52 protein-coding genes and 5 tRNA genes (2 of these 57 cut by a window edge) are annotated in these 56,029 nt (G+C 69.0%); 25 read left to right on the plus strand and 32 right to left on the minus strand.

Annotation, left to right across the window (positions count from 1 at the left end; genetic code table 11):
* The 3 genes from A9977_RS05185 to A9977_RS05195 form a co-directional block, all read right to left on the minus strand.
* Positions 1-758, minus strand: partial view of an aldehyde dehydrogenase (NADP(+)) gene (locus A9977_RS05185; protein WP_183023822.1) — the 5' portion only. It extends 835 nt beyond the left edge of the window; the window shows 758 of its 1,593 coding nt (coding positions 1-758); the start codon lies at positions 756-758; its stop codon lies beyond the left edge, outside the window.
* A 43-nt stretch (positions 759-801) separates the two neighbouring features.
* Positions 802-2,136: an MFS transporter gene (locus tag A9977_RS05190; protein ID WP_183023823.1), complete on the minus strand. Its 1,335-nt coding sequence runs from the start codon at positions 2,134-2,136 to the stop codon at positions 802-804.
* A 127-nt stretch (positions 2,137-2,263) separates the two neighbouring features.
* On the minus strand, positions 2,264-3,400 hold the full coding sequence (locus A9977_RS05195) for an iron-containing alcohol dehydrogenase (protein WP_183023824.1): 1,137 nt from the start codon (positions 3,398-3,400) through the stop codon (positions 2,264-2,266).
* Between the two features lie 141 nt (positions 3,401-3,541).
* Here A9977_RS05195 and A9977_RS05200 point away from each other — a divergent pair, with 141 nt between their 5' ends.
* The 9 genes from A9977_RS05200 to A9977_RS05240 all read left to right on the plus strand — a co-directional run bounded on the left by A9977_RS05200 (position 3,542) and on the right by A9977_RS05240 (position 14,394).
* Positions 3,542-4,471 (plus strand): LysR family transcriptional regulator, encoded by a 930-nt coding sequence (locus A9977_RS05200; protein ID WP_183023825.1) that lies wholly within the window; start codon positions 3,542-3,544, stop codon positions 4,469-4,471.
* Positions 4,472-4,702: 231 nt separating this feature from the next.
* Entirely contained in the window at positions 4,703-5,752 is a 1,050-nt protein-coding gene (locus A9977_RS05205) for a LacI family DNA-binding transcriptional regulator (RefSeq protein ID WP_183023826.1), read from the plus strand.
* Positions 5,749-7,224 carry a xylulokinase gene (gene xylB, locus A9977_RS05210; protein WP_310936089.1) on the plus strand — a complete coding sequence of 492 codons (1,476 nt, stop codon included), beginning with the start codon at positions 5,749-5,751 and terminating at the stop codon, positions 7,222-7,224. The genes A9977_RS05205 and xylB overlap by 4 nt, the downstream gene beginning before the upstream one ends.
* A gap of 18 nt (positions 7,225-7,242) precedes the next feature.
* Complete coding sequence (xylA, locus tag A9977_RS05215; protein WP_183023827.1) at positions 7,243-8,595, plus strand: xylose isomerase; 1,353 nt, start codon at positions 7,243-7,245, stop codon at positions 8,593-8,595.
* 28 nt (positions 8,596-8,623) lie between these two features.
* The gene (locus tag A9977_RS05220; RefSeq protein ID WP_183023828.1) at positions 8,624-9,694 is read left to right on the plus strand and encodes a sugar phosphate isomerase/epimerase; all 1,071 of its coding nucleotides are present in this window, start codon (positions 8,624-8,626) and stop codon (positions 9,692-9,694) included.
* Positions 9,691-10,863 (plus strand): Gfo/Idh/MocA family protein, encoded by a 1,173-nt coding sequence (locus tag A9977_RS05225; RefSeq protein ID WP_183023829.1) that lies wholly within the window; start codon positions 9,691-9,693, stop codon positions 10,861-10,863. The genes A9977_RS05220 and A9977_RS05225 overlap by 4 nt, the downstream gene beginning before the upstream one ends.
* 1 nt (position 10,864) lies before the next feature.
* The gene (locus A9977_RS05230; RefSeq protein ID WP_183023830.1) at positions 10,865-12,349 is read left to right on the plus strand and encodes a sugar ABC transporter ATP-binding protein; all 1,485 of its coding nucleotides are present in this window, start codon (positions 10,865-10,867) and stop codon (positions 12,347-12,349) included.
* A complete protein-coding gene (locus tag A9977_RS05235; RefSeq protein WP_183023831.1) occupies positions 12,330-13,370 on the plus strand; it encodes an ABC transporter permease in 1,041 nt (346 codons plus the stop codon). The genes A9977_RS05230 and A9977_RS05235 overlap by 20 nt, the downstream gene beginning before the upstream one ends.
* A gap of 94 nt (positions 13,371-13,464) precedes the next feature.
* Positions 13,465-14,394 (plus strand): ABC transporter substrate-binding protein, encoded by a 930-nt coding sequence (locus A9977_RS05240; protein WP_405054668.1) that lies wholly within the window; start codon positions 13,465-13,467, stop codon positions 14,392-14,394.
* A 21-nt stretch (positions 14,395-14,415) separates the two neighbouring features.
* Here the strand turns inward: A9977_RS05240 and A9977_RS05245 are convergent, their stop codons facing one another.
* The 6 genes from A9977_RS05245 to A9977_RS05270 all read right to left on the minus strand — a co-directional run bounded on the left by A9977_RS05245 (position 14,416) and on the right by A9977_RS05270 (position 20,502).
* Entirely contained in the window at positions 14,416-16,197 is a 1,782-nt protein-coding gene (locus tag A9977_RS05245; protein ID WP_183023833.1) for an IlvD/Edd family dehydratase, read from the minus strand.
* Between the two features lie 44 nt (positions 16,198-16,241).
* Positions 16,242-16,604 carry a hypothetical protein gene (locus A9977_RS05250; protein ID WP_183023834.1) on the minus strand — a complete coding sequence of 121 codons (363 nt, stop codon included), beginning with the start codon at positions 16,602-16,604 and terminating at the stop codon, positions 16,242-16,244.
* A gap of 15 nt (positions 16,605-16,619) precedes the next feature.
* Positions 16,620-17,375 (minus strand): SDR family oxidoreductase, encoded by a 756-nt coding sequence (locus A9977_RS05255; RefSeq protein WP_183023835.1) that lies wholly within the window; start codon positions 17,373-17,375, stop codon positions 16,620-16,622.
* The gene (locus A9977_RS05260; protein ID WP_183023836.1) at positions 17,372-18,223 is read right to left on the minus strand and encodes a fumarylacetoacetate hydrolase family protein; all 852 of its coding nucleotides are present in this window, start codon (positions 18,221-18,223) and stop codon (positions 17,372-17,374) included. Before A9977_RS05260 ends, A9977_RS05255 begins: the two co-directional genes overlap by 4 nt.
* Before the next feature lie 41 nt (positions 18,224-18,264).
* On the minus strand, positions 18,265-19,035 hold the full coding sequence (locus tag A9977_RS05265; protein ID WP_183023837.1) for an SDR family oxidoreductase: 771 nt from the start codon (positions 19,033-19,035) through the stop codon (positions 18,265-18,267).
* Positions 19,036-19,098: 63 nt separating this feature from the next.
* Positions 19,099-20,502: an MFS transporter gene (locus A9977_RS05270; protein WP_259651823.1), complete on the minus strand. Its 1,404-nt coding sequence runs from the start codon at positions 20,500-20,502 to the stop codon at positions 19,099-19,101.
* A gap of 195 nt (positions 20,503-20,697) precedes the next feature.
* Between A9977_RS05270 and A9977_RS05275 the strand changes: the two genes are divergently transcribed.
* The gene (locus tag A9977_RS05275; RefSeq protein ID WP_183023838.1) at positions 20,698-21,657 is read left to right on the plus strand and encodes a 2-hydroxyacid dehydrogenase; all 960 of its coding nucleotides are present in this window, start codon (positions 20,698-20,700) and stop codon (positions 21,655-21,657) included.
* A gap of 63 nt (positions 21,658-21,720) precedes the next feature.
* Here the strand turns inward: A9977_RS05275 and A9977_RS05280 are convergent, their stop codons facing one another.
* From A9977_RS05280 to folC, 12 genes are all read right to left on the minus strand, one after another.
* On the minus strand, positions 21,721-22,815 hold the full coding sequence (locus A9977_RS05280; protein WP_405054669.1) for a LacI family DNA-binding transcriptional regulator: 1,095 nt from the start codon (positions 22,813-22,815) through the stop codon (positions 21,721-21,723).
* Positions 22,816-23,149: 334 nt separating this feature from the next.
* Positions 23,150-23,226 (minus strand) — tRNA-Asp (locus tag A9977_RS05285).
* Between the two features lie 69 nt (positions 23,227-23,295).
* Positions 23,296-23,371: transfer RNA gene (locus tag A9977_RS05290), tRNA-Glu, on the minus strand.
* Positions 23,372-23,486: 115 nt separating this feature from the next.
* Positions 23,487-23,563: transfer RNA gene (locus tag A9977_RS05295), tRNA-Asp, on the minus strand.
* 70 nt (positions 23,564-23,633) lie between these two features.
* Positions 23,634-23,709: transfer RNA gene (locus A9977_RS05300), tRNA-Glu, on the minus strand.
* Between the two features lie 60 nt (positions 23,710-23,769).
* A tRNA-Ala gene (locus A9977_RS05305) sits at positions 23,770-23,845 on the minus strand.
* A 36-nt stretch (positions 23,846-23,881) separates the two neighbouring features.
* Positions 23,882-25,270, minus strand: a complete 1,389-nt coding sequence (gene gltX, locus A9977_RS05310) for a glutamate--tRNA ligase (RefSeq protein WP_183023839.1) — start codon at positions 25,268-25,270, stop codon at positions 23,882-23,884.
* 7 nt (positions 25,271-25,277) lie between these two features.
* Positions 25,278-26,495, minus strand: coding sequence for an O-succinylhomoserine sulfhydrylase (locus A9977_RS05315; protein WP_183023840.1), 1,218 nt, complete (start codon positions 26,493-26,495; stop codon positions 25,278-25,280).
* Positions 26,496-26,509: 14 nt separating this feature from the next.
* Entirely contained in the window at positions 26,510-28,012 is a 1,503-nt protein-coding gene (gene purF, locus A9977_RS05320) for an amidophosphoribosyltransferase (protein ID WP_183023841.1), read from the minus strand.
* 14 nt (positions 28,013-28,026) lie between these two features.
* A complete protein-coding gene (locus A9977_RS05325; RefSeq protein WP_183023842.1) occupies positions 28,027-28,515 on the minus strand; it encodes a CvpA family protein in 489 nt (162 codons plus the stop codon).
* 15 nt (positions 28,516-28,530) lie between these two features.
* Positions 28,531-29,409 (minus strand): SPOR domain-containing protein, encoded by an 879-nt coding sequence (locus A9977_RS05330; protein ID WP_183023843.1) that lies wholly within the window; start codon positions 29,407-29,409, stop codon positions 28,531-28,533.
* Positions 29,410-29,471: 62 nt separating this feature from the next.
* A complete protein-coding gene (gene folC, locus A9977_RS05335; RefSeq protein WP_259651824.1) occupies positions 29,472-30,767 on the minus strand; it encodes a bifunctional tetrahydrofolate synthase/dihydrofolate synthase in 1,296 nt (431 codons plus the stop codon).
* A gap of 46 nt (positions 30,768-30,813) precedes the next feature.
* Here folC and A9977_RS05340 point away from each other — a divergent pair, with 46 nt between their 5' ends.
* The 4 genes from A9977_RS05340 (at position 30,814) to argG (ending at position 33,800) form a co-directional block, all read left to right on the plus strand.
* Positions 30,814-31,179 (plus strand): ArsC family reductase, encoded by a 366-nt coding sequence (locus A9977_RS05340; protein ID WP_183023845.1) that lies wholly within the window; start codon positions 30,814-30,816, stop codon positions 31,177-31,179.
* 71 nt (positions 31,180-31,250) lie between these two features.
* Positions 31,251-31,835 (plus strand): hypothetical protein, encoded by a 585-nt coding sequence (locus A9977_RS05345; protein WP_183023846.1) that lies wholly within the window; start codon positions 31,251-31,253, stop codon positions 31,833-31,835.
* A gap of 142 nt (positions 31,836-31,977) precedes the next feature.
* Positions 31,978-32,301, plus strand: coding sequence for a pyrimidine/purine nucleoside phosphorylase (locus A9977_RS05350; protein ID WP_183023847.1), 324 nt, complete (start codon positions 31,978-31,980; stop codon positions 32,299-32,301).
* Positions 32,302-32,459: 158 nt separating this feature from the next.
* Positions 32,460-33,800 carry an argininosuccinate synthase gene (gene argG, locus A9977_RS05355; RefSeq protein ID WP_183023848.1) on the plus strand — a complete coding sequence of 447 codons (1,341 nt, stop codon included), beginning with the start codon at positions 32,460-32,462 and terminating at the stop codon, positions 33,798-33,800.
* Between the two features lie 57 nt (positions 33,801-33,857).
* Here argG and A9977_RS05360 read toward each other — a convergent pair whose 3' ends face one another.
* The 3 genes from A9977_RS05360 to murB are packed head-to-tail and all read right to left on the minus strand — an operon-like array spanning position 33,858 to position 36,186.
* Positions 33,858-34,247 (minus strand): thiol-disulfide oxidoreductase DCC family protein, encoded by a 390-nt coding sequence (locus tag A9977_RS05360; RefSeq protein WP_183023849.1) that lies wholly within the window; start codon positions 34,245-34,247, stop codon positions 33,858-33,860.
* A gap of 26 nt (positions 34,248-34,273) precedes the next feature.
* Positions 34,274-35,137 carry a hypothetical protein gene (locus tag A9977_RS05365; protein WP_183023850.1) on the minus strand — a complete coding sequence of 288 codons (864 nt, stop codon included), beginning with the start codon at positions 35,135-35,137 and terminating at the stop codon, positions 34,274-34,276.
* Positions 35,134-36,186, minus strand: a complete 1,053-nt coding sequence (gene murB, locus A9977_RS05370; protein ID WP_183023851.1) for a UDP-N-acetylmuramate dehydrogenase — start codon at positions 36,184-36,186, stop codon at positions 35,134-35,136. Before murB ends, A9977_RS05365 begins: the two co-directional genes overlap by 4 nt.
* Positions 36,187-36,229: 43 nt before the next feature.
* Between murB and A9977_RS05375 the strand changes: the two genes are divergently transcribed.
* Together A9977_RS05375 and A9977_RS05380 are read left to right on the plus strand one after the other, a co-directional pair.
* On the plus strand, positions 36,230-36,715 hold the full coding sequence (locus tag A9977_RS05375; RefSeq protein ID WP_183023852.1) for a YajQ family cyclic di-GMP-binding protein: 486 nt from the start codon (positions 36,230-36,232) through the stop codon (positions 36,713-36,715).
* Between the two features lie 2 nt (positions 36,716-36,717).
* Complete coding sequence (locus A9977_RS05380; RefSeq protein ID WP_183023853.1) at positions 36,718-37,371, plus strand: TIGR02281 family clan AA aspartic protease; 654 nt, start codon at positions 36,718-36,720, stop codon at positions 37,369-37,371.
* On the opposite strand, the gene A9977_RS05385 is transcribed toward A9977_RS05380, so the two are convergent.
* Positions 37,368-38,330, minus strand: a complete 963-nt coding sequence (locus tag A9977_RS05385; protein WP_183023854.1) for a LysR family transcriptional regulator — start codon at positions 38,328-38,330, stop codon at positions 37,368-37,370. The two genes, A9977_RS05380 and A9977_RS05385, sit on opposite strands and share 4 nt — an antisense overlap.
* A 131-nt stretch (positions 38,331-38,461) precedes the next feature.
* Between A9977_RS05385 and A9977_RS05390 the strand changes: the two genes are divergently transcribed.
* Positions 38,462-39,799, plus strand: a complete 1,338-nt coding sequence (locus A9977_RS05390; RefSeq protein WP_183023855.1) for a DUF3100 domain-containing protein — start codon at positions 38,462-38,464, stop codon at positions 39,797-39,799.
* A gap of 19 nt (positions 39,800-39,818) precedes the next feature.
* Positions 39,819-40,997, plus strand: coding sequence for a M20 aminoacylase family protein (locus A9977_RS05395; protein WP_183023856.1), 1,179 nt, complete (start codon positions 39,819-39,821; stop codon positions 40,995-40,997).
* A 19-nt stretch (positions 40,998-41,016) separates the two neighbouring features.
* On the opposite strand, the gene A9977_RS05400 is transcribed toward A9977_RS05395, so the two are convergent.
* From A9977_RS05400 to A9977_RS05430, 7 genes are read right to left on the minus strand one after another with little or no spacing between them, the layout of a single operon-like run.
* Complete coding sequence (locus tag A9977_RS05400; protein WP_310936090.1) at positions 41,017-41,370, minus strand: RidA family protein; 354 nt, start codon at positions 41,368-41,370, stop codon at positions 41,017-41,019.
* 11 nt (positions 41,371-41,381) lie between these two features.
* Positions 41,382-42,011 (minus strand): glycerol-3-phosphate 1-O-acyltransferase PlsY, encoded by a 630-nt coding sequence (gene plsY / locus A9977_RS05405; RefSeq protein ID WP_183023858.1) that lies wholly within the window; start codon positions 42,009-42,011, stop codon positions 41,382-41,384.
* A 51-nt stretch (positions 42,012-42,062) separates the two neighbouring features.
* A complete protein-coding gene (gene ybaK, locus A9977_RS05410) occupies positions 42,063-42,554 on the minus strand; it encodes a Cys-tRNA(Pro) deacylase (protein ID WP_183023859.1) in 492 nt (163 codons plus the stop codon).
* Positions 42,555-42,556: 2 nt separating this feature from the next.
* On the minus strand, positions 42,557-43,618 hold the full coding sequence (locus A9977_RS05415; protein ID WP_183023860.1) for an aldo/keto reductase: 1,062 nt from the start codon (positions 43,616-43,618) through the stop codon (positions 42,557-42,559).
* Positions 43,619-43,653: 35 nt separating this feature from the next.
* Positions 43,654-44,742: an ABC transporter ATP-binding protein gene (locus A9977_RS05420; RefSeq protein WP_183023861.1), complete on the minus strand. Its 1,089-nt coding sequence runs from the start codon at positions 44,740-44,742 to the stop codon at positions 43,654-43,656.
* Positions 44,739-46,448 (minus strand): iron ABC transporter permease, encoded by a 1,710-nt coding sequence (locus A9977_RS05425; RefSeq protein ID WP_183023862.1) that lies wholly within the window; start codon positions 46,446-46,448, stop codon positions 44,739-44,741. The genes A9977_RS05420 and A9977_RS05425 overlap by 4 nt, the downstream gene beginning before the upstream one ends.
* An 11-nt stretch (positions 46,449-46,459) precedes the next feature.
* Positions 46,460-47,788 (minus strand): ABC transporter substrate-binding protein, encoded by a 1,329-nt coding sequence (locus A9977_RS05430; RefSeq protein WP_183023863.1) that lies wholly within the window; start codon positions 47,786-47,788, stop codon positions 46,460-46,462.
* A 115-nt stretch (positions 47,789-47,903) separates the two neighbouring features.
* Between A9977_RS05430 and A9977_RS05435 the strand changes: the two genes are divergently transcribed.
* The 7 genes from A9977_RS05435 to prfB form a co-directional block, all read left to right on the plus strand.
* The gene (locus A9977_RS05435) at positions 47,904-48,815 is read left to right on the plus strand and encodes an alpha/beta fold hydrolase (protein ID WP_183023864.1); all 912 of its coding nucleotides are present in this window, start codon (positions 47,904-47,906) and stop codon (positions 48,813-48,815) included.
* Positions 48,816-48,930: 115 nt separating this feature from the next.
* Positions 48,931-52,425, plus strand: coding sequence for a response regulator (locus tag A9977_RS05440; RefSeq protein WP_183023865.1), 3,495 nt, complete (start codon positions 48,931-48,933; stop codon positions 52,423-52,425).
* 83 nt (positions 52,426-52,508) lie between these two features.
* Positions 52,509-53,291: a protein-glutamate O-methyltransferase CheR gene (locus tag A9977_RS05445; protein WP_259651842.1), complete on the plus strand. Its 783-nt coding sequence runs from the start codon at positions 52,509-52,511 to the stop codon at positions 53,289-53,291.
* A 2-nt stretch (positions 53,292-53,293) separates the two neighbouring features.
* Positions 53,294-53,887: a chemotaxis protein CheB gene (locus A9977_RS05450; protein ID WP_405054670.1), complete on the plus strand. Its 594-nt coding sequence runs from the start codon at positions 53,294-53,296 to the stop codon at positions 53,885-53,887.
* Complete coding sequence (locus A9977_RS05455) at positions 53,877-55,082, plus strand: hybrid sensor histidine kinase/response regulator (RefSeq protein WP_183023868.1); 1,206 nt, start codon at positions 53,877-53,879, stop codon at positions 55,080-55,082. The genes A9977_RS05450 and A9977_RS05455 overlap by 11 nt, the downstream gene beginning before the upstream one ends.
* A 68-nt stretch (positions 55,083-55,150) precedes the next feature.
* Entirely contained in the window at positions 55,151-55,660 is a 510-nt protein-coding gene (locus A9977_RS05460; RefSeq protein ID WP_183023869.1) for a hypothetical protein, read from the plus strand.
* Between the two features lie 92 nt (positions 55,661-55,752).
* Positions 55,753-56,029 (plus strand): peptide chain release factor 2 gene (gene prfB, locus A9977_RS05465; RefSeq protein ID WP_183023870.1). Its coding sequence is split into 2 segments (ribosomal slippage): positions 55,753-55,833 and positions 55,835-56,029, totalling 1,104 coding nucleotides (it continues 828 nt past the right edge of the window); the frame shifts between segments, so codons are not numbered across the junction.

The following is a 56,029-nucleotide window of genomic DNA, read 5'->3' on the forward strand; positions in this document are numbered from 1 at the left end:
GTGCGCACCAGCGCGAGCCCGCCCTGGCGCGAGCCGGTGAAGCCCACCGCCTTGATCTCGGGATGCGCGACCAGCGCTTCGCCGATCTCGCGGCCGGCGCCGATCAGCAGCGAGAACACGCCCTCGGGCATGCCCTGCTGCCGCGCGGCCTTCTGGATCGCGCGCCCCACCATTTCGGAGGTGCCCAGGTGCGCGCTGTGCGCCTTGACGATCACCGGCGCGCCCGCGGCCAGCGCCGAGGCCGTGTCGCCGCCCGCCACGGAGAAGGCCAGCGGGAAGTTGCTCGCGCCGAACACCGCCACCGGCCCGAGCGGGATCTTGGCCAGGCGGAGGTCGGCGCGCGGCAGTGGCTGGCGCTGGGGCTGCGCGGGGTCGATGACGGCGCCCAGGAAATGTCCGTCGCGGACCACCTGCGCGAACAGGCGCAGCTGGCCCGTGGTGCGGCCGCGCTCGCCGGTCAGCCGCGCGAGCGGCAGGCCGCTTTCGGCATGGGCACGCTCGAGCAGCGCATCGTCCAGCGCCATGATCTCGTCGGCGATCGCCTCGAGGAAGGCCGCGCGCCGTTCCAGCGGCAGGCCCCGGTAGGCGTCGAACGCGTCGGCCGCCAGGGTCGCGGCGCGGTCCACGTCCTCGCGGGTGCCGAAGCCGAATTCCGGCTCGGCGATGGGGGCGTTCAGCGCGGGGTTGAAAGCGCGCTGCGCGCCGGCCAGGCCGCGCACTGCGGCGTGACCGATCAGCATGTCTCCGGTGATTTGCATGTCAGGACTCCGTTGGATGAAACAGGGGTGGGGAAAGAAAAGCTCAGTCGTCCAGCGGCAGGCCGCTGCGGTCCTTGGCCACGCCCACGGCCACGATGGACACCAGCGCACAGGCACCGAGGAAGATCACCACCGGCACGTAGCTGCCACTGAAGTAGGCGATCAGCGCCGTGGCGATCAGGGGCATCGGGCCGCCGACCAGCGCGGCACCGATCTGGTAACCCAGCGACATGCCGGTGTAGCGGATCGCCGGCGGGAAGGCCTCGGCCAGCAGCGTGCCGATCATGGCGCCGTAGCTGGCCCAGATCACGCCCAGGCCCACGCCGACAGCCAGCGCGGCGGCCCCCACCGACTTCTGGTCCAGCAGCCAGAAGTACGGGAAGATCCACAGCAGGAAGGCCACGCTGCCGCCGATGAAGACCTTCTTGCGGCCGATCCGGTCCGACAGGTGACCGAAGAACAGCATGCAGGGGAAGGCGAGCAGCGCACACACCAGCACGATGTTGAGGATCGTCGAGCGCGCGAAGCCGTGGTCCATCATGTAGGAGATGGTGAAGGTGGCGTAGAGGAAGAAGGTCGAGGTCTCGACCACCTTGGCGCCGATGGCGATCAGCACTTCGCGCCAGTGATGCTGCAGCGTCTCCTTGAGCGGAATGCGGGCGCTGCTGCGCGTGGCCTGGATCTTCTTGAACGAAGGCGTCTCGCCCACGGCATTGCGGATCCACATGCCGACCATCACCAGCACGATCGAGCCCACGAAGGGGATGCGCCAGCCCCACGCCAGGAAGGCTTCCTCGCTCATGCTCGCGCTCAGCAGCGAGGTGATGATGTTGCCCAGCGCGAGCCCCAGCACGGCGCCGGTCTGCGGCACGGCGCCATAGAAGCCGCGCTTGTGGCGCGGCGAGTACTCCACCGCCAGCAGCACGCCGCCGCCCCACTCGCCGCCCAGCGCCAGGCCCTGCATCAGGCGCAGCAGGGTCAGCAGCACGGGCGCCAGCAGGCCGATCTGCGCGTAGTTGGGCAGGAGTCCCATCAGCACCGTCGACACGCCCATCATCGAGAGCGTCATCGCCAGCGTCTTCTTGCGCCCGATGCGGTCGCCGATGTGCGAGAAGATCACGCCGCCGATCGGGCGGATCAGGAAGGCCAGCGCGAAGGTGGCCAGCGCCATCATCTGGCTCACCAGCGCGTTGTCGCTGGGGAAGAACTGCTTGGCGAAGATGATGGACGACATCGTTCCGTAGAGGAAGTAGTCGTACCACTCGATGGTGCTGCCCACGGCGCTGCCGAGCAGCGCGCGCCGGCGCTCGGCCTCGGGGACCAGGGTTTCCTTGTCGTGGGCGGCTGTGCCCAGGTTGTCGAGAGGGGTGCTGCTCATGTCTCCACCGTCAATTCATTGTTTGGCTGTTGCTGCCGATGCGGTTCATCGGTCGAAGAAAAGCCCGCCGGCCGCCGCGAAGCGAACGCGGCGGGCGGGCATGGGGGCGTGGGATGCGGGAGGCCGGTTACATGGACTGGCGCAGCATCTCGACGTAGTCGGCGGCGCTGGCGTCGCGCGGGTTGGTGCGGTGGCTGTGGTCGGCCAGCGCGCCCTGCACGATCTGCGCGAACATGTCCTCAGTCACGCCCAGTTCCGACAGGCCCGTGGGCAGGTTCAGCGCCCGCGACTTGGTGACCAGCGCCTCTTCCACCGAGACCGATGCGGACAGGCCCATCACTTGCGACAGGCGTGCGATCTTGTCCTCGCGCACCACCGATTCGGCGCCGCGGTTGAAGCGGATCACCGCCGGCAGCAGGATCGCGTTGAGCGTGCCGTGGTGCAGCCGGGGGTTGATGCCGCCCAGCGAATGGCTCAGGCTGTGCACGCAGCCCAGCCCCTTCTGGAAGGCCAGTGCGCCCTGCAGCGACGCGCTCATCATGTTCAGGCGCGCGTCGATGTCGGTGGGATTGCCGACCGCCACTTCGATGTGGCGCCAGGCGCGCCACAGGCCGTCGAGCGCAATGCCGTCCGCGGGCGGATTGAAGGCCGGCGCGAGGAAGGTCTCGATGCAGTGCGCGATCGCGTCCATGCCCGTGGCGGCGGTCAGTCCGGCCGGCAGCGCCAGCGTGAGTTCCGGATCGCAGATCGCGACCTTGGGGATCACATGCGGCGAGATGATGCCGACCTTGCGCCCGTCGTCGAGGATGATGATCGCGCCGCGCCCCACTTCGCTGCCGGTGCCGGCCGTCGTCGGGACCGCAATGATGGGCAGCGTGGCCGCCGTGATCTTGAGCGCGCCACCTTCGATCAGCGCGAACTGGCGCAGCGGGCCGTCGTGGCGCGCAGCCACGGCCACGGCCTTGGCCAGGTCGATCGAGGAGCCGCCGCCCACGGCCACGATGCCGTTGCAATCGGCGTGCAGGAGGGCTTCCACGCCGGCGCGCACCGCCGACTCGGACGGGTTGGGAGGGGTGCCATCGAACACCGCCGGCTCCGACTGGCCCAGCGCCGCGATCACGCGGTCGACGATGCCGACGGCGCGCACGCCCTTGTCGGTGACGATCAAAGGTTTGGTAATACCCAGCCTGTCGCAAACCTCTTTGAGCTCGACCAGGGATCCGGCGCCGAAGCGGATCTCGGTGACGTAGTTAATCAATGCCATGTTTCCTCTGTCTGCACAAACGCTTCACTTGCGTGGAAAGCCGCGAGTCTAGGAACGAAAGGCGCCTGGGTACACTGACAGCTTTCCATAGCGATATAGCTTTTACTCATAGTGGACAGCACTCCCAGCCTGAATTCCGTGATGTCGCGGCTGCACGCCAAGCAGCTTCGGCTGCTGATCGCGGTCGAGGAAAGCGGCTCCCTGCTGGGCGCCGCCGACAAGGTCGGCCTGACGCAACCGGGTGCGAGCAAGGCGCTGCGCGAACTGGAGGCGACCCTGAGCGTGGCGCTGTTCAAGCGCACCAACCGGGGCCTGATTCCGACCGAGGCCGGCCACTGCGCGCTGCGCTTCGCGCGGCTCATCCAGTCCGACATCGACAAGCTGCGCTTCGAGCTGGAAGCCATCGCCAGCGGCGCCGGCGGACACCTGGCGATCGGCACCATCATGGGCGCGGCCCCGCTGCTGTCCGACGCGGTGTCCGGCCTGCTCAAGCAGCAGCCCCACATGTCGGTGGAGATCGTGGAGGACACGAGCGAGACGCTGCTGGGCCTGATCGAGCGCGGGCGGCTCGACGCGGCGATCTGCCGCTCTTCGGTGAGCCGCAACCCGGGCCTCTACGAGGCGCTGTTCGTAAAGGACGAAACGCTGTCGGTGATCGCCAATGTGCGCCATCCGGCCATGGGCGCCGAGGCGGTCGAACTCCGGCAACTCCAGGACAGCCGCTGGGTGGTCTACCGTGCCCACATGCCCATGCGCCGCCTGCTCGAGCGCGAGTTCCACGAAGCGCAGCTCAACTTTCCGCAGCACCTGATCGAGACCACCTCGGCGTTGACCACCCTCACCCTGCTGGGGCGCAACACCGACCTGGTGGCGCTGGTCTCGGACGACGTCGCCAACTACTTCTGCCACAACGGCCTGGTGGGGACCTTGGCACTCAAGCTGCGGTCGCGCAGCGAGCCCTATGAGCTGGTGCTGAGAAAAGGCGCACCGAGAAGCCCGGCGCTGGCGCTGCTGATGGACGCGCTAAAGCCGGGTTCCAGCGCGCGGGCCGGTCGAAGCTCGCCGCAGTAGCGGGGCCCCGCCGCGGCAAGGCCGGCACCACAACCCGATTGCGGCCCGGGCGCACGCACCCGCTTCCCGGCGCTGCGCCGGATGGCAAGCCCTGCACGCCCCGCTGCGCACGGTCCTGATGTGCGCCCCTCAAAATCCATCACCGAACTTCTTCGATTCATTTGAAGACGACGAAACCGTAGGTGAATGCACCTACTTTCATTTTTGACGTACGTACCTCAATATTCAGCCATGCCATTGGAATCCGATCTCTCCAGCCCACGCGCCACCCTGAGCGACGTGGCGCGCGAGGCGCAAGTCAGCCTCGCCACGGCCGACCGCGTCATCAACAAGCGGCCGGGGGTGCATGCGCGCTCGATCGCCCGGGTCCAGGAAGCCATCGACCGCCTGAACTACCGGCCCGACCCCGCGGCGGCCCGGCTGGCGCGCACGCAACTGCACCGCGTGTGTTTCGTGCTGCCCTCGGGCAACAACAGCTTCGTGGAAGTGCTGCGCGACCAGGTCGTCGAGAACGGGGCCTGGATGGCCGATCACCGCGTGACGGCGCGCACGCTGGAGGTGGATGTGTTCGAGCCCCAGCGACTCGCGGCCCTGATCCTCTCGCTGGAAGACCAGTGCGAGACGGCCGTCATCATGGCGCTCGACCATCCGCTGGTGCAGCACGCCATCGACCACCTGGTGGCGTGCGGCAAGGGCGTGATCACGCTGGTCTCGGACGTGCCCCGCTCGCAGCGGCAGCACTTCGTGGGCATCGACAACGTGGCCGCGGGCCGCACCGCGGCCACGCTGCTGGGCCGCTTCGCCGGCCGGGTGCGCGGCGACATCGGCGTCATCGTGGGCAGCCTGTCGCTGCGCGACCATGCGGAGCGCAGCTTCGGCTTCAGCCAGGTGATGGGCGCCGAGTTCGCCCCCTTGCGGGTGCTGCCGCCGCTCGAAGGCAAGGACGACCCGCGGCTCACGCAGCGGCTCACGGCCCGGCTGCTGGCCGAGCATCCGCAGCTGCGCGGCATCTACAGCGTGGGCGCGGGCAACCCCGGCATCTCGGCCGCGCTCCAGGCCGCCGGCAAGGCCCGCGAGATCGTGTTCGTGGGCCACGAGCTCACGCCGGCGGCGCGCGCCGACCTGCTCGACGGAACCATGGACGCGGTGATCAACCAGGACGCGGGCCACGAGATCCGCTCGGCCTTGCGCCTGGCCATCGCGCGTGTCACGCACGAGCCGGTGCATGCGGACCAGGAACGCATCCGCATCGACATCTACCTCAAGGACAACCTGCCGTGATCACGCTGGGCATCGACCTCGGCACCTCCAGCGTCAAGGCGCTGCTGCTGGACGACGAGCACCCGCTCGCGGTCGCGAGCGCGCCGCTGCAGGTCAGCCGCCCGCACCCGGGCTGGTCGGAGCAGGATCCGGCGCAGTGGTGGCAGGCGACCTGCGACTGCCTCGATGCGCTGCGCGCGGGGCACCCGCGCGCGCTCGCCGCGGTGCGCGGCATCGGCCTGTCGGGCCAGATGCATGGCGCGACCCTGCTCGATGCGAACGACGAGGTGCTGCGCCCCTGCATCCTGTGGGACGACGGCCGCAGCGCCGCCCATTGCGAGGCGCTCGAAGCGCCGGCGCTGCAGCTGCGCGCACGCACCGGCAACCCCGCGATGCCGGGCTTCACCGCGCCCAAGCTGCTGTGGCTGCGCGAACACGAGCCGCACCACGCCGACCGCATCGCCAAGGTGCTGCTGCCCAAGGCCTGGTTGCGCTGGAAGCTCACCGGCGAGTTCGCGGAAGACATGTCCGACGCCTCGGGCACGCTCTGGCTGGACGTCGGGCAACGGCGCTGGTCTCCCGAACTGCTGGCCGCCTGCGGCCTGGACGCCTCGCAGATGCCGCGCCTGGTCGAAGGCACCGAGCGCAGCGGTGAACTGCGCCCCGAATGGGTGGCCCGCTGGGGCTTCGACCGCGCGCCGGTCATGGCCGGCGGCGCGGGCGACAACGCGGCCGGCGCGATCGGCGTGGGCGCGGTGGCTGCCGGCGACGCCTTCGTCTCGCTCGGCACCTCGGGCGTGCTGTGGGCCACCACCGCGGGCTTCGCGCCGGCACCCGAGCGCGCGGTGCATGCCTTCTGCCATGCGCTGCCCCGGACCTGGCACCAGATGGGCGTGCTGCTCTCGGCGGCCTCCTGCCTGTCGTGGTGGGCCGGCATCCAGCAGGTGAGCGAGGAAGCGCTGCTGCGCGAACTCGACGCCTCGCCACCGGGCGACCCGGCCTGCTGGTTCGCGCCCTACTTGTCGGGCGAACGCACGCCGCACAACGACGTGGCGCTGCGCGCGGGCTTCCTGCAACTGTCGGCAGCGACCGACCGGCCCGCGATGACGCGCGCCCTGCTCGAGGGCGTGGCCTTCGCCTTACGCGACGCGCGCGATGCACTGGCGGCCGCCGGCACGGTGCTCACGCAGGCCGACCTGATCGGCGGCGGGGCCCGCTCGACGACCTGGAACCAGATCCTGGCCGACGTGCTCGACCTGCCGCTGCACCAGGCGGCCGGTTCCCAGCACGGCTGCGCGCTCGGCGCGGCCCGGCTGGCCCGCGCGGCCGCCGACGGCGAGCGGCTCTTCGCCAAGCCGCCGCGGCTGCGCAGCTTCGAGCCCGATGGCGCGCGCGCACGCCGCTACGACGCGATGCATGCGCGCTGGCAGCAGCTCTACGGCCTGCTCCGGCACGCCCCTTCGGCCCACGCCCTCTCCACCGCTTCCTCCTGACCGACCTGGACCCACGCCATGACCACTGAGCCCTCCGCCGCGGCACGCGCCCCCTTCTTCGGCTTCGAACGCCCGATCGTCTTCCGCGGACCCGAGTTCCGCCCGTCGCCGGGCGAGCCCTTCGCCTACCGCTATTACGACAAGGACCGGCTGGTGCTCGGCAAGCGCATGGAGGACCAGCTGCGCTTCGCGGTCTGCTATTGGCACAGCTTCGTCGGCGCGGGCCTCGATCCCTTCGGCGACGCGACCTTCCAGCGGCCGTGGCACGGCCCCGGCGACCCGATGGCACAGGCGCTGCACAAGGCCGATGTGGCCTTCGACCTGTTCCGGCTGGTCGACACGCCCTTCTTCACCTTCCACGACCGCGATGTCGCGCCGGAGGGCGCAACGCTGGCCGAATCGAACCGCAACCTGCGTCAGGTCGCCAAGGTGTTCGAGCGCCATATCGCCGACACCGGCGTGCGCCTGCTCTGGGGCACCGCCAACCTGTTCTCGCACCGGCGCTACATGGCCGGCGGCGCGACCAACCCCGACCCCGAGGTCTTCACCCATGCCGCCGCGCAGGTGAAGAACGCGCTCGACGTGACGCACGGCCTGGGCGGTGCCAACTACGTGCTGTGGGGCGGCCGCGAAGGCTACGAGACGCTGCTCAACACCGACCTCAAGCGCGAGCTGGCGCAGCTGGGCCGCTTCCTGAACCTGGTGGTCGAGCACAAGCACAAGATCGGCTTCAAGGGCCCGATCCTGCTCGAACCCAAGCCGGCCGAGCCGACCAAGCACCAGTACGACTACGACGTCGCGACGGTCTACGGCTTCCTGCAGGCGCACGGCCTGGAGAAGGAGGTGAAGGTCAACATCGAGCAGAACCATGCGCTGCTCGCGGGCCACACCTTCGAACACGAGATCGCGCTGGCCCATGCGCTGGGCATCTTCGGCTCGATCGACATGAACCGGGGCGACGAACTGCTGGGCTGGGACACCGACCAGTTCCCCAACAACCTGCAGCACGTCGCGATGGCGCTGTACGAGGTGCTGCGCGCCGGCGGCCTGACAACCGGCGGCCTCAACTTCGACGCCAAGCTGCGGCGCCAGTCGATCGACCCCAACGACCTGGTCTGGTCGCACGCGACGGCCATGGACCTGTGCGCCCGCGGCCTGCTGGTGGCCGAGGCCATGGTGCGCGACGGCGCCCTGCAGCGCCACGTCGACACGCGCTACGCGGGCTGGGACACGCCGCATGGCCAGTCGATCCTGCGCGGCGAGGTGTCGCTGGCGGCGCTCGCGGCACAAGCCGAAGCCAATCCCGTCGAGCCGCAGCCCCGCTCGGCCGGGCAGGAACGGCTCGAGCACCTCGTCAGCAGCTACCTCTGAAAAAACGACCGCCACTAAGGAGCGAGACATGGCCAGCAACATCAAGGGCCCAGGCATCTACCTGGCCCAGTTCGCAAGCGACGAAGCCCCCTTCGACTCCTGGCAGTCGATCACGCGCTGGGCCGGCAGCCTCGGCTTCAAGGGGGTGCAGATACCCTCATGGGACGCGCGCATCTTCGACCTGCGCCGGGCGGCGGAATCGAACACCTACTGCGACGAGGTGGCGGGCATCGCGCGCGAAAACGGCGTGGAGATCACCGAGCTGGGCACCCACCTGCAGGGCCAGCTGGTGGCCGTGCACCCGGCCTACGACGAAGCCTTCGACGGCTTCGCGCCGGAGGCCGTGCGGCGCAACCCCCAGGCGCGCCAGGCCTGGGCGGTGGAGCAGATGCTGCTGTCGGCACGCGCCTCGCGCCACCTGGGCCTCAAGAGCAACGTGAGCTTTCCGGGCGCGCTGGCCTGGCCCTACCTCTACCCGTGGCCGCAGCGGCCCGCGGGCCTGATCGAGGCTGCCTTCGACGAGCTGGCCAAGCGCTGGCGCCCGATCTTCGACGCCTTCGACGAAGCCGACTGCAACGTCTGCTTCGAACTGCATCCGGGCGAGGACCTGTTCGACGGCACCACCTTCGAGATGTTCCTGCAGCGCGTGGACGACCATCCGCGCTGCTGCATCAACTACGACCCCTCGCACTTCCTGCTGCAGCAGCTCGACTACCTCGAATTCATCGACATCTACCACGCGCGCATCAAGTCCCTGCACATCAAGGATGCCGAGTTCCGCCCCACCGGCCGCCAGGGCGTCTATTCGGGCTACCAGCCGTGGATCGAGCGCGCGGGACGCTTCCGCTCGCTGGGCGACGGCCAGATCGACTTCGGCGCCATCTTCTCCAAGATGGCCCAGTACGGCTACGACAGCTGGGCCGTGCTCGAATGGGAATGCTGCCTCAAGCACCCCGAGACCGGCGCGGCGGAAGGCGCGGCCTTCATCCGCAACCACATCATCCGGGTCACGGAGAAGGCCTTCGACGACTTCGCCGGCGGCCAGAAGGACCCGGCGCAGCTGCGCCGCATGCTGGGCCTGGAGCCGGTGGCGCCATGACGATCGAAGCCAGCTACAGCCATGCGGAGGCGGCGAGCGCCCGCATCCGCCTGGGCATGGTGGGCGGCGGCGAAGGCGCCTTCATCGGCGCCGTGCACCGCATCGCCGCGCGGCTCGACGACCAGTTCGTGCTGAGCGCCGGCGCGCTCTCCTCCACGCCGGAGAAGGCGGCCCGCTCTGCCGCCGCGATCGGCCTCGCGCGCAGCTACCCCGACTACCGCACCATGGCGCGCGAGGAGTCCGCGCGCGCCGACGGCATCGAGGTCGTGACCATCGTGACGCCCAACGACCAGCACGCGGCCGTGGCCGAGGCCTTTCTCGAGGCCGGCACCCACGTGATCTGCGACAAGCCCGTGACCACCACGGTCGCGGACGCGCAGCGGCTGCAGGCGATCGCGCAGGCGCACGGCCGCATCTTCGCCGTGACCTACAACTACACCGGCTACCCCATGGTGCGCCAGGCGCGCCGCATGGTGCGCGACGGCGAGCTGGGCGAGATCCGGCTGGTGCAGGTCGAGTACCCCCAGGACTGGCTGACCGAGCAACTCGAGACCACCGGCCAGAAGCAGGCGGCCTGGCGCACCGACCCGCGGCGCTCGGGCCCGGGCGGCTGCATCGGGGACATCGGCACGCACGCCTACCAGCTCGCGGGCTTCATCGCGGGCATGCAGCCCTCGCAGCTGTGCGCCGAACTCAGCACCTTCGTGCGCGGCCGCGCGCTCGACGACAACGTGCAGATCATGCTGCGCTATGCCAACGGCGCGCGCGGCATGCTCTGGGCCAGCCAGGTCGCGCCGGGCAACGAGAACGCGCTGCGCATCCGCGTCTACGGCAGCCGCGCCGGGCTCGAGTGGCAGCAGGAGCAGCCCAACAGGCTGCAGGTGTCGCGCTTCGGCGAGGCGCCGCAGACCCTCTCGCGCGGCAGCGGCACGGCCCATGCGGACGCGGCCCGCGTCACGCGCCTGCCCGCGGGCCATCCCGAGGGCTACTTCGAAGGCTTCGCCACGCTCTACAGCGAGATCGGCCATGCCATCCGCGCGGCGCGCGACGGCCGCGCGCCGGCTCAGGAAGTGAACTTCCCGACGCTGGAGGACGGCATCCACGGCGTCGCCTTCATCGAAGCGGCCATCCGCTCGTCCGCCGGCGGCGGCCTCTGGGTCGGTGTGTGAGATGAGCCTGCACGTCCGCTTCGACGCGATCACGAAGACCTTCGGGCCGGTGCAGGTGCTGCACGGCGTGAGCTTCGACATCGCGCCCGGCACCGTGCTGGGCCTGCTCGGGGAGAACGGCGCGGGCAAGTCCACGCTGATGAAGATCCTCTCGGGCTACGAGGTCCCCAGCGGCGGCACGCTGTCGATCGACGGCCAAGCGCGCGCTTTCCGGAGCTCGCGCGACGCGGAGGACGCGGGCGTGGTGCTGATCCACCAGGAGTTCAACCTGGCCGAGGATCTCACGGTGGTGCAGAACATCTTCCTCGGACGCGAGCAACGCCGGGGCTGGCGGCTCGACGACGAGGGCATGCGCCGCGCGGCGCAGGAGGCGCTGGGCGCGGTCGGGCTCGCGGTCGATCCCGACACCCGGGTGCGTGACCTGATCGTGGCCGAGAAGCAGCTGGTGGAGATCGCCAAGGCGTTGTCGCGCAGCGCGCGGCTGCTGGTGATGGACGAGCCCACGGCCACGCTCACGCCGTCCGAGAGCCAGCGGCTCTTCGGCCTGATCCGCACCCTGCGCGCGCAGGGCGTGACCATCGTCTACATCTCGCACAAGCTCGACGAGGTCGCACGGATCACCGACGAGATCGTGGTCATGCGCGACGGCCGCTTCGTCATGCGCGGGCCGACCGCGCAGCATTCGCGCCAGCAGATGGCGAACCTGATGGTCGGGCGCGAACTCTCCAACATGTTCCCCGTGCGGCGCCAGCCTGGGCCGGCGGCGCCGCTGCTGGCCGTGCGCGGGCTGAACGTGCCGGGCTGGGCGCGCGACGTGAGCTTCGAGGTGCGGCCCGGCGAGATCCTCGGCTTCGCCGGGCTGGTGGGCGCGGGCCGCACCGAACTGTTCGAAGGGCTGCTGGGCCTGCGCGCGCGCGAGGGCGGCACCGTCGAGATCGAAGGGGAAGCGGTCGCCTTCGCCGATCCGCGTGCCGCGGCGCGCGCCGGCCTCACCTACCTGAGCGAAGACCGCAAGGGCTGCGGCCTGCACGTGCGGCTGCCGCTGCAGGACAACCTCACGCTGATGGACCTGGACCGCCACGCGCACCCCTGGCTCGACCGCCGCTCCGAAGCCGCGGCGCTGACGCGCGCGGTGGCGGACTTCGGCATCCGCACGCGCGACCTGGGCGCGCGCGCCGGCGCCCTGTCGGGCGGCAACCAGCAGAAGCTGGCGATGGCCAAGGTGCTGCAGCCCGGCCCGCGCGTGGTGGTGCTGGACGAGCCCACGCGCGGCGTCGACGTCGGCGCCAAGCGCGACATCTATTTCCTGATCGACCAGCTGGCGGCCGCGGGCCGTGGCGTGGTCGTCATCTCGTCGGAGCTGATGGAACTGATCGGCCTGTGCCACCGCGTCGTCGTGATGCGTGCCGGCACGGTCCAGGCCACGCTCGACGCCGACCACCTGACCGAAGAGGAGCTCATCGCGCATGCCACCGGCACCCACTGACAGCCTGACGCCGCCCATCGGCGTCGACCCGACGACGACCCCGCCGGCGCGCCGCGGCGGCACGCCCTGGCGCCAGCGCCTGCGCGAGGTCGGGCCGATCGCCGGCCTGGTGCTGCTGTGCATCGCGGGCACGCTGCTCAACCCCGACTTCGCGACCTGGGACAACGCGATGAACGTGCTGACCCGCACGGCCTTCATCGGCATCATCGCGGTGGGCATGAGCTTCGTCATCATCAGCGGCGGCATCGACCTCTCGGTGGGCTCGATGGCGGCGCTGATCGCGGGCTGCATGATCCTGGTGATGAACGCGCTGGCGCCGCACATCGGCTCGCCGGTGACGGCGGTGCTGCTGGGCATGGCGGTGGCGCTGGTGCTGGGCGCGTCCTTCGGCCTGGCCCATGGCCTGCTCATCACCAAGGGGCGCATCGAACCCTTCATCGTGACGCTGGGCACGCTCGGCATCTTCCGCGCCTACCTCACCTACTTCGCCAACGGCGGCGCGATCACGCTCGACGGCACGCTGTCGGACGTCTACAGCCCGGTGTACTACGCGAGCTGGCTCGGCATCCCGGTGCCGATCTGGGTCTTCGCGGCGATGGCGCTGGCGGGCGCCTTCCTGCTGAACCGCACGCGCTACGGCCGCTACGTGCAGGCCATCGGTTCCAACGAGCAGGTGGCGCGCTACTCGGCGGTGGCGGTCGACCGCGTGAAGATCCTCACCTACGTGCTGCTGGGCTGCTGCGTGGCGGTGGCCACGCTGCTCTACGTGCCGCGCCTGGGCTCGGCCTCGCCCACCACCGGGCTGCTCTGGGAGCTCGAGGCGATCGCCGCCGTGATCGTGGGCGGCACCGCGCTCAAGGGCGGCGAGGGCCGCATCCTCGGCACCGTGATCGGCGCCGTGCTGCTCTCCGTCATCAGCAACCTATTGAACCTGACCAGCATCATCAGCGTGTACCTGAACGCGGCTGTGCAGGGCTTCGTGATCATCATCGTGGCCTTTCTGCAAAGAGGCCGGCGATGACGATTCGCGCGTGGGCCAGCCGGCCGCGCGCGGACTTTGGCGCCCAAGAAAACCCATCAGGAGACATATCATGGACAGAAGGCTTTTTTCCGCAATGGCACTCGCAGCGTGTGCGCTGTGCTCCACCGCGTCCCTTGCCGACAGCAAGTCGGTGATGGGCGTGTCCGTCCCCGCCGCCACGCACGGCTGGACCGGCGGCGTCGTGTACTGGGCCAACCGCACCAAGGCCGAACTGGAGAAGCAGTACCCCGGCATGAAGGTGTTCGTGAAGACGGCCGGCTCGGCCACCGAGCAGGCCAACCAGATCCAGGACCTGCAGACGGTCAACAAGATCGACACGCTGGTGATCCTGCCCTTCGAGTCGGCGCCGCTGACCAAGCCGGTGGCGCAGGTCAAGGGCAAGGGCGTGTTCGTGACCGTGGTCGACCGCGGCCTGACCGACCCGGGCGCCCAGGACGCCTACGTGGCGGGCGACAACCCGGGCTTCGGCAAGGTCGCGGCCGAGTACATGGCCAAGGCCATGGGCGGCAAGGGCAACCTCGTGATCCTGCGCGGCATTCCGACCGTGATCGACAACCAGCGCGTGGATGCCTTCAACGAGGTCATGAAGGCGAATCCCGGCATCAAGGTGCTCGACGCCAAGCACGGCAACTGGAACCGCGACGACGCCTTCAAGGTGATGCAGGACTACCTCACGCGCTTCAAGCAGATCGACGCGGTCTGGGCCTCGGACGACGACATGGCCGTCGGCGTGCAGAAGGCGATCGAGCAGGCCAAGCGCAGCGACGTGAAGCTGGTCGTGGGCGGCGCCGGGTCCAAGGACTACATCAAGAAGGTGATGGACGGCGACAAGATCGTCTCGGCCGACGTGACCTACGCCCCGAGCATGATCGCCGACGCCATGAAGATGACGGCCGAGGCCCGCGCGAGCGGCAAGCCGATGGCCGCCTCGACCATCATCCCCTCGGTGCTGGTCACCAAGGACAACGCGGCGAAGTACTACTTCCCGGATTCGCCGCACTGAGGACGCGCCGGCCGCACGCGGTCAATGGTTGTGCCGCGGCGTCTTCTCGGAGATGCGCTGGAAGGACAGCGCGAAGTCCATCGTCGCGCCATCCACCAGCTGCCCGGTCTTCTCGCGATAGAGCGCCTCCCAGGGCGAATGGCTCGCGGGCACGGGCGGTGCCGGCAGCTCGCGGCGCCGGCGCTCGATCTCCTCGGGTGCCACCAGCGCGTCGCAGCGGCGCGCGTTGAGATCGACCCGGACCCGGTCGCCGGTCTGCAGCCAGCTCAGGCCGCCGCCCACCGCGCTCTCGGGCGAGACGTGCAGGATCGACGGGCTGTCCGCCGTCCCCGACTGGCGGCCGTCGCCCAGCGTGGGCAGCGTCATGATGCCGCGCTGGATCAGCGCATCGGGCGGCTGCATGTTGACCACCTCTGCCGAGCCGGGCCAGCCGATCGGTCCCGCTCCGCGCATCACCAGGATGCAGCCCTCGTCGATGGCCAGGGCCGGATCGTTGATGCGCCGGTGGTAGTCGTCCGAACTCTCGAACACCACGGCCCGCGCCTCGAAGATGCCCTCCTCGCCCGGCCGGTTCAGGTAGTGCTCGCGGAAGCGCTCGGAGATCACCGAGGTCTTCAGGATCGCGAAGTCGAACAGGTTGCCCTTGAGCACCACGAAGCCGGCCTGCTGCATCAGCGGCGCCGCGAAAGGAAGGATCACTTCGCGGTCGCTGGCCTCGCGGCCCTGCAGGTTCTCGTCGACGGTCTTGCCGGTGACGCTCAGGCACCCGCCGTGCAGCCGCCCCGCCTGCTGCAGCTCCCACATCACGGCCGGCACGCCGCCCGCGCGGAAGAAGCGCTCGCCCAGGTAGCGGCCCGCCGGCTGCATGTTGACCAGCAGCGGCAGGTCGTAGGCGTGGTCGGTCCAGTCCTGCGCCTGCAGCTCGACGCCGGCATGGCGCGCCATGGCCATGATGTGCACCTGCGAATTGCTGGAGCCGCCGGCACAGCTGACCACCGACAGCGCGTTGAGGAAGCTCTCGCGGGTCAGGATGCGCGAAGGCCGCAGGTCCTCGAAGGCCATCTCGACGATGCGCCGGCCGGTCTCGTAGGCCATCTGGCCGCGCTCGCGGTACGGCGCGGGAATGGCCGCGCAGCCCGGCAGCGACATGCCCAGCGCCTCGGCCACGGCATTCATGGTGGACGCGGTCCCCATGGTGCTGCAGTGGCCCGCCGAGGGGGCGCTGCTGCAGGCGCGCTGCAGGAACTCTTCCTCGTCGATCTCGCCGGCCGCGAGCTGCCGGCGGCTGCGCCAGATCACGGTGCCCGAGCCCACCAGTTCGCCGCCATGCCAGCCGTCGAGCATCGGCCCGCCCGAGAGCACGATGGCCGGGATGTCGACCGTGGAGGCGGCCATCAGGCCCGCGGGCGTGGTCTTGTCGCAGCCGGTGGTGAGCACCACCGCATCGATCGGGTAGCCGTACAGGATCTCGACCAGGCCGAGGTAGGCCAGGTTGCGGTCCAGCGCCGCCGTGGGCCGGCGGCAGTTCTCGAAGATCGGATGCACCGGGAACTCCATCGGGATGCCGCCGGCATCGCGGATGCCGTCGCGCACGCGGCGCGCCAGGTCCAGGTGGATGCGGTTGCAGGGCGAGAGGTCGCTGCCGGTCTGCGCGATGCCGATGATGGGCCGCCCCGAGCGCAGCTCTTCGGGCGTCAGCCCATAGTTCATGAAGCGCTCGAGATACAGCGCGGTCATGTCCGAGCGCTCCGGATCCGCGAACCATTCGCGGGAGCGCAGCGGGCGGCGGGGGATCTTTTCCATAGGGTTCTTTTCTTGAAATGGGAACGGTGACCAGGCACCGGGATTCATGTCGCGTTCGACGAGAGCGCGAACACCCGTGCGTCGAACACCGTGTGGAAGACCGCGCCTTCGAACATCTCGAGCAGCGCGCGCGAGGCCTGCTGGCTTTCGCGGCGGACCGGCGAGGCCAGGGCGGCCGCGATGTCCTCGTGGCTGTCGAAGTGCATGACGAGCACCAGCGGCAGCGCGGGGTCCGCCACGTCGCTCTGGTGCTGGCGCAGCACGCGCACGTCCCGCACGGCGGGAAAACGCGTCCACAGCGGCACCATGCGTTCATCGACATGGCGATGGAACGCGTCTTCCATGCCCGGCCTGATGCGTCCGTTGAAGAAGGCGCAGCGCACGAGCCGTGGCAGGTCTGTTGTCATGGAGATGACCGCGCCTCAGCCGCGCCCGACGAAGGGCATGTGGCTGGCCATCACGTTCATCGACAGCACGTTGGCCTCCAGCGGCAGGCTGTCCATGTACAGGATCGCGCGCACCACGTTGTCCATGCCCATGCGCGGCTCCGCCTTGAGCGACCCGTCAGCCTGCAGCGTGCCCTGGGCCATGAGCGCGCTCATGTCGCTGACCACGTTGCCGATGTCGATCTGCCCGCAGGCGATGTTGTAGGGACGCCCGTCGAGCGATGCGGCCTTGGTCAGGCCGGTGATGGCGTGCTTGGTCGCGGTGTAGGGCGCGGCCTGCGGCCGCGGCGCATGCGCCGAGATCGAGCCGTTGTTGATGATCCGGCCGCCCTGGGGCGACTGCTTCTTCATCAACCGGAACGCGCCCTGCGCGCACAGGAAGGCGCCGGTGAGGTTCACGTTCACGGCCTGGACCCAGTGCGCGTACTCGATGTCTTCCAGCGAACGCTGCGGCGTGAACACGCCGGCGTTGTTGAACAGCAGGTCCAGCCGGCCCCATGTCGCCTCGATGGTGCCGAACAGGCGGCCCACCGCATCGACGTCGCTGATGTCGCAGGGCACGACCAGCGCGCGGTCGGCCGCGCCCGCACCCGCGCTGTCGACGACATCCTGCAATGCCTGCGCCTTGCGGGCGGCCAGCACGACCCGGTAGCCGGCCTCGAGCAGGCCCAGCGCGACACTGCGCCCGATGCCCGAGCTGGCGCCCGTCACCAACGCGATCTTCGGGTTCATGGTCGACTCCATGCGCGCGTGACCTGGCGCTGCTCGCCCAGGCCCTCGATGCCGACCTGCATCACGTCGCCGGCCTTCAGGTAGACCGGCGGCTTCTGGCCCAGGCCGACGCCGGGCGGCGTGCCCGTGCTGATGATGTCGCCGGGCAGCAGGGTCATGAACTGGCTGATGTAGCTGACCAGGTGGGCCACGCCGAAGATCATGGTGGCCGTGCTGCCGTTCTGGTACGTGCGCTGGTTGACCTTCAGCCACAGGCGCAGCGCCGCCGGATCCGGCACCTCGTCGGGCGTCACCAGCCACGGTCCCACGGGCGAGAAGGTGTCGCAGCCCTTGCCCTTGTCCCATTGGCCGCCGCGCTCGAGCTGGAACGCGCGCTCGGAGACATCGTTGACCACGCAGTAGCCGGCCACGTGGGCCAGCGCGTCCTGCGCGTCCACATAGGAGGCACGGGAACCGATGACCACGCCGAGCTCGACTTCCCAGTCGGTCTTCTCCGAGTCGCGCGGGATCACGACCTCGTCGTCCGGCCCGGTGAGCGAGCTGGTGGCCTTGAGGAACAGCACCGGCTCCTGCGGGATCGGCATGTTGGATTCGGCCGCGTGGTCCGCATAGTTGAGGCCCACGCAGACGATCTTCGACACCGAGGCCACGGGCACGCCGAAGCGCGTCCCCGCGGGCACCTCGGGCAGTCGGTCGACGTCCAGCGCCCGCAGCGCGGCCAGGCCCGCGGGCGACAGCACCTCGGCCGTGATGTCGGACACCACGCCCGACAGGTCGCGAATGCGCCCCTGCACGTCCACCAGGCCCGGCTTCTCCTGGCCTGCCGTGCCCCACCTGATCAGCTTCATTTGAAATTCCTCGGTTCGAAAAATGGATGGAACGCGCGGGGTCAGTTCGACCAGCCGCCGTCGATGACGTGAATGGCACCGGTCGTGAAGGCCGACTCGTCCGACGCCAGGTAGGTGACCAGCGCCGCGATCTCCTCGGCGCGGCCGACGCGCCCCAGCGGCTGGCGCGCGACGAAGGCAGAGCGCACCTGCGCTTCGTCCTGGCCCGTGGCCCGGGCCTGGGAGGCGATGCGATCGTTGAGCGACGGCGACTCGACCGTGCCCGGACAGATCGCGTTGCACCGGATGCCGGCAGCGACGAAGTCGGCCGCGACGGCCTTGGTCAGCCCGATGACGGCGGCCTTGGTGGCGCCATAGACGAAGCGGTTCGGCACGCCCTTCACGCTGGAGGCCGCCGAGGCCATGTTGATGAGCGAGCCGCCCTGCCCCGCCGCCAGCATGGCCGGCAGGAACGCGCGGATCGTGCGGTACATCGACTTCACGTTGAGATCGAAGCCGAAGTCCCAGTCCGCCTCGGTGCACTGGAGGATGTTGCCGCCATGCACGAAGCCCGCGCAATTGAAGAGGCCGTCGATGCGGCCCAGTTGCGTCGCGAAGGCACCGACGGCCGCGTCGCTGCGCACATCGAGGGGCGCGATCCGCACGTCGCTGCCCTGGGGCACCTGAGCCTTCAGGTCGGCCAGCCCGGCCTCGTCCACGTCGGTCGCCCACACCTGCGCGCCTTCGGCGGCCAGCATCAAGGCGGACGCCCGGCCGATGCCCTTGGCTGCCGCGGTGACGACGATCTTCTTTCCTGCTACGCGATCACGCATGCGCGATGTCCTTTCGATGGTGGTTCTTGCGGCCGTCCTCACCGGAGGAGGGCCGCGGATGGTTCAGTGGATGGCGTCGCGCAGGTCGCTGAGATCGCGCCCGCGGGTCTCGGTGGACATGGCGACGCCGATCAGGGTCAGCGCCGACAGTGCGGCCATGTAGGCACCCATGACCCAGAACGCGCCGCCGGCCACGCCGATCAGGTAGATGCCCAGGATGGGGGCCAGCCCGCCCGACAGCATGGCGCCCAGTTCTCTGGACAGCGCCACGCCCGAGTAGCGGTAGCGGTTGCCGAACAGTTCCGCGAAGTGCGCGCACTGGGCGCCGAGCATGCTGTTGGCCCCGATGGCCAGGCCGCCGAACATCGCGATGGCGACCCACATCATTTCGCCCGTGTTGACCATCCACCAGGCCGGGAAGGCCCAGAGCAGCATGAAGATCGCGCCGAAGCGGTAGATGGTCTTGCGGCCGTAGCGGTCGGACAGCGCGCCGAACATCGGCGTGGTGATGACGCTCGACAGGGTCGCGATCAGCGCGGCGCTGGTGCCGATCTTGGTGAGGCTGGCGGCCGGCACGCCCAGCCTCGTCGCCACGGTGCCGCCGAGGAAGGCGATCACGATGGTGGTGTAGATGGTCGAGCCGCCCTGCTCGGCCAGGCGCATGAGCACCGCCGCCAGCACTGGCCGGCGGGCTTCCTTGAGCACCAGCTTCATGGGGGACTGCGCCACCTTGTGCGTGCCTTCGAGCTTGACGAAGGTCGGGCTCTCGCGAAGCCGCAGGCGGATCCAGACCGCCACGCCGATCAGCACGATGCTGGCCAGGAACGGAATGCGCCAGCCCCATGCCAGGATCGTCTCCTGGTCCATCAGGTGCTGCATCACGCTGAAGGTCGCGGTCGCGATGCCGAAGCCCGCGAAGATGCCCACGAAGGGCAGCGCCGCAAAGAAGCCGCGCCGCGACGCGGGCGCCACCTCGGCCATCAGCGTCGAGGCGCCGGCCTGCTCGGCACCGGCGCCGAAGCCCTGCACCAGCCGCAGGATCACCAGGCCGACGGCCCCCATCGGACCGGCCGGCAGCAGGCCGATCAAGGTGGTCGAGATGCCCATGATCGCGATCGTCACCAGCAGCACGAACTTGCGCCCCTTGCGATCGCCCAGCGAGCCGAAGAACAGGCCGCCCAGGGGCCGCGCGAGAAAACCCACGCCGTAGGTCGCAAAGCTGGCGAGCAGGCCGGCGCTGGCGTCGAGCGTGGAGAAGAAGACCCGGCTGAAGATCAGCGCGGTGGCCAGGCCGAAGATGGCGAAGTCGTAGTACTCGAGCGCGCTGCCCACCGAGCTGGTCAGGATCGCGCGCCGGAGCTGGCTGGCCGAAACGGGGGCCTTGTCACCGGCCTGTGCATCGCTGGCCTGCGATGCCTGCGGCATCGACCTCCCCGGCAGGGCACCGGGCTGATATCTCGCTGTCATTCATGTCTCCTGTTTCGATCCGTGTGTGCCAACCCGAGGCATGGCCGCCATGCCAGACACCCGACGCGGCCGCTCCGGCGTTGCCACCGAAGGATCCTCGTCACCGTCTGCAAATCGCCCACCAGGCAGCCCGGGTTCGCGTAAAATTGGTTACCGGTATCCGCAGCGACTGAAATCTATCACGAGGAATTTAGGATGCACAAGGAAGAGTTGTTAGTGGTTTCCCGATACCCGGAATCGGACATGGCATGGTTGGCGCAGCACTACACGCTGCATGTGCTGGCGGATACGACCGACCGCGCCGCCTTGCTGGCGGACGTCGCACCCCGTGTGCGCGTGCTGGCGACGAATGGCGAATCGGGCGCCGATGCCACCCTGATCGATGCGCTGCCGAAGCTCGAGGTGATCGTCTCGTACGGCGTGGGCGTGGACGCCATCGACCTCGCGCATGCCGCGCGGCGCGGCATCCGTGTCACGAACACCCCGGAGGTCCTGACGGGCGACGTCGCCGATTTCGGCATCGCCTTGATGCTCGCGATCGCACGCCAGATCCCGCAGAACGATGCGCTCGTGCGGGCCGGGCAATGGGGCACGGCCTCGTTTCCGCTGACCACGCGCATGTTCGGCAAGCGCCTGGGCATCGTGGGACTCGGTCGCGTCGGCCGCGCGGTCGCGCGTCGTGCCGAGGCCTTCGACATGAAGATCGCCTACCACGACCGCATCCGTTTCGAGGACGTCGCCTACGACTACCACCCCAGCGCGGCGGCGCTGGCGCGGGAGGTGGATTTCCTCATGGTCTGTGCCGCGGCCGACCAGATCCCGCGCGGCGCGATCGGCCTCGAGGTGTTCGACGCGCTAGGGCCCGAGGGCATCCTCGTCAACGTCGCGCGCGGCAGCATCATCGACGAACCGGTGCTGCTGGCGTACCTGCGCGAGCGGCGCATTCGCGGCGCCGCGCTCGACGTCTACTGGAACGAGCCCGCGATCGACCTGCGCTGGCGCTCCCTGCCCAACGTCGTGCTGCAGGCGCACCGGGCCAGCGCCACGGTTGAAACCCGGGCTGCCATGGCCCAGCTGGTGCGCGACAACCTGGCGGCCTGCTTCGGCGGCAGGCCGCTGGTCACCGAGTTCACCGGCCATCTCGCCAAGGCCTGAGCGCGGCCGGGTTCGCGCAGACATCCCTGCCGCACCCGGACCTGCTTCTTCGGCGCGAGGGCCTCAGGCGCTCTCGCGCTGAATGATCTCGTAGGGAATGCGGACCAGGCGCGGCACATCGTGCAATTCGCGGGCGAACGATGCGAGCTCGCGGCGCGATGTGTTGGGCGGCTCCGAGCCGTCGATCGCGGCCAGGAGCGATTGCCCGGCGGAACGCCCGATGCCGTAGGGGTCCACGGACACCGTGGTGATCGTCGGGTAGCAATGGCGCGAGATCTCGAAATCGCCAAAGCCGGCCACCGCGACGTCGCCGGGGACCGAGAGCCCGCGACGGTGGCAGGCCATGATCACGCCGAAGGCATGGATGTCGCTGTTGCACACGATGGCGTCGGTGTCGGGCCATTGCTCAAGCAACTGGCCCAACGCCGCGGCGCCGTGGCCCATCGCGGTGCCATGGGCCATGTCGGCGGTCCATTCGGTTCGGCTGATCTCGCGCGGCCCGTGCAGTCCGGCTTCGCGCACGGCGTCGAGATAGCCGTTGCGTCGCGCCGTGCCGCGCAGGTCCAGGTGCGATGCGCTGCTGACGAACGCAATGTGCTTGTAGCCGCGCTCATAGAGATAGCGCGTCATGGCAGCGGCGGCATCGGCATTCGAGAAGCCCACCACGCGGTCGATGGGCCGGCTGGGAATCTCCCAGGTCTCCACCACCGGGATGTGGGCGCCCCGCAGCAGCGAGCGCGCCTTGGTCGTGTGCTGTCCGCCCGTCAGCACGACGCCGCGCGGCTGGTGACTCAGCAGCGTGCGGATCAACGATTCCTCCCGGTCCGGCAGGTAGTCCGTGTGGGCCAGCAGCAAGCGCATGTTGCGCGTCTCGACCACGTCGTTGATGCCCTGCGTCATCTCCGCGAAGTTCGAGCTCGACAGCGAAGGCACGAGCACCGCCACCATGTTGGTGCGGCCCGACGAAAAAGCGCCCGCCACCGCGTCGGCCACATAGCCTGTCCGGCGTACCGCGTCCATCACGCGAGCGCGGGTGTCTTCGCCCACATGCTGCCCGGTGAGCACGCGCGACACCGACATCTTGGACACGCCGGCCAACTGCGCCACGTCGGCCATGCGAATCGGCGCAGGGGGAGAAGAATTTTTACTGGAACTCATAACTTTCAAGTAGACCGAGCACGACGCTCCCGGGGGATTTCGAACACGCGCCTGGCAAGCGCCTGACGCCGCCCCACCAATGACCGACGACATGCATTCGACTCGAGCGTATCAGCCGGCCGACAAGACACGCGCAGCGGCGGCGCGCGAAGCCCGAAGACGCCAACGGCGCAGGAGGTATTCGAACGACCTGGCTTGCATCTCTATCGGATTCGCTCGGATGGCCCCCCGAACGCCCCACCGGACCCTTGGCAGCAAGAAAAGCACAACGGGAGCGCACGCAAAAAAGCCACCCGAAGGTGGCTTTTTTCATTGAGGGAAATCCTCAAAATACTGGCGGAGTGGACGGGACTCGAACCCGCGACCCCCGGCGTGACAGGCCGGTATTCTAACCAACTGAACTACCACTCCTGGTAGACAACGTTCGCTCCTTGCGGAGCCGAGTGCTGACGACTCGTACCTGCTTCACTCGCGTGAAACTGGCGACCCTACGGGGATTCGAACCCCGGTAGCCACCGTGAAAGGGTGGTGTCCTAGGCCTCTAGACGATAGGGTCAAAACCTTGGGAACCGCGCTGCGATCAGCGCCTGTCCTTTGCTCTTGCGAGACTTGTTCGGCACAAAAAAATACCCACTTGCAGTGGGCACTTCCGAGGCGAACCTCGTGAACCTTGGCGGAGTGGACGGGACTCGAACCCGCGACCCCCGGCGTGACAGGCCGGTATTCTAACCAACTGAACTACCACTCCTGGTAGACAACGTTCACTCCTTGCGGAGCCGAGTGCTGACGACTCGTTGCCTGAATCACTTGCGTGAAACTGGCGACCCTACGGGGATTCGAACCCCGGTAGCCACCGTGAAAGGGTGGTGTCCTAGGCCTCTAGACGATAGGGTCAAAACCTTAGGAACCGTGCTGAGATCAGCACTTGTCTTCTTCAATACTCTCGACACTTAATGGTGGAGGTAAGCGGGATCGAACCGCTGACCTCTTGCATGCCATGCAAGCGCTCTCCCAGCTGAGCTATACCCCCGTGTGGGTGTCGAGCCTCGAATTATAGCCCGAAAAATCAGGCCCTTTTCAAACGTTCGATAACTTTTTCGCGGGAAAAAATTTCGATCACTGAATCGAGGGACGGTGTCTGCGATGTTCCCATCACAAGCATTCGTACTGGCATCGCCAACACCGGCATTTTCAATGCATGTGCGGCGAGAACTTCCTTAATCATAGCTGCGATTGAGGCCCGATCCCAGGCGACCGTCATCAATTTTTCAACGAGTGTGGCGATGGCCGGCTTCACCGCGTCGGTGAGGTGCTGCGCGCGATCGGCATCGCTCACCGTGATGTCCGCGTAGAAGGCCGAAGCCCAGTCGGCCAGGGCCACCGTGGTCTCGCAACGGTCCTTGAACAGCGTGCAGATCGCGCTCAGGCGTTCGTCGGCCACGATGCCGCGCTTGTGCAATTGCGCGGCCACCAGCGGCGCGAGTTCGTCGCCGGTCCTGGCCTTGATGTACTGCGCGTTGACCCAGGCCAGCTTGGCCGCATCCCACTGCGCGGGACTCTTCGACAGGTGCGAGCCGTCGAACCAGCTCACCATCTGCTCGCGCGTGAACAGCTCGTCGTCGCCGTGGCTCCAGCCCAGGCGCGCGAGGTAGTTCAGCATGGCCTCGGGCAGGTAGCCGTTCTCTTCGTAGGCGGTGACGCTCACCGCGCCGCGGCGCTTCGACAGCTTCTGGCCGTCGTCGCCCAGGATCACCGGCACATGGCCGAAGGCCGGCAGCGCTGCGCCCAGCGCGCGGAAGATGTTGATCTGCCACGGCGTGTTGTTGATGTGCTCGTCGCCGCGGAACACATGCGTGATGGCCATGTCCCAGTCGTCGACCACCACCGCGAAGTTGTAGGTCGGCACACCGTCGGGCCGCAGGATGATCAGGTCGTCGATCTCGCGGTTGTTGATGGTGATCTCGCCCTTGACCAGGTCGTGCCAGCTCACGTCGCCTTCGGGCGGATTGCAGAAGCGCACCACCGGCGGCACGCCTTCGGGCACGGGCGGCAGCACCTTGCCGGGCTCGGGGCGCCAGCGGCGGTCGTACAGCGTCTTCTCGTTGCGCGCACGTTGCGCCTCGCGCATCTCCTCGAGCTCGGCCGGCGAGCAGTAGCAGTGGTAGGCCTTGCCCTCGGCGATCAGCTGCGCGACCACTTCGCGGTAGCGCTCGAGGCGCTGCATCTGGTAGATCGGGCCTTCGTCGTAATCCAGGCCCAGCCAGTGCATCGACGCCAGGATCTGGTCGGTCGAGTCCTGCGTGGAACGGGCCACGTCGGTGTCCTCGATGCGCAGCACGAACTCGCCGCCGTGGTGGCGCGCAAAGGCCCACGAATAGAGCGCGGTGCGGGCCGTGCCCAGGTGGAGGAAGCCGGTGGGCGACGGTGCGATGCGGGTTCTAACTTTGCCGGTCATGTGTTGCTCAGGAATTCAGGGTGCAGAGGCCGCGCTGCAGGTCGGCCGTGATGTCGTCGATGTACTCGAGGCCGACCGCGAGGCGGATCAGCCCCTGGCCGATGCCCGCGGCCTGGCGCTGCGCTTCGGTGAGGCGGCCGTGCGAGGTCGTGCCGGGGTGGGTGATGATGGTCTTGGTGTCGCCCAGGTTGGTGGCGATGCTCACGACACGCGTGCTGTTGATCACGTGGAAGGCGTTGGCGCGTGCGGTCTCCGGGTCGTCGCCGACCACGTCGAAGGACACCACCGCCCCGCCCTGCCCCGACTGCTGGCGCATCGCGAGTTCGTGCTGCGCATGCGAGGCCAGGCCGGGGTAGTGGACGCGCGTGACCCCCGGCTGTTGTTCGAGCCACTGCGCCACGGCCAGCGCATTGGCGCACTGTGCCTTCATGCGGATGCCCAGCGTCTCCATGCCCTTGAGCACCACCCATGCGTTGAAGGGCGACAGCGCCATGCCGGCGGTGCGGACCACCGGGCCGAACACGTCGACGATGAGCTTCGACGGCCCGCAGATCGCGCCGGCCATCACGCGGCCCTGGCCGTCGAGGTACTTGGTGCCCGAATGGATCACGAGGTCGGCACCGAGCTCGGTCGGGCGCTGCAGAATCGGCGTGCAGAAGCAGTTGTCGACCGCCAGCAGCGCGCCCGCGCCATGGGCCAGGTCGGCCAGCGCGCGGATGTCGCAGACCTCGGTCAGCGGGTTGGTCGGCGTCTCGGCGAACAGCAGTTTCGTGTGGGGCTTGAGCGCGGCGCGCCATTCGGCGACGTCGGTCTGCGAGACGAAGGTGGTCTCGACGCCGAACTTGGCGAACTCCTTGCCGAACAGGTTCAGCGTCGAGCCGAACACCGAGCGCGAGCAGATCACGTGATCGCCAGCCTTGAGCAGGCCCATGCACATCATGAGGATCGCGCCCATGCCTGTCGAGGCGCCGATCGCGGCCTTGGTGCCCTCGAGCGCCGCCAGGCGCCGCTCGAAGCTGGCCACCGTGGGGTTCGAGGTGCGCGAGTAGGTGAAGCCCTCCTCGGTGCCGGCGAAGCGGCGCATCGAGGTCTCGGCGTCGGGCTGCACGAAGCCGCTGGTCAGGAACAGCGCTTCGGAATGCTCGCCATGCTGGCTCGGCGCCAGGCCGGTGCGCAGCGCGAGCGTGTCGCGGTGCAGGCCTTCGGGCAGGGTGCGATCGGTCACGGGGGGCCTCTTGTTCAGCTCGGGTTGGGCAGGGACAGGCGCGACGAGTCTTCCTCGGTTTCCTCGATGCGCGGACGGCTGCCGTTCATGCGGTTGATGGCATCGGTGTCGATGTCGCCCGTGACGTACACGCCGTCGAAGCAGGAGGCATCGAAGCCCGCGAGCTTGGGGTTGAGCGAGCCGATGGCGCGCTTCATGGCCTCGACGTCCTGGTAGATCAGCGCATCGCAACCGATCAGCTCGCGGATCTGCTCGATGGTGCGGTCGTGCGCCACCAGTTCATCCTTGGTCGGCATGTCGATGCCGTAGACGTTGGGGTAGCGCACCGGCGGCGCCGCGCTCGCGAGGTAGACCTTGCGCGCGCCGGCGTCGCGCGCCATCTGCACGATCTCGCGGCTGGTGGTGCCGCGCACGATCGAGTCGTCGACCAGCATCACGTTGCGGCCCTTGAACTCGCTCGCGATCACGTTGAGCTTCTGGCGCACCGACTTCTTGCGCACGCCCTGCCCCGGCATGATGAAGGTGCGGCCCACGTAGCGGTTCTTCACGAAGCCTTCGCGGTACGGAATGCCCAGCAGGTGCGCAAGCTGCGTCGCGCTGGGCCGGCTCGATTCGGGGATCGGGATGATCACATCGATCTCGTTGGGCGGCACGGTCGAGACCACGCGCTTGGCCAGCGTCTCGCCGAGGTTCAGGCGCGCCTGGTAGACCGAGATGCCGTCGAGCACCGAGTCCGGACGCGCGAGGTAGACGAACTCGAAGATGCAGGGATTCAGGCTCGGCGACTCGGCGCACTGCATCGAATGCACCTTGCCCGCGAGGTCGATGAACACCGCTTCGCCGGGCTCGATGTTGCGTTCGAACACATGGCCCGAGCCTTCGAGCGCCACCGATTCGCTGGCTACCATCACGGTGCCGTCGGCCGGGTTGCGGCCCATGCACAGCGGGCGGATGCCGTAGGGGTCGCGGAAGGCGAGCAGGCCGTGGCCGGCGATCAGCGACACCACGGCATAGGAGCCGCGCAGGCGCTTGTGCATGCTCTTGACCGCCTCGAAGATCTCGGCCGGGTTCAGCGGCACGCCGCGCGAGGAGCGCTCGAGCTCGTGCGCGAGCACGTTGAGCAGCACTTCGGAGTCGCTCTCGGTGTTGGTGTGGCGGTGGTCGGTCGAGAACAGCTCGGCGCGCAGCGCATGGGCGTTGGTCAGGTTGCCGTTGTGCACCAGCACGATGCCGAAGGGCGCGTTCACGTAGAAGGGCTGGGCCTCTTCCTCGCTGTAGGCGTTGCCCGCGGTCGGGTAGCGCACCTGGCCCAGGCCGACGTCGCCCGGAAGCGCGCGCATGTTGCGGGTGCGGAACACGTCGCGCACCATGCCTTTGGCCTTCTGCATGAAGAACTTGCGTTCCAGCAGCGTGACGATGCCGGCCGCGTCCTGGCCGCGGTGCTGCAACAGCAGCAGCGCGTCATAGAGCAGCTGATTGACGGGCGCGTTGCTCACAACGCCGACGATTCCACACATGGGGTCTTTCCTTCTCAGGGCAGGTAACTGGCCAACTTCTCTGGCAATGCAGGCTTCAACCCCTGCAACGCCGCATCCAGGACGACTGCGCTGTGCGATTCGCGCCACCAGGCGCTGTCGCTCAACGTCAGCAAATGAACAACCACCGCCATCGCCAGCAGCGCCACCGCGCCGCGCGCCAGCCCGAAGGCCGCGCCGAGCAGGCGGTCGACCGGGCGCAGGCCCACCGCGGCGATCAGCCTGCGCGTCACCGAGGCCACCAGGCCCACGGCGAAGGCGGCGGCGACGAACAGCAGCACGAAGGCCAGCGCATAGCGCCACGAGGCCTCCGGGTCGCCATCGATGGGCAGCCAGGCCGCCAGGTCCGCCGCGAACCATTGCGCGCAGAAGAAGGCGACCACCCAGCCGGCCAGCGATATCACTTCGAACACCAGCCCGCGCACCAGGCCGAACATCAACGACACCGCGAGCAGCGCGACGGCGATCCAGTCGAGCAGGGCCACGTCGGCGCGCGGTGACTACAAGCTGAGGACGGCCGCGGGCAAGGACAAGCCCTTGACGCGACCCGCCGCGCGCTCCGCCTCGGCGCGCGAGGCGAAGGGACCGACCCGCACACGCGTGCGTTCGCCGTCGGCCGTCTTCGCGACGTTGGTGTAGGTCTTGAGCCCGGCCTTCTCGAGCTTCTGGCGCACGTCGCGCGCCTTCTCGGCTTCGGCGAAGGCGCCGACCTGCACCACGAAGCGGCCGTCGTCGTCGGTGGCGGCGGCGGGCTTCACGGCCGCCGCGGCGGCCGCGGCCGGCGGCTTGCCGTCGAGCAGCGCGCGGGCACGGGCCCCGTCGTCGGCCGGCGGCTTGGCCGCCACCGCGGGCTTGGGCTCGGGCTTGGTCTCGTGCCGGACCTCGGGCTTGGATTCGGGCTTGGGTTCGGGTTTCGGTTTGACTTCGGGCCGGGTCTCGGCCGGCGGCGCGGCCGCCACGGGCCGTTCGGACGGAAGCTCGCGGCCATCGGCGGTCTCGGTGATGATGCCGCCGGACGTGCCGCTGTTGCTGGCCACGCGGGTGCGGTTGTCGGGGGCCGGTGCCGCCGGCGCTGGCGCGGGAGCCGGCGCAGGCGCCTGTGCCACCGGGGCCGCGGGCGCGACCGGTGCCGGCAGCGGCGCAACCTTGTTGCGGTCGGGGATCTCGATCGGGATGTCGACCGCCACCGGGCGCGGCTGGGTGTCGAACAGCAGCGGGAAGCCGATCACGCCGACCAGCACCAGCACCGCGGCGCCCAGCAGGCGGTGGCGCGCGCGACGCCGCATGGCGTCCACGCTTTCGGCCGGCGCCGCCGCCACGCTGGCGTTGCGCCCTTCATTGGCGGGTTGGCCACGTGAGCGGAACTTGAAAAACGCCATGAGTTCGATCCCTGATGAGAGCAGCGCGGTGTGTGGTTGCGAAGGGCCCGGACACCCGCCGATCAGGCGCCTGAGAGCAGGTGTTTGGCCTGCAGGCGGGGCGTCCCGTGCTCGAGCACGCCACCCACCGTGAAGAACGATCCGAAGACCACGATTCTATCAGTGGGGCTTGCGGCATCGATGGCCGCCTGCAGCGCCGCCATGGGCCCGGCGTGCACGCTGCCGCTCGCGTCCTTGCGCGTGTTCTGGGCCTGCCACCGGGCCAGCAGGTCGGCCGCGGACGCCGCGCGCGGCGTGGGCAGGTCGGTGAAGTACCAGCGGTCGATCAGCGGGCCGATGCGCGCCAGCATCGGCGCCAGGTCCTTGTCGGCCATCACACCGAAGACGGCGTGGGTGGTGGGCGCGAAACCCATCGCGTCGAGGTTCTCGGCCAGCGCGGCCACCGCGTGGGCGTTGTGCGCCACGTCGAGCACCAGCGTGGGCTCGCCCGGCACGATCTGGAAGCGTCCCGGCAGTTCGACCATCGCCAGGCCGGTGCGCACCGCCTGAGCGGTGATCGGCAGCCGCTGGCGCAGCGCCTCGAGCGCGGCCAGCACGCCGGCCGCATTGAGCAACTGGTTGGCGCCGCGCAGCGCGGGATAGGCCAGCCCGCTGTAGCGGCGGCCCCGGCCGCTCCAGCCCCACTGCTGCTTGTCGCCCGAGACGTTGAAGTCATGGCCGAAGCGCCACAGGTCGGCGCCGATCGCCTGCGCATGGTCGATCACGCTCTGCGGCGGCACCGGGTCGCTGACGATGGCCGGGCGGCCGGCGCGCAGGATGCCGGCCTTCTCGAAGCCGATGCTCTCGCGGTCGGGGCCGAGGTACTCCATGTGGTCGAGGTCGATGCTGGTGATCACCGCGCAGTCGGCGTCGATGATGTTGACCGCGTCGAGCCGCCCGCCCAGGCCGACTTCGAGGATCGCGACGTCCGGCTTGCTGTCGGCCATGCAGCGCAGGATGGCCAGCGTGGTGAGTTCGAAGTAGGTCAGCGGGATCTCGGCGCGTGTCTGTTCCACGGCCTCGAAGTGCGGCACCAGTGCGGCGCCGTCGATGGCCTCGCCGTTGAGGCGGAGCCTTTCCTCGAAGCGCACCAGGTGCGGCGAGGTGAAGACGGCGGTGCGGTAGCCCGCGTGGCGCAGGATCGATTCCAGCATCGCGCAGGTCGAGCCCTTGCCGTTGGTGCCGGCCACGGTGATCACCGGGCAGTCGAAGGCCAGGCCCAGTCGCTGGGCCACGGCGCGGATGCGGTCCAGCCCGAGTTCGATGGTCTTGGGGTGCTGTTGCTCGGCGTGCGCGAGCCAGTCGGCGAGGGTTTTCATGGAGGCCGGGATTGTCGCCGACCTGCCGCGTTGGCATGATCCCGCCATGACAACAACCCTCTACGGCATCCCGAACTGCGACACCGTCAAGCGCGCCCGCGCCTGGCTCGACACCCACGGCGTGGGCTATCGCTTCCATGATTTCAAGAAGGAAGGCGTGCCCGAAGCCGAACTCGACCGGTGGCTGCAGGCCCCCGGCTGGGAGGCCCTGGTCAACCGCCGCGGCACCACCTGGCGCAAGCTGGACGACGCCACCCGGGCCACGGTGGTCGATGCGGCCTCGGCGCGCACGGTGCTGCTGGCGAACCCGAGCCTGATCAAGCGGCCCGTGGTGCACTGGGCCGGCCGGCCCGATGTCACAACCGGTTTCGATGCCGAGGGCTGGGCCGCCCTGGCCAAGACGGACAATTGAACCCGGCCGCGCCGATTGCATCCAACCGGGCCGAACGGGAGCCGTCCGCTCCCTTGTTGAAGGAGATTGCCATGCGCAACAAACTGTTTTCACCCGCTTCCGCTGCCGTGCTCGGCCTGTCGCTGGCGGCGGCCCTGGCCAGTGGGGGCGCGTGGGCGCAGACCTCCCTGTCTTCCCAGCCCTCGCAGCAGGTCCAGGCGCGGGTGATCTCCGCGACCCAGATCACCGACGCGCAGGGCCGCCTGGGCTACGACGTGGCCTACGAATACGAGGGGCGCCGCTACACCACCCACACCGACAGCCACCCGGGCGCCACCATCCCGATCGAAGTCAATGCCTACGGCGTGGCCGCACTGCCGACGTCGCCGCAGCCCGGCGAATACGCGACGCAGCCCTCGGGCGGCTCGCCCTGGGATCGCGTGGTACCCGAGCAGGGCATGGTCGTCTCGGGCGGCGGCGCGCCCCCCGCGCCGGTGTACTACACGCCGCCGGTGGTGTACTCGGCACCGGTCTACGCCCCCGCGCCGGTCTACGTGGCGCCGGCGTACGGCTACGGTTACGGCTATGGCTACGCGCCCTACTACCCGCCGGTCGGCCTGTCGCTGAACCTGGGCTACTCGCGCGGCTGGGGCGGCGGCCGCGGCCGCTGGCGCTGAGCGCGGACAGGGCCCTGTCCGGGCCGGCGGGCCGCAAGCCCTAAAATCACGGGCTTATCCACCGGGACGACGGCCGTTCGCAGATTGCGGGCGCTGCCTCGCCCCTTTTCCAGCCCGAGCGCGCCCGCGCCCTGCCCTTCACATGACCATCAACGAATCCCTCGCCTGCACGGCGGTCGCGACCAAGGCCAACGTCTATTTCGACGGCAAGTGCGTGAGCCACAACCTCACGCTGGCCGACGGCACGAAGAAGTCGGTCGGCGTGATCCTTCCCGCCACCCTCACCTTCAACACCGGCGCGCCGGAGATCATGGAAGGGACTTCCGGCCGTTGCGAGTACCTGCTCTCGGGCAGCAGCGAATGGGTCGCTTCGGGTGCGGGCGAACAGTTCAGCGTGCCGGGCAACTCCAGCTTCCAGATCCGCGTCAGCGGCGAACCTTACAGCTACATCTGTCATTTTGGGTAAACCGCCAGGCTTCGCGCACTTCGTGTCGCTTCTCCCACCCCCTGGAAGGGGGCGATACCAGTGGCCCGGCGAAGCCGGTTCCACGGTATCCCTGGCACCGTGTCGTGCCCCGATGTCATGAACCCTTGAACCGCGCCACCATCCACAGAACACCCATCATGTCGACCATCCTGCAAAACGTTCCCGCCGGCCAGAAGGTCGGCATCGCCTTCTCCGGCGGCCTCGACACCAGCGCCGCGCTGCACTGGATGCGCAACAAGGGCGCGATCCCCTATGCGTACACCGCCAACCTCGGCCAGCCCGACGAGCCCGACTACGAAGAGATCCCGCGCAAGGCGATGCAGTACGGCGCCGAACTGGCCCGCCTGATCGACTGCCGCAGCCAGCTGGCCGCCGAAGGCATCGCCGCCCTGCAGGCCGGCGCCTTCCACGTGACCACCGCCGGCGTGACCTACTTCAACACCACGCCGCTGGGCCGCGCGGTCACGGGCACCATGCTGGTGTCGGCCATGAAGGAAGACGACGTCCACATCTGGGGCGACGGCAGCACCTACAAGGGCAACGACATCGAGCGCTTCTACCGCTACGGCCTGCTGACCAACCCGGCGCTGAAGATCTACAAGCCCTGGCTCGACCAGTTGTTCATCGACGAGCTGGGCGGCCGCGCCGAGATGTCGGCCTTCATGACGGCCGCGGGCTTCGGCTACAAGATGTCGGCCGAGAAGGCCTACTCGACCGACTCCAACATGCTCGGCGCCACGCACGAGGCCAAGGACCTCGAGCACCTGGACAGCGGCATGAAGATCGTGAACCCGATCATGGGCGTCGCGTTCTGGAAGGACGAAGTCGAAGTCAAGCGTGAAGAGGTCACCGTGCGCTTCGAAGAAGGCCGCCCGGTCGCCCTCAACGGCCGCGAGTACCCCGACCTGGTCGAGCTGATCCTCGAGGCCAACCGCATCGGCGGCCGCCACGGCCTGGGCATGAGCGACCAGATCGAGAACCGGATCATCGAGGCCAAGAGCCGCGGCATCTACGAGGCCCCCGGCTTGGCGCTGCTGTTCATCGCCTACGAGCGCCTGGTCACCGGCATCCACAACGAGGACACCATCGAGCAGTACCGCGACAGCGGCCGCAAGCTGGGCCGCCTGCTCTACCAGGGCCGCTGGTTCGACCCGCAGGCCATCATGCTGCGCGAGGCCGCCCAACGCTGGGTGGCGCGCGCCATCACCGGCGAAGTGACGGTGGAGCTGCGCCGCGGCAACGACTACTCGATCCTCAACACCGTGTCCTCCAACCTGACCTACAAGCCCGAGCGGCTGAGCATGGAAAAGGTCGAAGGCGCCTTCTCGCCGGCCGACCGCATCGGCCAGCTGACGATGCGCAACCTGGACATCATCGACACGCGCGACAAGCTGGGCATCTACACCAAGACCGGCCTGCTCGCGCAGGGCAGCGGCGCCTCGCTGCCGAAGCTGACCAACGACGGCGACGCCAAGTAAGCGTCTTCGGCTCCCATGAAAAAACCACCGCGAGGTGGTTTTTTTCATGGCCCTCGCTCAATCGAGAAAGCGTTGCGCGTGGTCGGCCGGCGGCATCAGGCAGGTTTCGCTGCGGCCGAACCAGCGGTAGCGGTGGCGCGCCAGCACCCGGTAGAGCGCATCGCGCAGCGGCGCCGGCACCCCCCACGCAACCCAGGCCAGCCGCCACGGCCAGCCCAGCGCATGCAGCACGCGCAGGATGGCCGCGGTCTGCTGCCAGATGCGCTCACCGTCGACCAGCAACAGCGTCTGCAGGCCATCGACCTGCAGCCCGGCGCGCGCCAGCAGCGCCCGGCCGTTGGCGCCCTGGATCGAGGCGAAGCGCAGCACGCCGCGCCGGTCGTGGCGCAGCAGGAAGCGCACCCAGCCGTCGCACAGAAGGCATTGCGCATCGAAGACGACGGTCATGCGGTCGTCCCTGCGCGCCACCGCCTTCAATCGCCGCCTCCGCCACCCCCGCAGCCGCCGCCGCCACAGCCCGAACCGCTGTCGCTGCTGCCGCCGCTGTCGCTGGCGCCGCCGCCGGCACTGGAACCGCCGCCGTCGCTGCTGTCGCTGCTGCTGCCGCTGCCCGATTCGCTGCCGCCGAAACCGCCGGCGTCCCCCGAGCCCGAACCCGAGTGGCCGAAGTCGCTGCCGCAATGGGCGCCCGAGTAAGCCGCCCGGTCGATGGAACCGCAGTCGGGCACGTAGCTGAAGCCGCCCGCGACCGCGAACTTGGCGTCGAGCGCGAACAGGAGCGGCAGCCGGCTCGGCTGGCGCGGGTCGATGCTTTCCTCCTTGCAGGCCCAATACCAGGTGCGGCGCAGGCCGTCGTTGCGCTGGGCGCTGTGGCCCAGCACCTCGGCCGGCGTGTGGTGCAGCATGCGGCCGAAGGCGAAGCGGCACCACTGGGCATAGGCCTCGGTGTGGAGGATGAATTCGTGCCAGGCGGCGTCGACCACCTTGGAGGGCATGGCGACGAACTTGCGATCGCTGCGCAGGTGCGCCATGAAGAACTGGCGCAGGCCGCGCAGCACCAGCTCGGCATCGCGCGGCTCCAGCTGCGGATAGGCCGCGCGCAGCTTGCCGAGCAGGAAGGGCGGCAGCCGCGCCTCGCGCACGAACTGCCGGCGGGCGCTGGCCTGCCAGGCCTTGAAGGCCGCGTTGAGCAGGAAGCCGACCACCAGCCCCGCCACCAGCACGCCCAGGCTCTGCGTGGCCGCCGCGGCCACGATGGCCACGTACCAGACCGCCCAGCGCGCCCACCGCAGCGCCGTGATGCGCTTGCGGAAATTGAGCGCCGAGAGCGCCGTCACACCACCACCGGCTCGGGCTCGAGCCGGATGCCGAAGCGCTCGTAGACGCTGGTCTGGATCGCCTTGGCCAGGGTCATGACCTCGCCGCCGGTCACCGGGTCCTCGCGGCCGCCGCGGTTGACCAGCACCAGCGCCTGCCGCTCGTAGACGCCGGCGTTGCCGACCGACTTGCCCTTCCAGCCGCAGGCGTCGATGAGCCAGCCGGCCGCGAGCTTGATGCTGCCGTCGTCCATCGGGTAGTGCACGATCTTCGGGTCGCGCGCGATGATGTCGGCGCACTGCTCGGGCGTCACGGTCGGATTTTTGAAGAAGCTGCCGGCATTGCCCAGCACCCGCCAGTCGGGCAGCTTGGCCCGGCGGACCGCGCAGACCCAGTCGAAGACGTCCTGGGCATCGGGCGTGAAGTTGCCCGTTTCCTCCATCTTGCGCTCGAGGTCGAGGTAGCCGACCACCGCCTTCCAGGGCTTGGGCAGGCGGAAGCGCACGCGCGTGATGAGAGCGCGCCCGGCCAGGCCGAAGTCGTTGTCGCCGCTGGCCACGTGCTTGAACACCGAATCGCGGTAGCCGAAGGCGCACTGGGCCGCGTCGAGCGTGAAGCCGCGGCCGGTGTCGAGATCGACCGCGTCGAGCGACTCGAAGCGGTCCTGCAGCTCGATGCCGTAGGCGCCGATGTTCTGCACCGGCGCGCCGCCCACGGTGCCGGGGATCATCGCGAGGTTCTCGAGGCCGGGGAAGCCGTTCTCCACCGTCCACTGCACCATGTCGTGCCAGACCTCGCCGGCGCCGGCCTCGACGATCCAGGCGCGCTCGTTCTCCTCGACCAGGCGCAGCCCGCGGATCTCGACCTTGAGCACCAGCGGCCTGACGTCGCCGGTCAGCACGATGTTGCTGCCGCCGCCGAGCACGAATTTGGGCGTGTCGCGCCACTGCGCATCGGCCAGCAGCGCGGCCACGTCCGCCTCGCTGGCGATGCGGACCAGATGCTGCGCACGCGCGACGATGCCGAAGCTGTTGTACGGCTGCAGCGGGACGTTGGACTCCACGATCATGGGAGAATTGTCGCATTCACGTTGAGTCATCCGAGGAGCCTGCATGCCGTCATTCGACACCGTCTGCGAACCGAACCTGCCCGAAGTCAAGAATGCCGTCGAAAACACGGCCAAGGAGATCGGCACGCGCTTCGATTTCAAGGGAACGGCCGCCGCCGTCGAACTGAAGGACAAGGAGATCACGATGATCGGCGACGCCGAGTTCCAGCTGGTCCAGGTCGAGGACATCCTGCGCGCCAAGCTGACCAAGCGCAACGTCGACGTGCGCTTCCTCGACAAGGGCGACGTGCAGAAGATCGGCGGCGACAAGGTCAAGCAGGTCATCAAGGTCAAGAGCGGCATCGAGACCGAGACCTCCAAGAAGATCCAGCGCCTGATCAAGGACAGCAAGCTCAAGGTGCAGGCCGCGATCCAGGGCGACGCGGTGCGCGTGACCGGCGCCAAGCGCGACGACCTGCAGGCGGCGATGGCACTCATCAAGAAAGACGTGCCCGACATGCCCCTGACCTTCAACAATTTCCGCGACTGAGCATGCGCGCGCCCCGGCTGGGCATCGTGGCCGCGCTCGCCCTGTGCGCGGGCTGGGCCGCGGCGCAGTCGAACTCGGTCATGCTGACCGGCACCATCGGCAGCCGCGCGATCCTGGTGGTCAATGGCGGCGCGCCCAAGACGGTCGCGGTCGGCGAGAAATTCCAGAACGTCCGTCTCGTTTCATTGCAGGACGGCCAGGCGGTGGTCGAGTCGGCCGGCCAGCGCCTCACGCTGCGCATGGACACGCCGGTGAGCGTGGGCGCCAGCGGCGGGGGCGGGGGCAATGGCTCGCGCATCGTGCTCAATGCCGACAGCCGCGGCCATTTCATGACGGCCGGCGCCATCAACGGGCGCAGCGTGAGCTTCATGCTCGACACCGGCGCCACCGCGGTGGCGCTTTCGGCCGCCGACGCGACGCGCATCGGCCTCGATTTCCAGAAGGGCACGCCCGTGCAGATGAACACCGCCAACGGTGTGGTGCAGGGTTACCGGCTGCGGCTCGATTCGGTGCGGGTGGGCGACGTCGAGGTGCGCGACATCGACGCCATCGTCTCGCAGCAGCCCATGCCCTACGTGCTGCTGGGCAACAGCTTCATCGGCCGCTTCTCGATGCGGCGCGACGCCGAGCAGATGGTGCTCGAGCGCCGCTTCTAGGCCTTGCGCCGGGCCGCGGGGCGATCGCCCACCGCGGCGGCACCGGGACCCAGCGTGCCCGCCATGTCGCGCACGATCACGCCCAGCAGCGTGGTGGCCGCGGGCGACAGCACCCGCCCATGGCGCGACACCACCTGGCTGCGGCCCTGGTTCAGCAGCGGATTCTTCATCGGCAACGCGATCAGCTCCGGCGTGTCCAGGTGCGCGGGCAAGGACAGGCGCGTGCCCAGCGCGTAGCCCAGCCCCGCGGCCGCGAAGTGCCCGATGGCGCCGAAGGACGAGGTGGTCAGCAAGGTGTTCAGCCGCACGCCCTCGCTGATCTCGGCGGCTTCGACATGCTGCCGGATGCCGAAGCTGCGATGGAGCATCGCCCCCGGGTAGGGCAGCAGGTCGGACAGCGTCAGCGGCCGGCCGATCCGCGCCAGCGGATGCGAGTCCAGAACCAGCGTCTGGATCGGATGCGCATGCACATGGTGCGAGCGCAGGCGCTCGTCCTGGTGCGGCAGGAACAGCAGCCCGATGTGCGCGCGCTCCTCGACCACCCGCTGCAGGATCTCGTCGCTGCTGCCCACGTCGAGGTTCACGCTGATCTTCGGATGCGAGGCCATGAAGCTGCGCAGGCTGTGGCGCATCAGCCAGTCGACGAAGCCTTCGCCCACGATCAGGTCCACATGGCCGCGCTCGACCTTGCGGATGCTGTCCATCTGCGCCATCAGGCTCTGCTTCTGGTTGTGCTGGCGCCGCACATAGCCCGCGAGCAGCAGGCCCGCGTCGGTCGGCACCACGCCGCGCCCGCGGCGCTCGAACAGCCGCATGCCGCATTCGTCCTCGAGGATGCCGATCGCCCGGCTCACCGCCGACGGGTCCATGTCCAGCGCCTCGGCCGCGCCCCGCACCGAGCCGCTTTCGATCACCTGCATGAAGTAGCGCATGCGGCGCGCCTCGAGCTTGTCGTCCATGGTGTTCATGTCCCAAGTGTTGCATTGAATGCAACAAAAATCCGGATTTCAAGCCATTGATGCATGAAGGATCTTGCCGGAGACTCGCGCTCGCTTTCACCGGACGACCCTTCTTACCCCTCCCCCACACCATGACCTCCGCCCGTGCGGCCGCAATGCCCGCCCCTCCCGTCGCCGACGCCGGCCGCGGCAAACTCAAGCTCCTCGTCGTCACGCTGGCCGTGGTGGCGCTGGCCGAATGGATCGGCCCGGCCCAGTTCAAGCTGGGGCCGGGCCGGATCGTGCTGCTGCCGATGCTGTGGGCGCTGCTGCTGGCCGCGGCGCTCGGCCTCGCCCAGCGCCGCATGCCCGCCTTCCTGCAGGTCGGCGCCGGGCTGCAGGCCTATGCCGGCGGCCTGCTCAACGCCGGCCTGCTGCTGTTCGTGGTCAAGCTGGGCCTGACGGTCGGGGCCTTCCTGCCGCAGGTGCGCCAGGCCGGCTGGGCACTGCTGTTCCAGGAATTCGGCCATGCCTTCGGCACGCTCGCGCTGGGCCTGCCGCTGGCGCTGCTGCTGGGCATCAAGCGCGAGGCCGTGGGCGCCACCTTCTCGGTGGGCCGCGAGGGCAACCTGGTGATCATCGGCGAGAAGTACGGCATGCAGTCGCCCGAGGGCCGCGGCGTGCTGGCCGAATACATCACCGGCACCGTGCTGGGCGCGCTGTTCATCGCGGTGCTGGCCGGCTTCGTCACCAGCCTGAACATCTTCGATCCGCGCTCGCTGGCCATGGGTGCCGGCGTGGGCTCGGGCAGCATGATGGCCGCCGCCATGGGCGCGATCGCCGCGCAGCAGCCCGCCGCACAGGTGCCGCAGCTCACCGCCATCGCCGCCGCCGCGAACCTGATCACGATGGTGGTCGGCTTCTACTTCACGCTCTTCCTCTCGCTGCCGGCCTGTTCCTGGCTCTACGGCAGGCTCGAACCCGTGCTCGGCCGCTTCTCGAAGCGCCAGGGCACCGATGTCGGCACGTTGCCGGGCGCGGGCGGCGTGGTCGCCAACGAACTGCCGCTGGCCGATGCCGCGCTGGCCTGGCTGCTGATGGCCGCGGCCGTCGTCGTGGGCAATGCGCTGTCGTACCAGGTGGCGCCGCTGGATTCGCTGGTCGGCATGGCGATCGTCGTCGCGATCGTCGCGGCGGTCGACCTGCTCAAGCGCGCCGTGCCCAGGCTGCCGCTGGTGCTCGTGCTCTCGGTGCTCGCGACGCTGGTCGGTGTGCCGGGCCTGCTGCCCTTCTCCGATGCCGTCATCGCGCTGACGGCCAAGCTCAACTTCATGGCCTTCACCACGCCGGTGCTGGCGCTGGCCGGCTTCTCGGTGGCCAAGGACCTGCCGATCTTCCGGCAGCTCGGCTGGCGCATCGTGGTGGTCTCACTGACCGCGACGGCCGGCACCTTCCTGGGCGCCACGCTGATCGCCGAGCTTTTCCACTGATCCGGAGCACAGAAAAACCATGTACCGCGACACCGACACCTCCATCGCCGAAGACACCCGCGCCCGCATGATCGCCTGGCGGCGCGACATCCACGCCCATCCCGAGACCGCCTTCGAGGAACACCGCACCGCCAACGTCGTGGCGCAGGCCCTGGCGCTGATGGGGCTGCCCGTGCACCGCGGCCTGGCCGGCACCGGCGTGGTGGCCACGCTCACCAACGGCGACGGCCCGCGCATCGCGCTGCGCGCCGACCTCGACGCGCTCAACATGCAGGAGCTGGGCTCCGCGCCGCATGCCTCGCGCTGCGCCGGCAAGATGCACGCCTGCGGACACGACGGCCACACGGCGATGCTGCTGGGCGCGGCCGAACACCTGACGCGCCACAAGCCGTTTCGCGGCACGGTGCATTTCGTGTTCCAGCCCGGCGAGGAGAACGAGGGCGGCGGCCGCGTGATGGTCGAGCAGGGCCTGTTCGACCTGTTCCCGGCCGACGCCGTGTACGGCATGCACAACTTCCCGGGCCTGCCGCGCGGCCGGTTCGCGCTTCGCACCGGCACGATGACGGCCTACCTCGACACCTTCGAGATCGTGATCACCGGCAAGGGCGCGCACGGTGCGATGCCCGAAACGGGCATCGATTCCATCGTCGTCGCCGCGCAACTGGTGAACGCGCTGCAGACCATCGTGAGCCGGCGCACCGGCGCCACCGACGCGGCCGTGGTCAGCGTGACGCAGATCCACGGCGGCGACACCTGGAACGTGCTGCCCGAAACCGTGCTGCTGCGCGGCACGGTGCGCACGCTCGACGCGAAGATCCAGGACCGCACCGAGGCCGCGATGCGGGAGATCTGCGCCGGGGTCGGGCAGACGCACGGCGCGAAGATCGGCATCGACTACCGCCGCGGCTACCCCGGCGTGGTGAACACGCCCGACGAGACCGCGGCCGCGGTGGCCGCCGCCGCCAGCCTGGTGGGCGAGGCGCAGGTGCACACCGACATGGCGCCCGCGATGGGCTCGGAGGATTTCGCCTTCATGCTGCAGCAGCGGCCCGGCGCCTACATCGGCATCGGGGCCGGCGAAGGCGAGAACGATCCGCCGGTGCACAACCCCTACTACGACTTCAACGATGCGATCCTGCCGCTGGGCGCGGCCTACTGGGTAGCGCTCGTGAAGCGGCAACTGCCCGCCGCCGGCTGAGCGCGGGCCCGCGCGGCCTTCAGCGCTGCGCGGCCGTCACCACCACTTCGATCTTGTAGCCCGGCTTGGCCAGCGGCGCCTGCACCGTGGCGCGCGGCGGCGTGTGGCCGGCCGGGACCCAGGCGTCCCACACCTCGTTCATCGCGCCGATCTCGCTGATGTCGGTCAGGAAGATCTGCGTCATCAGGATGCAAGTCTTGTCGCTGCCGGCCTCGGCCAGCAGGCGGTCGATCATGCCCAGCACCTGCTCGGTCTGGCCGCGGATGTCCTGCGTGAGGTCGTCGGGCACCTGGCCCGCGAGGTACACGGTGCCGTTGTGCACCGCCATTTCGCTCAGCCGTGCGCCGACGTGGAAGCGTTGAAGTTCTGCCATGGTCATTTCTTTCAGGTTTTGGCGCCGAGCCTGGACTCGGTGCCGGCCGCGAGGCGGCGGATGTTTTCGCGGTGCCGCCATACCAGCAGCAGGCTGATGGCGATCAGGGTCAGCAGCACCGTGCGGTCGAGCGGCCAGACGATGCCGCCGCCGATCAGGTAGAAGGCCGGGGCGAAGAAGGCCGCCACCAGCGAAGCGAGCGAAGAGTAGCGGAAGAAGAAGGCGATGATGAGCCAGGTCAGGCCGGTCGACAGGCCGAGCAGCCAGTCGATGCCCAGCAGCGCGCCGGCCGCGGTCGCCACGCCCTTGCCGCCCTTGAAACCGAAGAAGATCGGATAGAGATGGCCCAGGAAGGCGGCCAGCCCGGCCAGCGCCGCGGTGCCCAGGCCCATGTCGAAGTCGGGGCCGTACCAGCGGATCAGCGCCACCGGCAGCCAGCTCTTGAGCGCGTCCAGCACCAGCGTGGCCAGCGCCGCGGCCTTGTTGCCCGAGCGCAGCACGTTGGTGGCGCCGGGGTTGCCGCTGCCGTAGCTGCGCGGGTCGGCCATGCCGAGCACGCGGCTCACGATCACGGCAAAGGACAGCGAGCCCAGCAGGTACGACAGGACGATCGCGATGAACGAGGGCAGATGAAAGCTCAAGGGTGGTCTCCGGGTCGGCGCTTCGAAGGAAGCGCCCGGGCGTGGGGCGGCCTATTCTGCCAGCGCGCAGTCCACCGTCTTGGCGTCGAGCAGCGTCACGCACGCCTGCGGATCGATCCCGATCAGGTAGCCGCGCCGGCCGCCGTTGATGGCGATGCGCGGCAGCGCGAGGATGCTCGACTCGATGTACACCGGCATCGCCCGCTTGGTGCCGAAGGGCGAGGTGCCGCCCACCATGTAGCCGCTGTGGCGCTGGGCCACCTCGGGCTTGCAGGGCTCGACCGACTTGGCGCCGATCTGCCGCGCCAAGTTCTTGGTCGAGACGGTGCGGTTGCCGTGCATCAGCACGATCAGCGGCTTCGCGTCCTGGTCCTGCATCACCAGCGTCTTGACCACGGTGAAGGGGTCGAAGCCCAGCACCTCGGCGCTGTGCTGGGCGCCGCCGTGCGCGAGGTACTCGTAGGGGTGCTCGGTGAAGGCGACGCCGTGGGCGCGCAGCAGCTGCGTCGCGGGCGTCTCGCTCACATGCGCCTTCTTCGCCATGCTCAGCCGGCCGGGTCGCGGATCTCCCAGCGGATCTTGTCGATCTCCGCCAGCACCTCGGGCGACAGCGTGGTGCCGTAGGCGTCGAGGTCCTCGTCGAGCTGGGCCACCGAGGTCACGCCGATGATGGTGCTCGCGACCTGCCACTTGGTGTAGCAGAAGGCCAGCGCCATCTGCGCGGGCGTCAGGCCATGGTCGCGCGCGAGCTGGTTGTAGCGGCGCGCGGCCTTCAAGGCATCGGCCCGGCCCCAGCGCTGCTTGCGCACCGACTCGTAGCTGGCGATGCGCGCGCCCTTGGGGGCGTCCGGCCCGTCGGTGCCGCTCTGGTCGTACTTGCCGGTCAAAAGGCCGAAAGCCAGCGGCGAATAGGCCAGCAGCGAGACGCCGAGGCGGTGCATGGTTTCGTCCAGCCCGTTCTCGAGCGCGCGGCTCACCAGACAGTAGACGTTCTGCACCGTCGCCACGCGCGGCAGACCGTGCTGCTCGGCCAGGCGCACGAACTCGTGCACGCCGTAGGGCGTCTCGTTCGACAGGCCGATCTCGCGCACCTTGCCGGCCTTGACCAGGCCGCCCAGCGCCTCGAGCTGCGCATGGATCGAGGTGGCCGAGCTCTCCTTGGCCGGGTCGTAGTACATGCTGCCGAAAGCCGGCACGTGGCGCTCGGGCCAGTGGATCTGGTAGAGGTCGATGACGTCAGTCTGCAGCCGTTTCAGGCTGGCGTCGCAGGAGGCCACGATGTCGGCGGCCGTCATGCCCGCGCCCTCGCGCACCCAGGGCATGCCGCGCGAGGGGCCGGCCACCTTGGTGGCCAGCGTGATCTTCTGGCGCAGGCCGGGGTGCTTGGCGAACCAGTCGCCGAGGATGGTCTCGGTGGCGCCGAAGGTTTCCTTGCGCGCCGGCACCGCGTACATCTCGGCCGTGTCGAGGAAATCGATGCCGCGCTCCAGCGCGCGGTCGAGGATGGTGTGGGCGGTGGCGGCATCGACCTGCTCGCCGAAGGTCATGGTGCCGAGGCAGATGGGGGTCACGCGGAGTTCGCTGCGACCGAGTGGGATCTTTTTCATGCGCGGAATGCTACCGTCCCACGCGGATTCCTGCTTCAGGTCGACAGGAAGCGCACCTGGGCCGGATCGATGCCCAGCCGCACCGCGGTGCCGGGCTGCAGCACCGGCTCGCCGGCGTAGTGCACCTCGTCGGCCACCAGCGACACCCGGCCCACGCGCATCCGGTAGCGCGACACCTCGCCCAGGAACTCGGTGCTCTCGACCGTGCCGTCGAGCCAGAGCCGGGCCGCATCGCCCGGCGTGCCGGCCGCGCGGATGTGCACCTGGTGCGGACGGAAGGCGATCGCGGTCGCGCCATCCGGCGGCACGGCACCGGCGGCCTGCGGCAGGTGCAGTTCGCCCACGCCCTCGGCGTGGAAGCACAACGCCCCGCCCTCGCGCCCCGTCACGCGGCCCTCGAGCAGGTTGGCGGTGCCGACGAAGCCGGCCACGAAGCGGTTGACCGGAAAGTCGAACAGGCCGGTGGCCGGCCCGACCTGCTGCAGCACACCCTTGTCGAGCACCGCCATGCGGTCGGCCGTGGTCATGGCCTCCTCCTGGTCGTGGGTCACGAAGATGGTGGTCAGGCCCAGCGTGCGCTGCAGGTGCTTGAGCTCGTCGCGCATCTGCACGCGCAGGTTCTTGTCGAGGTTCGACAGCGGCTCGTCGAGCAGCAGCAGCTTGGGCTCGATCACGATGGTGCGCGCCAGCGCCACGCGCTGCTGCTGGCCGCCAGAAAGCTGCCCCGGCCGGCGCTTGGCATAGTCGGCCAGGCCGACCAGTTCGAGCGCCGCGCCGACCTTGCGCCGGATCGCATCGCGCGTCTCGCGCCGCTCGACCAGCCCGAAGGCCACGTTGTCCCAGACCGTCATGTGCGGCCACAGCGCGTAGCTCTGGAACACCATGCCGATGTTGCGCGCGTGCGGCGGGATGTGGGTGATGTCCTGCCCGTCGACCAGCAACTCGCCGCGCTGGTGCTGGTTGAAGCCCGCGATCAGCCGCAGCAGGGTCGACTTGCCCGACCCGGAGGGCCCGAGCAGCGCGAAGAATTCGCCCGGCTCGATCTTCAGGTTGATGTCGCGCAGCACTTCGGTCGGGCCGTAGCTCAGGCTGATGTGGCGCGCCTCGAGGGAGACCTTGTTCATGGTGTCGTGGCCCTTTCAGGGGTTCGGGTGCGTTCGGCGAAGCGGTGCGAGGCCCAGGTGCCCAGGCCGACCACCACCACCGCGAGCACGCCCAGCGCGGCCCCGGGTCCGCGGCCCGAGGCGCTCTGCATGTAGAGGTAGATGCCGTAGCTCATCGGCGCCTGCGTCTCCGACGAGGTGAGCAGCAGCGTGGCCGACAGCTCGACCGCCGCGGTGATGAAGCTGGTGACGAAGCCCGCCAGCATGCCGCCGACCATCAGCGGCACCATCACGCGGCGCACCGTGCGCCAGCGCGTCGCGCCCAGGCTCTGCGCGGCCTCCTCCAGCGAGATGTGCACCTGCTGCAGGGCCGCCATGCAGGAGCGCAGCGCATAGGGCAGGCGGCGCACCGCATAGGCGAGCATGATCAGCACCGAGCTCGTGACCACCGGCGAATCGGTGAAGGGCAGGTTCACGCCCCGGAACAGCCGCAGGTAGCCGATCGCCAGCACCAGGCCGGGAATGGCCAGCGCGGCCGAGGCCAGGTAGTCAAGCCAGCGCCGCGCCGGCAACGTGGTGCGCAGGATCAGGTAGGCGATGGCAGTGCCGATCAGCACGTCAAGGCCCGCCGCCAGCACGCAGTAGAGCAGCGTGTTGCCGATCATCTGGCGCGAGTTCTCGAACACGCTGGCGTAGTGCTCGAGCGTGTAGGCGTCGGGCAGCACCGAGAAGCTCCAGACCTTGGCGAAGGACATCAGCAGGATGCCCAGGTGCGGCGCCAGCACGATGCACAGCACCAGCGCGATCCAGCCGTAGGCCAGCACCGATTCCCAGCCGCCCAGGCGGCGCCGCTGCAGCGAGCCGCCGCCCTTCTGCAGGGTCGCGTAGTCCTTGCCCTTCATCACGCGCGCGGCCATCCACAGCGCGAGGATCGAGAAGCCGATCATCAGCACGCTGGTCACGTAGCCCAGCGGATCGTCGATGCCGACCGAGGTGATGCGCAGGTAGGCCTGCGGCGCCAGCATGTTGGTCACGCCCATCACCAGCGGCGTGCCCAGGTCGTCGAAGACCTTGACGAAGACCAGCGCCGCGCCGGCCAGGAAGCCGGGCATGGCGAGCGGAAAGATGATCCGGCGGAACAGCCGGAAGCCGCGCGCGCCCAGGTTCATCGCCGACTCCTCCATCGCGCCGTCGATGTTGCGCATCGAGGCCACGAGGTTGAGCAGGATGAAGGGGAAGTAGTGGATGCTCTCGACGAAGGTCACGCCGACCAGGCCGTCCATGATCGGGATCTTGAAGCCGAAGTACTGGTCGAGCAACAGGTTGACCGAGCCGTTGCGCCCGAAGATCAGCTGCAGCGCCACCGCCCCGACGAAGGGCGGCATGATCAGCGGCAGCACGCCCAGCGTCTGGATCAGCAGCGCGCCGCGGAACTCGAAGCGCACCGTGAGATAGGCCAGCGGCACCGCGATCAGCGAGGCGAAGAACACGCTCGCGAGCGCCACCACCAGGCTGTTGAAGAAGGACTCGCGGAAGATGCTCTGGCCGAAGAAGTTCGCGAAGTGGCCGAGCGTGAAGCCGCCGCCCTCGTCGACGAAGGCGGTGAACACCACCAGCGCCACCGGGATCAGCAGGAAGGCCAGCAGGAACGCGAGCACCGCGCCCGCCAGCGTCCAGGCGCCCCAGCCCGCGCCGGCGCGCCGCACCGCAGCGGGCGCGCCCGCCATCGACGATGCCCTCACTTGACGAGCGCGGCCGCCTGGTTGGCCAGTTCGGTGGCCCGGGCGTAGTTGGCCTTGGCCTTGGTGGCCCAGAGCTCTTCCTGGCCGGTGAGCTGCTTGGAGACCGCGACGTCACGCCGGCTCTTGCGGAACAGTTCGAGGAACTGCTCGTTCTTCACCATCTCCTGCCCGACCAGCGGCGCATAGGCATAGCCGCGGGCCTGCTTCAGCAGCTCGGCGGCCTGCGGATTCGGCTTGGCCTTCTGCTTCCTGTCGGCATCGTGGATCGCCTTGGTCGCGGCCTGCAGTTCCTTGAGCCTGAAGGTCACCATCTGGTCGAACATGCTCACCACCACCTGGTAGCGCGACTCCGACAGCTCGGAGTCGAACTGCACCTTGGCCTTCTTCGCCACCGCCTGGATGTCGGGGTAGCCGGCCGGCACCTTGAGGTCGGCATAGGGCAGCACCGGCAGCCGGCTGATCTTGGGATCGAACAGGATCTGCTGGCCCTCTTTTGACAGCGTGAAGGCGATGAACTTCTTGGCCTCGTCGACGTTCTTCGCGCCCGTGACCAGGCCGATGTTGGCCGGCACCACGGCCGTCACGCTGGGGTAGGCGAACTCGACCGGGAAGCCCGAGTACTTGCCCGCCAGGCCGAAGAAGTCGATCACCAGCCCGATGCCGTACTGGCCGCTGTTCACGCCGTCGGGCACGCCGAAGCTGCGGTCGGTCACGGCCGCGCAGTTGCCCATGATCTCGAGCAGCTGCGTCCAGCCGCGCTCCCAGCCCTCGCCCTGCAGCAGGGTCTCGACCGTGAGGTGGGTGGTGCCCGAGCGCGAGGGCGAGGAGATCGCGACGTGGCCGAAGTACTCGGGCTTCGCGAGGTCGCTCCACTCGCGCGGCGCGGGCAGCTTGTTGGCCTGCAGGTAGCGGGTGTTCCACATCATCCCGTAGCCCGCCAGCGCCTGGCCGTAGTAGAGGCCCTTGGGGTCGTTGATGGGGTAGTTGCCGATCTTCGCCGGCACATGCGGATTCTTCACTTCGGGCGCGGCCGTGAGCAGCTTGTCGCGCGCCAGCACCTCGAAGGCGTCGGGGGCCGAGGCCCACATCACGTCGGGCCGCTGGCCCGCGGGCAGCTCCTTGATGTAGGCAATCGAGGCGGTGGTGTTCTTGTTGAGCACCTCGATCTTCACGCCGGCGTTGGCCGCCTCGAAGGCCTTCTTGTAGGCGTCGGTGAGCTCCTTGGGAAAGGAGGTGATCACGGTCACGGTGCCGGCCTGGGCCGCGCCGGACAGCACGACGAGGCAGGCGGTCGCCACGCTGGAAAGGACTCTCTGGAAGGGCATGCGCTGGGTCTCCTTGGAAGACCCACTGTAGGTCGGGCCTTCGCGCGCCATGAGAGGTTTATCCCTGACGCGCAGGCGTCCGCGCGCCGCGCACGGCTTGCCTATCATCGGAGCGATGTACTCCGCCCTCCGCATCCCCCGCAGCGAATTCGTCCCCGTGCGCCACCTGCGCTACCACGTGCGCCAGTGGGGCACGCCCTCCCCCGACCGCGCGCCGCTCGTGCTGCTGCACGGCTGGATGGACGTGGCCGCCTCGTGGCAGTTCGTGGTCGACGCGATGGCCGAAGAACGGCACATCGTCGCGCCCGACTGGCGCGGCTTCGGCCTCACCGACGGCGGCGAAGTCGACAACTACTGGATGCCCGACTACCTGGCCGACCTCGACTGGCTGCTCGACCACTTCGCGGGCGACACGCCGATCGACCTGGTGGGCCACAGCATGGGCGGCAACCTCGCGATGCAGTACGCGGGCATCCGGCCGCAGCGGGTGCGCCGGCTGGTCAACCTCGAGGGCTTCGGCATGCCGCTGCTCAAGCCCGAGCAGGCGCCCGAACGCTACGGCAAGTGGATCGACGAACTCAAGCGCCTGCACCGCGGCGAGATGGACCTGCAGGGCTATGCCGACGTGCAGGGCGTGGCGCGGCGGCTGATGAAGACCAACCCGCGGCTGTCGCAGGACAAGGCCGACTGGCTGGCCAGCCACTGGGCCGCGCCGCAGGTGCAGGCCGACGGCAGCACGCGCTGGCAGATCCTGGGCACCGCGGCGCACAAGGTGATCAACGCCAACATCTTCCGCGTGGACGAGGCGCTGGCGCTCTACGCCGCCATCGCCGCGCCGGTGCTGGCGGTCGAGGCCTCGGACGACAGCCTCGCGCGCTGGGGCGGTCGCTACACCCTGGCCGAGTACCACGAGCGGCTGAAGTCGGTGCCGGATGCGCGCGTGGCCGTGGTGCAGGACGCCGGCCACATGCTCCACCACGACCAGCCGCAACAGGTGGCGCGGCTGATCGAGGACTTCCTGCGCTGAGCCCGCGTCGGCGGGGGAAAGCCGGCGCGCCAAGCCGGATTCAGGCTGTTATCCGACACACAAGTTAACAGTTAGCGGGCAGACTTTGCGGGTTTTTGCTCTCTTAGCGCTCCCCATGACCACCAACGCCGCGACCGCCATCGATCCCCGGGACTTCCAGCGCCTGCTGAGCCGCAACGTGAAGCTCCCGCTGATCGGGGGCGTGCTCGGGGCCGCGGTCTTCGTCGGGTTGATCTTCTACCTGCTGTCGGTGATCTCCTGGGTCGAGCACACCGACCGCGTGACGCGCGACGCCAGCGAAATGCAGCGCCTGACCATCGACCTCGAGACCGGCATGCGCGGCTTCCTGCTCACCGGCGACCAGGCCTTCCTCCAGCCCAACGAAAGCGCCCAGCCGCGGCTCACGGCCGGCATGGTGGCGCTGCGCCGGCTGGTCGCTGACAACCCGGCCCAGGTCGACCGGCTCGACCGCATCATCACGCTGCAGGCCGCCTGGAATCAGTTCGCGGCCGAGATGATCGCGCTGCGGCGCGCCGGCGGCGACTACGAGGCGGCCGTGCGGCAGGGGCGCGGCAAGCGCCTGACGGACGACATCCGCACCGGCTTCAACAACTTCATCAACGTGGAACAGACCCTGCGCTTCCAGCGCAACAGCGAGGCCAACACCACGGCGCTGGCGATCGTCGGCCTGTTCGTCTTCTTCACCCTCGCGCTCACCGGCCTGCTCGCCTTCTTCGGCCGACGCCAGCTGGTCACGCTGTCGGAAGGCTACGACACCGTGCTCCAGCGGCAGGCCACGCATGCCGACGCGCTGGCGCGCCAGGCCTGGCTGCGCGGCGCCCAGACCGAGCTCGCGGGCGAGCTGGTGGGCGAACTCGGCGCGCAGGACATGGGCCGCAAGGTGCTCGGCTTCTTCGCCCACCAACTGGGCAGCAACGTGGGCGCGATGTACGTGCGCGAGCGCAACGGCGACCTGCGCCGCGTGGCCAGCTACGGCTTCTCGCCCGAGGCCGAGGCCTCGCCGCAGGTCTTCGCCGCCGGCCAGGGCCTGGTCGGCCAGGCGGCCGCGGAGCGGCGGCTCACGGTGGTCGAACCGGTTGCGGCCGACTACCTGCGCATCAACTCCGGCCTCGGCGACATGGCGCCGCGCGCGGCCGTGCTGATGCCGGTCAGCCACAACGGTTTCGTCAACGGCGTGATCGAACTCGGCCTGCTGCGCGCGCCCGAAGAGCGCCTGACCGAACTGCTCGAGCTGGTGGCCGGCAACATCGGCAGCTCGGTGGCCGCGGTGCGCTACCGCGAGCAGCTGCAGGACGCGCTGGCCGAAACGCAGCAGCTCAACGAGGAACTGCAGGTGCAGCAGGAAGAACTGCGCACCGCCAACGAGGAGCTCGAGGAACAGTCGCGCGCGCTGCGCGCCTCGCAGGCCACGCTGGAGAACCAGCAGGCCGAGCTCGAGCAGACCAACAGCCAGCTGTCGGAACGCACCGAGGCACTGGACCTGCGCAACGCAGCGCTGCGCCGGGTGCAGAACGACCTGGAGGAGCGCGCGCAGGAACTGCAGCGCGCGAGCCGCTACAAGTCGGAGTTCCTGGCCAACATGTCGCACGAGCTGCGCACGCCGCTCAACAGCGCGCTGATCTTGTCGAAGCTGCTGGGCGACAACCCGCAGGGCAACCTGACGGCCGAGCAGGTGAAGTTCGCCGAGTCGATCCATTCCTCGGGCAACGACCTGCTGGTGCTGATCAACGACATCCTCGACATCGCCAAGGTCGAGGCCGGCAAGCTCGAGCTGGTGTCCGAGGAGGTGCCGCTGGCCCGCCTCGCCGACAGCCTCTCGATGACCTTCACGCCGCTGGCCCGGCAGAAGCAGCTCACGTTCCGGCTGTCGGTGCAGCCCGACGCGCCCGAACTGCTGGTGACCGACCGCCAGCGCGTCGAGCAGATTCTCAAGAACCTGCTGTCGAACGCGCTCAAGTTCACCGACCGCGGCGAGGTCTCGCTGACCGTCTCCGGCGCACCGGGCGGCGGCGCGCGCTTCGCGGTCAAGGATTCGGGCATCGGCATTCCGGCCGACCAGCAGGAAGTGATCTTCGAGGCCTTCCGCCAGGCCGACGGCACCACCAGCCGGCGCTACGGCGGCACCGGCCTGGGCCTGTCGATCTCGCGCGACCTGACGGCACTGCTCGGCGGCCATCTCGTGGTCGACAGCGTGCCGGGCCAGGGCAGCACCTTCACGCTCGAACTGCCGGCCACCGCGCCGGTCGCGGTGGCGGGCGAGCGCCCGCCCGCCAAGACGCCCTCGCCGGCCCCTGCGCAGCGCCTCTACGTCGCGCCGACGCCGCCGATGCCGATCGCCTCGGACACCGTGCCAGCGCCGCTGATCCCCCAGTTCGCCGACGACCGCGCGCTGCCGCGCGACAGCGCGCGCCGGGTGCTGGTGATCGAGGACGAACCCCAGTTCGCCCACATCCTCTACGACCTGGCGCACGAACTGGGCTACCGCTGCGTGGTGGCGCACGGCGCGGCCGACGGCTTCAGCCTGGCGACGCAGTTCCTGCCCGATGCGATCCTGCTCGACATGCGCCTGCCCGACGCGCCCGGCCTCAACGTGCTGCAGCGGCTCAAGGACGATCCGCACACCCGCCACATCCCGGTCCACATCGTCTCGGCGCTGGACCACACCGAGACCGCGATGCACATGGGCGCGATCGGCTATGCGCTCAAGCCGGCCTCGCGCGAACAGCTCAAGCAGGTGTTCCAGAAGCTCGAGGACAAGCTCACGCAGAAGCTCAAGACCGTGCTGCTGGTGGAGGACGACGCGCTGCAGCGCGAGGCCGTGGTGCGGCTGATCGGCGACGAGGACGTCGCCATCACCGCCGTGGCCTCGGGCGAAGAGGCGATGGAACTGCTGCGCAGCCGCGTCTTCGACTGCATGATCACCGACCTGCGCCTGCCCGACATGCAGGGCAGCGAACTGCTCAAGCGCATGGCGACCGAGGAGATCTGCTCCTTCCCGCCGGTGATCGTCTACACCGGGCGCAACCTCACGCGCGACGAGGAGGCCGAGCTGCTGCGCTACTCGCGCTCGATCATCATCAAGGGCGCGCGCTCGCCCGAGCGGCTGCTCGACGAGGTCACGCTGTTCCTGCACAAGGTCGAGGCCGACCTGTCGACCGAACGCCAGAACATGCTCAAGACCGCGCGCGGACGCGACCGCGTGTTCGAGGGCCGGCGCATCCTGCTGGTGGACGACGACGTGCGCAACATCTTCGCGCTCACCAGCGCGTTGGAGCAGCGCGGCGCGCTGGTCGAGATCGGCCGCAACGGCCGCGAGGCGCTGGAGAAGCTCGACCAGGTGAGCGACATCGACCTGGTGCTGATGGACGTGATGATGCCGGAGATGGACGGCCTCGAGGCCACGCGACGGCTGCGCCAGGACCCGCGCTTCGCCAAGCTGCCGGTGATCGCCGTCACCGCCAAGGCCATGAAGGACGACCAGGAGCAGTGCATGGCGGCCGGCGCCAGCGACTACCTGGCCAAGCCGGTCGACCTGGACCGCCTGTTCTCGCTGCTGCGCGTATGGATGCCGCGCATGGAGCGCATGTGAGCTCGCTGACGCCTTCGAGCGGGCTGAAGCAGCCCAAGCCGCTGACGCCGCCCAGCGACATCGAGATCGAGCTGCGCCTGCTGATGGAGGCGATCTACCTCAAGTACAGCTACGACTTCCGCGACTACACCGGCGCCTCGCAGAAGCGCCGCGTGCTGTACGCACTCGACCAGCTCAAGCTGCCCAGCGTCTCGGCCCTGCAGGACCTGGTGCTGCACGATGCCTCGGCCTTCGCGCGCCTGCTGCAGTTCCTCACCATCCCGGTCAGCGAGATGTTCCGCGACCCGGGCTACTTCCTGGCGCTGCGCCAGCAGGTGATCCCGGTGCTGCAGACCTACCCCTCGGTCAAGGTCTGGGTGGCGGGCTGCAGCACCGGCGAGGAAGCCTGGTCGCTGGCCATCCTGCTGCGCGAGGAAGGCCTGCTGGAACGCACCCAGATCTATGCCACCGACATCAACCCGCTGTCGCTCGACAAGGCGCGCCAGGGCATCTTCCCGATGGAAGCGGTGCGCAACTACACCGCCAACTACCAGCGCGCCGGCGGCCGCCAGTCTTTTTCCGACTACTACACGGCCGCCTACGACGCCGCGCGCTTCGACCCCTCGCTGTGCACCAACACGATCTTTGCCGACCACAGCCTGGCGACCGACAGCGTGTTCGCCGAGACGCACCTGGTGTCATGCCGCAACGTGCTGATCTACTTCAACCGCGCGCTGCAGGACCGGGCCTTCGGCCTGTTCCACGAATCGCTGTGCCACCGCGGCTTCCTGGGCCTGGGCGCCAAGGAAAGCATCGACTTCTCGGCCTACGCCAGCCGCTTCGACGACCTGGTGCGCGCCGAGCGCATCTACCGCAAGGCCACATGACGATGCCGGCCGCGCCCCTGCGCCGCGTCGATGCGGTGGTGATCGGCACCTCGGCCGGCGGGGTGGACGCGCTCGCCACGCTGCTGCGCGACCTGCCCCTGCCCTGGCGGCTGCCGCTGGTGGTCGTGATCCACCTGCCGCAGCGGCGCGACAGCCGGCTGGCCGACGTGTTCCGCCAGCGCCTGCCGATCCCGGTGCAGGAGGCCGAGGACAAGGCGCCGGTGGCCGACGGCACGCTCTACTTCGCGCCGCCCAGCTACCACCTGTCGATCGAACGCGAGCGGGTGTTCTCGCTGAGCTGCGAACCGCCGGTGCTCTGGTCGCGCCCCTCGATCGACCTGCTGATGCAGTCTGCGGCCGATGCCTACGGCCCGCTGCTGGCCGGCCTGCTGCTGACCGGCGCCAACCCCGACGGCGCCGAAGGCCTGCGCAGGATCCAGCAGGCCGGCGGACTGACCGCGGTGCAGGACCCGGACGATGCCGAGGTCGACACCATGCCCCGGGCGGCGCTGGCGCTGCTCACCCCCGACCGCATACTGCCCTTGCGCGGTCTGCACACCCTGCTGGTGGAACTGAATGCTCTTCATGCCGATTGATGTCGAAAGCAAGCTGCTGATCGTCGACGACCTGCCCGAGAACCTGCTCGCGCTGGACGCGCTGATCCGCGGCCGGGGCCGCATCGTGTTCCAGGCCGCGTCGGCCGAGGCAGCGCTGGCGCTGATGCTGGAACACGAGTTCGCGCTGGCCATCCTCGATGTGCAGATGCCGGGCATGAACGGCTTCGAGCTGGCCGAGCTGATGCGCGGCACCGAGCGCACGCGCCACATCCCGATCATTTTCGTTAGCGCCGCGGGGCGCGAGATGAACTACGCCTTCAAGGGCTACGAGAGCGGCGCGGTCGACTTCCTGCAGAAGCCGCTGGACGCCTACGTGGTGGCCAGCAAGGTCAACGTGTTCGTGGACCTGCACCGCCACCGCAAGGCGCTCAAGCACGAGATGGAGGCTCTGGCCGCGGCCCATCGCGAACAGGCCGAGCTGGTCGACAAGCTGCAGGTCGCGCAGGGCGACCTGGAGCGCGCGGTGCGCATGCGCGACGACTTCATGTCGATGGTCTCGCACGAGCTGCGCACGCCGCTCAACACGCTCTACCTCGAGACGCAGGTGCGCAAGCTGCACCTGGGCAAGGGCAACATGGCGCCCTTCGCGGTCGACAAGCTGCCAGCCATGATCGAGCGCGACCAGCGCCAGATCCAGAACATGGTGCGGCTGATCGACGACATGCTCGACGTCTCGCGCCTGCGCAGCGGCTCGCTGTCGATCCGGCCCAAGCCCTTCGACCTGGCGCAGCTCGCGCAGCGGGTGGTGGAGAGCCTGGTCAACCAGGCCGAGGCCGTGGGCTCGCGCATCCAGCTGGAAGCGCAGGGCCCCATCGACGGCCTGTGGGACGAGTTCCGCATCGAGCAGGTGCTGACCAACCTGCTGACCAATGCGCTGCGCTACGGCCGCGGCAGCCCGGTGGCGGTCACGGTGCAGCGGCTCGGCGAGCAGGCACGGATGACGGTGCGCGACCAGGGCATCGGCATCGCGGCCGCCGACCATGGCCGGATCTTCGAGCAGTTCGAGCGCACCGACGACAGCCGCAAGCACGCCGCCGGCCTGGGACTGGGCCTGTACATCACGCGCGAGATCGTGATCGCGCACGGCGGCGACATCGGCGTGGAGAGCACCCCCGGCGAGGGCGCGACATTCTGCGTGACCCTGCCGTTGCAGGCCCCTACCCCGGGTAACTGAAGGAAAACTGAACGATCGGCCGGGGTGCCGCCTGTAGGATTCCTCCATTAAAAAAAGGAGGTTTCCTCATGCAGAAACACTGCGGCTTGCGCCTTGCCGCGATCGCCACGATGGCCCTCGCCGGATCGTTCCACCTGAATACGTTCGCGCAAACCGCCGAGCCCCCGCTTCGCAGCGCGGCCCGGTGGGAACTGTCCTTCTCGCCCTACACCCACCACTGGCATCACGACGACGAACACAAGAACGTCGCGCTGATCGCCATCGAGCGCATCCAGCCCGACAACGCGCTCTGGGGCGCGGCGCTGTTCAACAACTCCTTCGGCCAGACTTCGGGCTACGTCTACTACGGCCGGCAGTGGGACGGCGTCTTCGGCCAGCCCGCGCTCTACACCAAGCTCAGCGCCGGCGTGATCTACGGCTACCGCGGCAAGTACAAGGACAAGGTGCCCTACAACCGCGGCGGCTTCTCGCCCGCGATCATCCCGGCCGTCGGCTATCGACTGACCCCGGTCGACGCGGTGCAGGTGGCGATCCTGGGCACGGCGGGCGTGATGTTTTCCTACAGCCGGCGCTTCTGAACGGGGCCATTCTCTGGCGAGCCCGGGGGCATGAGAAAATGTCGGGTTGCGCCTGGCTCCCGCCGGGCCACCTCTTTTTTTCAGGACACCCCATGGACGCAGAACAAATCAACCAGATCGAAGCCAACCTGGCGGACCTGAGCGTGCGCACGGTCGATTTACGGAGGTATCTTTGACTACGATGCCAAAGCCGAACGTCTGAGGACGGTCAACGCATCGCTCGAGGATCCGACGGTCTGGAACGACCCGAAGAAGGCCCAGGAACTGGGCCGAGAGAAGAAATCGCTCGACGGCGTGGTGGTCACGCTCGACCGCCTCACCAGCGGCCTGGCCGACAACACCGAGCTGTTCGAAATGTCGAAGGCCGAC

Source organism: Variovorax sp. UMC13 (assembly GCF_014170375.1).
GTDB lineage: Bacteria > Pseudomonadota > Gammaproteobacteria > Burkholderiales > Burkholderiaceae_C > Variovorax.

What these genes read in the sequence shown, in the direction of transcription:
- A9977_RS05415 (WP_183023860.1), bottom strand. Translation starts at nt 43,618, where the DNA reads ATGAAAAAGATCCCACTCGGTCGCAGCGAACTCCGCGTGACCCCCATC.
- folC (WP_259651824.1), bottom strand. Translation starts at nt 30,767, where the DNA reads ATGAAAACCCTCGCCGACTGGCTCGCGCACGCCGAGCAACAGCACCCC.
- A9977_RS05235 (WP_183023831.1), top strand. Translation starts at nt 12,330, where the DNA reads ATGCCACCGGCACCCACTGACAGCCTGACGCCGCCCATCGGCGTCGAC.
- A9977_RS05420 (WP_183023861.1), bottom strand. Translation starts at nt 44,742, where the DNA reads ATGAACAAGGTCTCCCTCGAGGCGCGCCACATCAGCCTGAGCTACGGC.
- A9977_RS05380 (WP_183023853.1), top strand. Translation starts at nt 36,718, where the DNA reads ATGCGCGCGCCCCGGCTGGGCATCGTGGCCGCGCTCGCCCTGTGCGCG.
- A9977_RS05400 (WP_310936090.1), bottom strand. Translation starts at nt 41,370, where the DNA reads ATGGCAGAACTTCAACGCTTCCACGTCGGCGCACGGCTGAGCGAAATG.
- ybaK (WP_183023859.1), bottom strand. Translation starts at nt 42,554, where the DNA reads ATGGCGAAGAAGGCGCATGTGAGCGAGACGCCCGCGACGCAGCTGCTG.
- A9977_RS05230 (WP_183023830.1), top strand. Translation starts at nt 10,865, where the DNA reads ATGAGCCTGCACGTCCGCTTCGACGCGATCACGAAGACCTTCGGGCCG.
- A9977_RS05440 (WP_183023865.1), top strand. Translation starts at nt 48,931, where the DNA reads ATGACCACCAACGCCGCGACCGCCATCGATCCCCGGGACTTCCAGCGC.
- purF (WP_183023841.1), bottom strand. Translation starts at nt 28,012, where the DNA reads ATGTGTGGAATCGTCGGCGTTGTGAGCAACGCGCCCGTCAATCAGCTG.
- A9977_RS05425 (WP_183023862.1), bottom strand. Translation starts at nt 46,448, where the DNA reads ATGGCGGGCGCGCCCGCTGCGGTGCGGCGCGCCGGCGCGGGCTGGGGC.
- gltX (WP_183023839.1), bottom strand. Translation starts at nt 25,270, where the DNA reads ATGACCGGCAAAGTTAGAACCCGCATCGCACCGTCGCCCACCGGCTTC.
- A9977_RS05255 (WP_183023835.1), bottom strand. Translation starts at nt 17,375, where the DNA reads ATGAACCCGAAGATCGCGTTGGTGACGGGCGCCAGCTCGGGCATCGGG.
- A9977_RS05460 (WP_183023869.1), top strand. Translation starts at nt 55,151, where the DNA reads ATGCAGAAACACTGCGGCTTGCGCCTTGCCGCGATCGCCACGATGGCC.
- A9977_RS05450 (WP_405054670.1), top strand. Translation starts at nt 53,294, where the DNA reads ATGCCGGCCGCGCCCCTGCGCCGCGTCGATGCGGTGGTGATCGGCACC.
- A9977_RS05240 (WP_405054668.1), top strand. Translation starts at nt 13,465, where the DNA reads ATGGCACTCGCAGCGTGTGCGCTGTGCTCCACCGCGTCCCTTGCCGAC.
- argG (WP_183023848.1), top strand. Translation starts at nt 32,460, where the DNA reads ATGTCGACCATCCTGCAAAACGTTCCCGCCGGCCAGAAGGTCGGCATC.
- A9977_RS05390 (WP_183023855.1), top strand. Translation starts at nt 38,462, where the DNA reads ATGACCTCCGCCCGTGCGGCCGCAATGCCCGCCCCTCCCGTCGCCGAC.
- A9977_RS05245 (WP_183023833.1), bottom strand. Translation starts at nt 16,197, where the DNA reads ATGGAAAAGATCCCCCGCCGCCCGCTGCGCTCCCGCGAATGGTTCGCG.
- xylA (WP_183023827.1), top strand. Translation starts at nt 7,243, where the DNA reads ATGACCACTGAGCCCTCCGCCGCGGCACGCGCCCCCTTCTTCGGCTTC.
- A9977_RS05270 (WP_259651823.1), bottom strand. Translation starts at nt 20,502, where the DNA reads ATGACAGCGAGATATCAGCCCGGTGCCCTGCCGGGGAGGTCGATGCCG.
- A9977_RS05280 (WP_405054669.1), bottom strand. Translation starts at nt 22,815, where the DNA reads ATGAGTTCCAGTAAAAATTCTTCTCCCCCTGCGCCGATTCGCATGGCC.
- A9977_RS05275 (WP_183023838.1), top strand. Translation starts at nt 20,698, where the DNA reads ATGCACAAGGAAGAGTTGTTAGTGGTTTCCCGATACCCGGAATCGGAC.
- A9977_RS05195 (WP_183023824.1), bottom strand. Translation starts at nt 3,400, where the DNA reads ATGGCATTGATTAACTACGTCACCGAGATCCGCTTCGGCGCCGGATCC.
- A9977_RS05455 (WP_183023868.1), top strand. Translation starts at nt 53,877, where the DNA reads ATGCCGATTGATGTCGAAAGCAAGCTGCTGATCGTCGACGACCTGCCC.
- A9977_RS05350 (WP_183023847.1), top strand. Translation starts at nt 31,978, where the DNA reads ATGACCATCAACGAATCCCTCGCCTGCACGGCGGTCGCGACCAAGGCC.
- A9977_RS05205 (WP_183023826.1), top strand. Translation starts at nt 4,703, where the DNA reads ATGCCATTGGAATCCGATCTCTCCAGCCCACGCGCCACCCTGAGCGAC.
- A9977_RS05435 (WP_183023864.1), top strand. Translation starts at nt 47,904, where the DNA reads ATGTACTCCGCCCTCCGCATCCCCCGCAGCGAATTCGTCCCCGTGCGC.
- A9977_RS05330 (WP_183023843.1), bottom strand. Translation starts at nt 29,409, where the DNA reads ATGGCGTTTTTCAAGTTCCGCTCACGTGGCCAACCCGCCAATGAAGGG.
- murB (WP_183023851.1), bottom strand. Translation starts at nt 36,186, where the DNA reads ATGATCGTGGAGTCCAACGTCCCGCTGCAGCCGTACAACAGCTTCGGC.
- A9977_RS05220 (WP_183023828.1), top strand. Translation starts at nt 8,624, where the DNA reads ATGGCCAGCAACATCAAGGGCCCAGGCATCTACCTGGCCCAGTTCGCA.
- A9977_RS05190 (WP_183023823.1), bottom strand. Translation starts at nt 2,136, where the DNA reads ATGAGCAGCACCCCTCTCGACAACCTGGGCACAGCCGCCCACGACAAG.
- A9977_RS05250 (WP_183023834.1), bottom strand. Translation starts at nt 16,604, where the DNA reads ATGACAACAGACCTGCCACGGCTCGTGCGCTGCGCCTTCTTCAACGGA.
- A9977_RS05445 (WP_259651842.1), top strand. Translation starts at nt 52,509, where the DNA reads ATGGAGGCGATCTACCTCAAGTACAGCTACGACTTCCGCGACTACACC.
- A9977_RS05360 (WP_183023849.1), bottom strand. Translation starts at nt 34,247, where the DNA reads ATGACCGTCGTCTTCGATGCGCAATGCCTTCTGTGCGACGGCTGGGTG.
- A9977_RS05225 (WP_183023829.1), top strand. Translation starts at nt 9,691, where the DNA reads ATGACGATCGAAGCCAGCTACAGCCATGCGGAGGCGGCGAGCGCCCGC.
- A9977_RS05200 (WP_183023825.1), top strand. Translation starts at nt 3,542, where the DNA reads ATGTCGCGGCTGCACGCCAAGCAGCTTCGGCTGCTGATCGCGGTCGAG.
- A9977_RS05340 (WP_183023845.1), top strand. Translation starts at nt 30,814, where the DNA reads ATGACAACAACCCTCTACGGCATCCCGAACTGCGACACCGTCAAGCGC.
- A9977_RS05430 (WP_183023863.1), bottom strand. Translation starts at nt 47,788, where the DNA reads ATGCCCTTCCAGAGAGTCCTTTCCAGCGTGGCGACCGCCTGCCTCGTC.
- A9977_RS05265 (WP_183023837.1), bottom strand. Translation starts at nt 19,035, where the DNA reads ATGCGTGATCGCGTAGCAGGAAAGAAGATCGTCGTCACCGCGGCAGCC.
- A9977_RS05395 (WP_183023856.1), top strand. Translation starts at nt 39,819, where the DNA reads ATGTACCGCGACACCGACACCTCCATCGCCGAAGACACCCGCGCCCGC.
- A9977_RS05260 (WP_183023836.1), bottom strand. Translation starts at nt 18,223, where the DNA reads ATGAAGCTGATCAGGTGGGGCACGGCAGGCCAGGAGAAGCCGGGCCTG.
- A9977_RS05345 (WP_183023846.1), top strand. Translation starts at nt 31,251, where the DNA reads ATGCGCAACAAACTGTTTTCACCCGCTTCCGCTGCCGTGCTCGGCCTG.
- A9977_RS05375 (WP_183023852.1), top strand. Translation starts at nt 36,230, where the DNA reads ATGCCGTCATTCGACACCGTCTGCGAACCGAACCTGCCCGAAGTCAAG.
- A9977_RS05385 (WP_183023854.1), bottom strand. Translation starts at nt 38,330, where the DNA reads ATGGACGACAAGCTCGAGGCGCGCCGCATGCGCTACTTCATGCAGGTG.